Annotated in this window: 61 protein-coding genes and 1 tRNA gene (2 of these 62 cut by a window edge); 31 read left to right on the forward strand and 31 right to left on the reverse strand. The window is 51.9% G+C overall.

All coding sequences use genetic code 11. The features are described from left to right. The 3 genes from ybbP to yddG form a co-directional block, all read left to right on the forward strand. On the forward strand, positions 1 to 443 hold the 3' portion of the coding sequence (gene ybbP / locus G544_RS0100300) for a putative ABC transporter permease subunit YbbP (RefSeq protein WP_027272740.1). It extends 1,993 nt beyond the left edge of the window; 443 of the gene's 2,436 nt are visible here — the last part of the coding sequence; its start codon lies beyond the left edge, outside the window; the stop codon is at positions 441 to 443. 680 nt (positions 444 to 1,123) lie between these two features. Then, positions 1,124 to 4,276, forward strand: a complete 3,153-nt coding sequence (locus G544_RS0100305; protein WP_081650699.1) for an autotransporter outer membrane beta-barrel domain-containing protein — start codon at positions 1,124 to 1,126, stop codon at positions 4,274 to 4,276. Positions 4,277 to 4,391: 115 nt separating this feature from the next. Next, a complete protein-coding gene (gene yddG / locus G544_RS0100310; protein WP_027272742.1) occupies positions 4,392 to 5,276 on the forward strand; it encodes an aromatic amino acid DMT transporter YddG in 885 nt (294 codons plus the stop codon). A 276-nt stretch (positions 5,277 to 5,552) separates the two neighbouring features. Here the strand turns inward: yddG and G544_RS0100315 are convergent, their stop codons facing one another. The 5 genes from G544_RS0100315 to G544_RS22560 all read right to left on the reverse strand — a co-directional run bounded on the left by G544_RS0100315 (position 5,553) and on the right by G544_RS22560 (position 6,965). Next, entirely contained in the window at positions 5,553 to 5,888 is a 336-nt protein-coding gene (locus G544_RS0100315) for a hypothetical protein (RefSeq protein WP_027272743.1), read from the reverse strand. Next, positions 5,888 to 6,157 carry a hypothetical protein gene (locus G544_RS0100320; protein WP_027272744.1) on the reverse strand — a complete coding sequence of 90 codons (270 nt, stop codon included), beginning with the start codon at positions 6,155 to 6,157 and terminating at the stop codon, positions 5,888 to 5,890. Before G544_RS0100320 ends, G544_RS0100315 begins: the two co-directional genes overlap by 1 nt. Before the next feature lie 78 nt (positions 6,158 to 6,235). Continuing rightward, positions 6,236 to 6,478, reverse strand: a complete 243-nt coding sequence (locus G544_RS0100325) for a type II toxin-antitoxin system ParD family antitoxin (RefSeq protein WP_027272745.1) — start codon at positions 6,476 to 6,478, stop codon at positions 6,236 to 6,238. An 84-nt stretch (positions 6,479 to 6,562) separates the two neighbouring features. Further along, positions 6,563 to 6,709, reverse strand: a complete 147-nt coding sequence (locus G544_RS22440; protein ID WP_309297233.1) for a type II toxin-antitoxin system RelE/ParE family toxin — start codon at positions 6,707 to 6,709, stop codon at positions 6,563 to 6,565. 127 nt (positions 6,710 to 6,836) lie between these two features. Next, positions 6,837 to 6,965, reverse strand: a complete 129-nt coding sequence (locus tag G544_RS22560; RefSeq protein ID WP_261798557.1) for a hypothetical protein — start codon at positions 6,963 to 6,965, stop codon at positions 6,837 to 6,839. A gap of 352 nt (positions 6,966 to 7,317) precedes the next feature. On the opposite strand from G544_RS22560, the gene G544_RS0100340 reads away from it, so the two are divergent. The 3 genes from G544_RS0100340 to G544_RS0100350 are packed head-to-tail and all read left to right on the forward strand — an operon-like array spanning position 7,318 to position 9,640. Next, positions 7,318 to 8,214, forward strand: coding sequence for a DUF4261 domain-containing protein (locus G544_RS0100340; protein ID WP_027272746.1), 897 nt, complete (start codon positions 7,318 to 7,320; stop codon positions 8,212 to 8,214). A gap of 51 nt (positions 8,215 to 8,265) precedes the next feature. Next, positions 8,266 to 8,856, forward strand: a complete 591-nt coding sequence (locus tag G544_RS0100345; protein WP_027272747.1) for a DUF6000 family protein — start codon at positions 8,266 to 8,268, stop codon at positions 8,854 to 8,856. A gap of 49 nt (positions 8,857 to 8,905) precedes the next feature. Then, positions 8,906 to 9,640, forward strand: coding sequence for a phosphodiester glycosidase family protein (locus G544_RS0100350; RefSeq protein WP_036023018.1), 735 nt, complete (start codon positions 8,906 to 8,908; stop codon positions 9,638 to 9,640). Between the two features lie 29 nt (positions 9,641 to 9,669). Here G544_RS0100350 and purK read toward each other — a convergent pair whose 3' ends face one another. The 5 genes from purK to G544_RS0100375 all read right to left on the reverse strand — a co-directional run bounded on the left by purK (position 9,670) and on the right by G544_RS0100375 (position 13,482). After that, positions 9,670 to 10,746: a 5-(carboxyamino)imidazole ribonucleotide synthase gene (purK, locus tag G544_RS0100355; protein ID WP_027272749.1), complete on the reverse strand. Its 1,077-nt coding sequence runs from the start codon at positions 10,744 to 10,746 to the stop codon at positions 9,670 to 9,672. Beyond that, positions 10,743 to 11,252: a 5-(carboxyamino)imidazole ribonucleotide mutase gene (gene purE / locus G544_RS0100360; RefSeq protein WP_027272750.1), complete on the reverse strand. Its 510-nt coding sequence runs from the start codon at positions 11,250 to 11,252 to the stop codon at positions 10,743 to 10,745. Before purE ends, purK begins: the two co-directional genes overlap by 4 nt. A 173-nt stretch (positions 11,253 to 11,425) precedes the next feature. Beyond that, entirely contained in the window at positions 11,426 to 12,151 is a 726-nt protein-coding gene (gene lpxH, locus G544_RS0100365) for a UDP-2,3-diacylglucosamine diphosphatase (protein ID WP_027272751.1), read from the reverse strand. A gap of 17 nt (positions 12,152 to 12,168) precedes the next feature. Then, complete coding sequence (gene ppiB / locus G544_RS0100370) at positions 12,169 to 12,663, reverse strand: peptidylprolyl isomerase B (RefSeq protein WP_027272752.1); 495 nt, start codon at positions 12,661 to 12,663, stop codon at positions 12,169 to 12,171. A 111-nt stretch (positions 12,664 to 12,774) separates the two neighbouring features. Then, positions 12,775 to 13,482, reverse strand: coding sequence for an IclR family transcriptional regulator (locus G544_RS0100375; protein ID WP_027272753.1), 708 nt, complete (start codon positions 13,480 to 13,482; stop codon positions 12,775 to 12,777). A gap of 279 nt (positions 13,483 to 13,761) precedes the next feature. Between G544_RS0100375 and G544_RS0100380 the strand changes: the two genes are divergently transcribed. The 6 genes from G544_RS0100380 (at position 13,762) to G544_RS19635 (ending at position 22,074) form a co-directional block, all read left to right on the forward strand. After that, positions 13,762 to 16,095 carry a molybdopterin-containing oxidoreductase family protein gene (locus G544_RS0100380; protein ID WP_027272754.1) on the forward strand — a complete coding sequence of 778 codons (2,334 nt, stop codon included), beginning with the start codon at positions 13,762 to 13,764 and terminating at the stop codon, positions 16,093 to 16,095. Between the two features lie 2 nt (positions 16,096 to 16,097). Further along, positions 16,098 to 16,652: a 4Fe-4S dicluster domain-containing protein gene (locus G544_RS0100385; protein WP_027272755.1), complete on the forward strand. Its 555-nt coding sequence runs from the start codon at positions 16,098 to 16,100 to the stop codon at positions 16,650 to 16,652. Positions 16,653 to 16,663: 11 nt separating this feature from the next. Continuing rightward, entirely contained in the window at positions 16,664 to 17,530 is an 867-nt protein-coding gene (locus G544_RS0100390; RefSeq protein WP_027272756.1) for a dimethyl sulfoxide reductase anchor subunit family protein, read from the forward strand. Positions 17,531 to 17,603: 73 nt separating this feature from the next. Further along, positions 17,604 to 18,053 carry a RidA family protein gene (locus G544_RS0100395; protein ID WP_211218889.1) on the forward strand — a complete coding sequence of 150 codons (450 nt, stop codon included), beginning with the start codon at positions 17,604 to 17,606 and terminating at the stop codon, positions 18,051 to 18,053. A gap of 257 nt (positions 18,054 to 18,310) precedes the next feature. Continuing rightward, positions 18,311 to 19,699 carry a cysteine--tRNA ligase gene (cysS, locus tag G544_RS0100400; protein WP_027272758.1) on the forward strand — a complete coding sequence of 463 codons (1,389 nt, stop codon included), beginning with the start codon at positions 18,311 to 18,313 and terminating at the stop codon, positions 19,697 to 19,699. A 77-nt stretch (positions 19,700 to 19,776) separates the two neighbouring features. Continuing rightward, positions 19,777 to 22,074 carry a hypothetical protein gene (locus G544_RS19635; protein WP_071783214.1) on the forward strand — a complete coding sequence of 766 codons (2,298 nt, stop codon included), beginning with the start codon at positions 19,777 to 19,779 and terminating at the stop codon, positions 22,072 to 22,074. 118 nt (positions 22,075 to 22,192) lie between these two features. Here G544_RS19635 and G544_RS0100410 read toward each other — a convergent pair whose 3' ends face one another. Both G544_RS0100410 and G544_RS0100420 read right to left on the reverse strand, forming a co-directional pair. Next, positions 22,193 to 22,561, reverse strand: a complete 369-nt coding sequence (locus G544_RS0100410; protein ID WP_027272759.1) for an MmcQ/YjbR family DNA-binding protein — start codon at positions 22,559 to 22,561, stop codon at positions 22,193 to 22,195. A 981-nt stretch (positions 22,562 to 23,542) separates the two neighbouring features. Continuing rightward, positions 23,543 to 23,619: transfer RNA gene (locus tag G544_RS0100420), tRNA-Arg, on the reverse strand. A 229-nt stretch (positions 23,620 to 23,848) separates the two neighbouring features. Here G544_RS0100420 and folD point away from each other — a divergent pair. The 3 genes from folD to G544_RS0100435 all read left to right on the forward strand — a co-directional run bounded on the left by folD (position 23,849) and on the right by G544_RS0100435 (position 26,883). After that, complete coding sequence (folD, locus tag G544_RS0100425) at positions 23,849 to 24,709, forward strand: bifunctional methylenetetrahydrofolate dehydrogenase/methenyltetrahydrofolate cyclohydrolase FolD (protein ID WP_027272761.1); 861 nt, start codon at positions 23,849 to 23,851, stop codon at positions 24,707 to 24,709. Positions 24,710 to 24,919: 210 nt separating this feature from the next. After that, positions 24,920 to 26,104: an MFS transporter gene (locus G544_RS0100430; protein WP_027272762.1), complete on the forward strand. Its 1,185-nt coding sequence runs from the start codon at positions 24,920 to 24,922 to the stop codon at positions 26,102 to 26,104. 251 nt (positions 26,105 to 26,355) lie between these two features. Continuing rightward, entirely contained in the window at positions 26,356 to 26,883 is a 528-nt protein-coding gene (locus G544_RS0100435) for a low molecular weight protein arginine phosphatase (protein WP_027272763.1), read from the forward strand. A 74-nt stretch (positions 26,884 to 26,957) separates the two neighbouring features. Here the strand turns inward: G544_RS0100435 and G544_RS0100440 are convergent, their stop codons facing one another. Then, positions 26,958 to 28,049 (reverse strand): porin, encoded by a 1,092-nt coding sequence (locus tag G544_RS0100440; RefSeq protein WP_027272764.1) that lies wholly within the window; start codon positions 28,047 to 28,049, stop codon positions 26,958 to 26,960. A 348-nt stretch (positions 28,050 to 28,397) separates the two neighbouring features. Beyond that, positions 28,398 to 28,625 (reverse strand): DUF465 domain-containing protein, encoded by a 228-nt coding sequence (locus G544_RS0100445; RefSeq protein ID WP_027272765.1) that lies wholly within the window; start codon positions 28,623 to 28,625, stop codon positions 28,398 to 28,400. 247 nt (positions 28,626 to 28,872) lie between these two features. Between G544_RS0100445 and G544_RS0100450 the strand changes: the two genes are divergently transcribed. The 7 genes from G544_RS0100450 (at position 28,873) to G544_RS21490 (ending at position 32,178) form a co-directional block, all read left to right on the forward strand. Further along, a complete protein-coding gene (locus tag G544_RS0100450) occupies positions 28,873 to 29,094 on the forward strand; it encodes a YgdI/YgdR family lipoprotein (protein ID WP_027272766.1) in 222 nt (73 codons plus the stop codon). A 208-nt stretch (positions 29,095 to 29,302) separates the two neighbouring features. Then, a complete protein-coding gene (locus G544_RS0100455; RefSeq protein ID WP_051155510.1) occupies positions 29,303 to 29,563 on the forward strand; it encodes a putative hemolysin in 261 nt (86 codons plus the stop codon). Positions 29,564 to 29,876: 313 nt separating this feature from the next. Then, complete coding sequence (locus G544_RS0100460; protein WP_027272768.1) at positions 29,877 to 30,299, forward strand: hypothetical protein; 423 nt, start codon at positions 29,877 to 29,879, stop codon at positions 30,297 to 30,299. Positions 30,300 to 30,418: 119 nt separating this feature from the next. Then, positions 30,419 to 30,547, forward strand: a complete 129-nt coding sequence (locus tag G544_RS22565) for a hypothetical protein (protein WP_255309148.1) — start codon at positions 30,419 to 30,421, stop codon at positions 30,545 to 30,547. Between the two features lie 309 nt (positions 30,548 to 30,856). Then, positions 30,857 to 31,504 (forward strand): leucine efflux protein LeuE, encoded by a 648-nt coding sequence (gene leuE / locus G544_RS0100470; protein ID WP_027272770.1) that lies wholly within the window; start codon positions 30,857 to 30,859, stop codon positions 31,502 to 31,504. Between the two features lie 60 nt (positions 31,505 to 31,564). After that, a complete protein-coding gene (locus G544_RS0100475; protein ID WP_027272771.1) occupies positions 31,565 to 31,924 on the forward strand; it encodes a hypothetical protein in 360 nt (119 codons plus the stop codon). A gap of 23 nt (positions 31,925 to 31,947) precedes the next feature. Further along, on the forward strand, positions 31,948 to 32,178 hold the full coding sequence (locus tag G544_RS21490) for a YceK/YidQ family lipoprotein (RefSeq protein WP_081650700.1): 231 nt from the start codon (positions 31,948 to 31,950) through the stop codon (positions 32,176 to 32,178). A 219-nt stretch (positions 32,179 to 32,397) separates the two neighbouring features. On the opposite strand, the gene G544_RS22650 is transcribed toward G544_RS21490, so the two are convergent. Then, on the reverse strand, positions 32,398 to 32,607 hold the full coding sequence (locus G544_RS22650) for an ECs_2282 family putative zinc-binding protein (protein WP_420864726.1): 210 nt from the start codon (positions 32,605 to 32,607) through the stop codon (positions 32,398 to 32,400). A gap of 284 nt (positions 32,608 to 32,891) precedes the next feature. On the opposite strand from G544_RS22650, the gene endA reads away from it, so the two are divergent. Both endA and G544_RS19640 read left to right on the forward strand, forming a co-directional pair. Further along, on the forward strand, positions 32,892 to 33,593 hold the full coding sequence (gene endA, locus G544_RS0100480) for a deoxyribonuclease I (protein WP_036023019.1): 702 nt from the start codon (positions 32,892 to 32,894) through the stop codon (positions 33,591 to 33,593). 238 nt (positions 33,594 to 33,831) lie between these two features. Next, the gene (locus G544_RS19640) at positions 33,832 to 34,149 is read left to right on the forward strand and encodes a hypothetical protein (RefSeq protein ID WP_051155511.1); all 318 of its coding nucleotides are present in this window, start codon (positions 33,832 to 33,834) and stop codon (positions 34,147 to 34,149) included. A 295-nt stretch (positions 34,150 to 34,444) separates the two neighbouring features. Here G544_RS19640 and prfH read toward each other — a convergent pair whose 3' ends face one another. From prfH to G544_RS0100500, 3 genes are all read right to left on the reverse strand, one after another. Further along, the gene (prfH, locus tag G544_RS0100490) at positions 34,445 to 35,059 is read right to left on the reverse strand and encodes a peptide chain release factor H (protein WP_027272773.1); all 615 of its coding nucleotides are present in this window, start codon (positions 35,057 to 35,059) and stop codon (positions 34,445 to 34,447) included. Next, on the reverse strand, positions 35,056 to 36,195 hold the full coding sequence (locus G544_RS0100495) for an RNA ligase RtcB family protein (protein WP_027272774.1): 1,140 nt from the start codon (positions 36,193 to 36,195) through the stop codon (positions 35,056 to 35,058). Before G544_RS0100495 ends, prfH begins: the two co-directional genes overlap by 4 nt. Before the next feature lie 214 nt (positions 36,196 to 36,409). After that, entirely contained in the window at positions 36,410 to 37,027 is a 618-nt protein-coding gene (locus G544_RS0100500; RefSeq protein WP_071783216.1) for a YiiX family permuted papain-like enzyme, read from the reverse strand. A gap of 212 nt (positions 37,028 to 37,239) precedes the next feature. On the opposite strand from G544_RS0100500, the gene G544_RS0100505 reads away from it, so the two are divergent. The 6 genes from G544_RS0100505 to G544_RS21205 are packed head-to-tail and all read left to right on the forward strand — an operon-like array spanning position 37,240 to position 42,976. After that, entirely contained in the window at positions 37,240 to 37,839 is a 600-nt protein-coding gene (locus tag G544_RS0100505; RefSeq protein WP_027272776.1) for a CDP-alcohol phosphatidyltransferase family protein, read from the forward strand. Positions 37,840 to 37,857: 18 nt separating this feature from the next. Next, a complete protein-coding gene (locus tag G544_RS0100510; RefSeq protein WP_027272777.1) occupies positions 37,858 to 38,778 on the forward strand; it encodes a phosphatidate cytidylyltransferase in 921 nt (306 codons plus the stop codon). 11 nt (positions 38,779 to 38,789) lie between these two features. After that, positions 38,790 to 39,428 (forward strand): lysophospholipid acyltransferase family protein, encoded by a 639-nt coding sequence (locus G544_RS0100515; RefSeq protein ID WP_027272778.1) that lies wholly within the window; start codon positions 38,790 to 38,792, stop codon positions 39,426 to 39,428. Further along, a complete protein-coding gene (locus tag G544_RS0100520; RefSeq protein ID WP_027272779.1) occupies positions 39,425 to 41,182 on the forward strand; it encodes a bifunctional alpha/beta hydrolase/class I SAM-dependent methyltransferase in 1,758 nt (585 codons plus the stop codon). Before G544_RS0100515 ends, G544_RS0100520 begins: the two co-directional genes overlap by 4 nt. A gap of 55 nt (positions 41,183 to 41,237) precedes the next feature. Further along, the gene (locus G544_RS0100525) at positions 41,238 to 42,569 is read left to right on the forward strand and encodes a phosphatase PAP2/dual specificity phosphatase family protein (RefSeq protein WP_027272780.1); all 1,332 of its coding nucleotides are present in this window, start codon (positions 41,238 to 41,240) and stop codon (positions 42,567 to 42,569) included. Then, positions 42,566 to 42,976: a hypothetical protein gene (locus G544_RS21205; protein ID WP_051155512.1), complete on the forward strand. Its 411-nt coding sequence runs from the start codon at positions 42,566 to 42,568 to the stop codon at positions 42,974 to 42,976. The genes G544_RS0100525 and G544_RS21205 overlap by 4 nt, the downstream gene beginning before the upstream one ends. On the opposite strand, the gene G544_RS0100535 is transcribed toward G544_RS21205, so the two are convergent. Beyond that, a complete protein-coding gene (locus G544_RS0100535; RefSeq protein ID WP_027272781.1) occupies positions 42,973 to 43,341 on the reverse strand; it encodes a hypothetical protein in 369 nt (122 codons plus the stop codon). The two genes, G544_RS21205 and G544_RS0100535, sit on opposite strands and share 4 nt — an antisense overlap. Positions 43,342 to 44,176: 835 nt before the next feature. On the opposite strand from G544_RS0100535, the gene tatA reads away from it, so the two are divergent. Further along, complete coding sequence (gene tatA / locus G544_RS0100540; protein ID WP_027272782.1) at positions 44,177 to 44,380, forward strand: Sec-independent protein translocase subunit TatA; 204 nt, start codon at positions 44,177 to 44,179, stop codon at positions 44,378 to 44,380. Between the two features lie 66 nt (positions 44,381 to 44,446). Here the strand turns inward: tatA and lipA are convergent, their stop codons facing one another. From lipA to holA, 12 genes are all read right to left on the reverse strand, one after another. Beyond that, positions 44,447 to 45,412, reverse strand: coding sequence for a lipoyl synthase (gene lipA / locus G544_RS0100545; protein WP_027272783.1), 966 nt, complete (start codon positions 45,410 to 45,412; stop codon positions 44,447 to 44,449). Beyond that, positions 45,405 to 46,076 carry a lipoyl(octanoyl) transferase LipB gene (gene lipB, locus G544_RS0100550; RefSeq protein WP_027272784.1) on the reverse strand — a complete coding sequence of 224 codons (672 nt, stop codon included), beginning with the start codon at positions 46,074 to 46,076 and terminating at the stop codon, positions 45,405 to 45,407. The genes lipA and lipB overlap by 8 nt, the downstream gene beginning before the upstream one ends. A 127-nt stretch (positions 46,077 to 46,203) precedes the next feature. Then, complete coding sequence (locus G544_RS0100555; RefSeq protein ID WP_027272785.1) at positions 46,204 to 46,623, reverse strand: VOC family protein; 420 nt, start codon at positions 46,621 to 46,623, stop codon at positions 46,204 to 46,206. 152 nt (positions 46,624 to 46,775) lie between these two features. Beyond that, entirely contained in the window at positions 46,776 to 47,039 is a 264-nt protein-coding gene (gene ybeD, locus G544_RS0100560; RefSeq protein ID WP_027272786.1) for a DUF493 family protein YbeD, read from the reverse strand. A 118-nt stretch (positions 47,040 to 47,157) separates the two neighbouring features. Then, the gene (gene dacA / locus G544_RS0100565) at positions 47,158 to 48,369 is read right to left on the reverse strand and encodes a D-alanyl-D-alanine carboxypeptidase DacA (protein ID WP_027272787.1); all 1,212 of its coding nucleotides are present in this window, start codon (positions 48,367 to 48,369) and stop codon (positions 47,158 to 47,160) included. Positions 48,370 to 48,535: 166 nt separating this feature from the next. Further along, positions 48,536 to 49,618 carry an endolytic peptidoglycan transglycosylase RlpA gene (gene rlpA / locus G544_RS0100570; RefSeq protein ID WP_027272788.1) on the reverse strand — a complete coding sequence of 361 codons (1,083 nt, stop codon included), beginning with the start codon at positions 49,616 to 49,618 and terminating at the stop codon, positions 48,536 to 48,538. Between the two features lie 10 nt (positions 49,619 to 49,628). Further along, positions 49,629 to 50,738 carry a peptidoglycan glycosyltransferase MrdB gene (gene mrdB, locus G544_RS0100575; protein WP_027272789.1) on the reverse strand — a complete coding sequence of 370 codons (1,110 nt, stop codon included), beginning with the start codon at positions 50,736 to 50,738 and terminating at the stop codon, positions 49,629 to 49,631. 21 nt (positions 50,739 to 50,759) lie between these two features. Further along, on the reverse strand, positions 50,760 to 52,661 hold the full coding sequence (gene mrdA, locus G544_RS0100580) for a peptidoglycan DD-transpeptidase MrdA (RefSeq protein ID WP_027272790.1): 1,902 nt from the start codon (positions 52,659 to 52,661) through the stop codon (positions 50,760 to 50,762). Between the two features lie 24 nt (positions 52,662 to 52,685). Next, positions 52,686 to 53,156, reverse strand: coding sequence for a 23S rRNA (pseudouridine(1915)-N(3))-methyltransferase RlmH (gene rlmH / locus G544_RS0100585; RefSeq protein ID WP_027272791.1), 471 nt, complete (start codon positions 53,154 to 53,156; stop codon positions 52,686 to 52,688). 3 nt (positions 53,157 to 53,159) lie between these two features. Next, positions 53,160 to 53,477, reverse strand: coding sequence for a ribosome silencing factor (gene rsfS / locus G544_RS0100590; RefSeq protein WP_027272792.1), 318 nt, complete (start codon positions 53,475 to 53,477; stop codon positions 53,160 to 53,162). A 127-nt stretch (positions 53,478 to 53,604) separates the two neighbouring features. Further along, positions 53,605 to 54,267, reverse strand: a complete 663-nt coding sequence (nadD, locus tag G544_RS0100595; protein WP_027272793.1) for a nicotinate-nucleotide adenylyltransferase — start codon at positions 54,265 to 54,267, stop codon at positions 53,605 to 53,607. Between the two features lies 1 nt (position 54,268). Next, positions 54,269 to 55,082 carry the 3' portion of a DNA polymerase III subunit delta gene (holA, locus tag G544_RS0100600; protein WP_027272794.1) on the reverse strand. The gene runs 209 nt beyond the window's last position, so the window shows 814 of its 1,023 coding nt (coding positions 210–1,023); the start codon falls outside the window, past its right edge — the gene reads right to left on this strand; it ends in the stop codon at positions 54,269 to 54,271.

Raw genomic sequence — 55,082 nt, forward strand, 5'->3', positions numbered from 1 at the left:
TGAGTCTGTTAGATATAGGCAGCATGCTCAAGCAGGTGACGACGGTGTTTCAGCAGGTAGGGCGCGCGCTGGAGGCAATGGTGGCGCTGGTGATCGTTTGCGGCGGTCTGCTGCTGCTGGCGCAGGTTCAGGTCGGCATGCGGCAACGGCGGCAGGAGCTGGTAGTTTACCGTACGCTGGGGGCCGGCAAGCGCCTGCTTCGTCGTACGCTGTGGAGCGAGTTTGCGCTGTTAGGTTTGGCTGCGGGGATTACTGCGGCGATTGGTGCAGAGGTATCGCTGTGGTGGCTTCAGCGCACGCTGTTTGAGTTTCCCTGGCAGCCTAACTTCGCCATGTGGGTACTGCTTCCCGCTTTCTGTGCAGGGTTGCTGTCTCTGTGCGGCGGTTGGCTAGGCGTTCGCCTGCTGGGCGGCAAGGCGCTGTATCGGCGGTATCAGGAGTAGAGGGTAAAACAATATAAAACATATAGATAAGTGAACGATACGAGCGTTTTTACTCTCGTATCGTTTTATTAGCTTATTTTGATAGCGTTGTCGTCGTATATTATTAAAAATAACTTAGCTTAATAATATATAGGTTGCTAACATTAATTTACTTATCTTTTTGATAATAAAATTGTTTTTTATTCCGAGTGGTAACATCTGTAATTATTCATTAATACATAATAAAACGCATTTCCAATGTGGTTTTTTTTGTGTATTATTCTAATGCCCACTTTTTCATTGGACGAATATATGTACCTAATGGGGGTTATGTCCTCTATTGACAGAATTGGTCGATCTTGATTAAGAGATATTAACTGAGAATCATTAATATATATAATGCCTTTCATTGCTCTGAATGAGTTAATGTTTCTTTGTCTATGGTTTATCTACTCGATCCTGTCGCTATCCTATTATAGCAGAAAAAGTAAATAATTTTATTTATTAAATAATTACATAAACTCAATTGGTTAAAGTGATTGGGGCGTTATGTAATGGCGATATTCTGAAATGCTTATATTTTCTCGTAAGGGAACGTTTTTATTTTCATAGGCTTATTAATTGTGTGATTCCACGGATCTTTTTATTTAGTTGTATTTATCTTTGTTCTTTTTGGTGCATTTTTAAATAAGGGAATATATATGTCCAGCTCATTAGCTTATTCTTCATTATTGATTCAACGTAAGATTGGATTAACTAAACTCTCTTTGTTAGTTTCCTTGGTCTTAAGCACGATGCCGCAGGCAATAGCCCAACTCGGTCCGGTTTCCGTGACGACAAATCAGTCCGTTACGCTTCCCGATGGGGAAAGCGTTATGGCGCCGAGCGGCAGCGCGATTTTGGTGTCCGGCGGCGGCTCGGTCATCGGGAAAGACATGTCCATAGGATCTTCGGCGCGCAATGAGAAGACAATTACCGTCTCAGGCCAGGATTCACTGGTCGATCTTTACGGCGCAACGGTTGTTAATAGTAATGGCATAGGCGTTTATTCCAGCAACGGCGGGCAGGTTTCCCTTGGGCAGGGGACGATGATTAACGTCAATGCTGACGTGGGCAACAGGGCTGCGGGCATATATATCGACAATACCGCAATGAACGATAGCGCATTTGGCAGCGACATGGTTATTCGCGTCGACAGGCAGCAGGCAGGCGTTGACAGCTACGCCAGAATGGGATTGGTCTTGCAGGGCGCTGGCGCCTATGCGTCTTTCGATCGTCTGTCTATAGAAGGCAACGCGGTAAACGTCGGCGGATTTCTCGCCAACGGCGCAGAGTTGACGATGACGAACAGCCGGGTTTACGTAGCGGGCGCGTCTCTTGATGACGGTCTTATCTATTGGCCGGTAAACGTCTATTACGTGGACGTACGGAATACGGGGTTTACCCTGTGGAATCAGGACGTGCTGAACCTGACTAATACCGACATCATTATGGATAATCAGGCCAACAGCGGCATTATCGTAAAAGACGGTTCTCAACTGAATATGGTAGGCGGAAAGATCGTGCTGACCGAAGCGACCAACGGCAGCTACGGCATTTATGGCTACGTTGGGGGAGAAATAAATCTGCAAGACGTGCAGGTGATTATGCAGGGCAACGCGGACAAGGGGATTGTCGCCCATAATAGTCAAACGCTTAATGCCGACGGCGTCAACATTTCCAGCTATGGCACAGACAGCATCGGCGTTCGCGTAGCTAAGAGCTCCAACGGGGGGCTCAACAACTCGACGATAAGCGGCTATGGCAATGCTTTCACCGGGGTGATCGTTGGTATAGACAGCAAGTTGGTGAGCGATGCCTTGACCGTCAACACGACGGGCGATGCCTCAATGGGGATGTCCATTGTAGACGGCGGTCAAGCGACGCTCAACGATGGTGCAATCAGCGTGGAGGGAAGCCAGACGACCGGTATTAGCGTGACCAGCGGAACGTTGACGGCAAGCGGATTGAACGTTGTGGCTAATGGAGAAGGCGCATCGGCATTGAAAAACGGCGATAGCGTTTCTATAACCAACGGACGGCTTGCCGCTGCAGGCAATAAGAGTAACGCGGTGATTCTGTCAAACTCAGGCAGCCTGACATTGACGGACTCGACCGTTGAAGGTGGCGGCGCTTCGGTTTTCACCGTTCAGGGAATAAGCAATATTATAACGTTGGATCGCAGCAGCGCCGTAGCGAAGAACGACGCGCAGCTGCTGGCGTTGGCTGACGGCGGCGCCGTTGCGCTAACGGCGGACAATGTCAGCCGGCTCTACGGCGACGCTTATGCCGGAACGGGAAGCGACGCTTCGTTAACGCTTAACGGCGCCTCCGCCTGGCAGGGCGGCGCGCAAAACGTTGGTGCGGTTGCACTTAACGACGGTAGCCTGTGGCAAATAACGCGCCATTCCGACGTTGGCTCCCTGGCCTTGAACAACGGTGCGCTGGCCTTTACTGCGCCATCATCATCGGACTTTAAAACGCTGACCGTGCGCGGAAACTATAGCGCTCAGAGCGGCGCCGTCAGCCTGAATACTCGCTTAGGCGGTGATGATTCTCTTACCGACCGGCTGATTGTGCAGGGTAATACGCAGGGGGAAACGCTTTTACAGGTTGCTAACGCCGGCGGTCAGGGGGCGAAAACGGCTGAAGGCATCCCGGTCGTTCAGGTGCTGGGCGATTCTAATGGTAGCTTTAAGCTGAATGGCCGCGTCGTGGCCGGGTTGTATGACTATCATCTCTATCAGGGTAGCGCTTCTAATCCAGATGACGGTAATTGGTATTTGCGTACGGACTACCTGGCGCCCACGCCTTCGGACGGTAGCGGCGAAACGCCGTCCGTCATCGACGGCGGACCGAGCGTTACGCCTCTGCGCCCCGAAGTCGGTTCGTATTTGAGCAACCTGTCGACGGCGTCCACGATGTTTGTTCATACGATGCACGAACGCTTGGGCGAACCGCAGTTTACCGACGCCTATAAAGGAAACGACGCGGCACCCTCTTTATGGCTGCGCATCGCAGCGAATAAAGCACAGGATACGGTCCACGATCTGGATCAGACCTCGAATACGTCCGTCGTTCAACTGGGCGGCGATATCGCGCAGTGGAGCAGCAACGGTAGCGATCGCTATCACGTTGGCCTAATGGGCGGATACGGGCGCAGCAATAACCACAGCCGCTCCACGATTACCCATGACTACTCTTCCAGCAAGGTAACGGGATACAGCGTGGGAGCGTATGGCACCTGGTTTAAAAACGGCGACGAGCCGACCGGGCCCTACGTGGACGTCTGGTCTCAGTATGGATGGTACAAGAACAAGGTCAACGGCTCGGGCCTGCCCGAGGAAAGTTACGACAGCCGTGGATGGACGACTTCGGTTGAAAGCGGCTATGCCTTCGTCGCGAAGGAAAGCGAACGCTATCAACTGATGCTGGAGCCTCAGGCTCAGGTAGCGTGGAACAACTTTAGTCAGGATAATCACACGGAGAGCAATGGCACACGCGTGACCGACGGCGACGCCAGCGGCCTTATCACGCGGATGGGCGTACGCCTGTATCGCCATGACAAGCAAAACCGCAACGGCATTCAGCCTTTTGTCGAGACCAACTGGTGGTACAGCGGCGCAGACAACACCTTGAAGTTTAACGGTGAAAAAGTGGAAGACGGCACGCCTTCCTCACGCCTGGAGGTGAAGGTCGGCCTTCAGGGCGAAGTGGCCAAAGGCTGGCAGGTATGGGGCCACGTGGGCCAACAGTGGGGGGCGAACGACTATACCCGCTATGAGGGGATGGTGGGAGTGAAAATGACGTTCTAAGCTCGCTGATAGCTCAAAAGTAGTGAAAAGGGATAGGAAACTATCCCTTTTGCGTTCTGCAATTGTGTTAAGGTGACGGACCCGCACCGAGATAAAGATGGAATTTTTACCCCCGATGTCAGCCAGAAACGCCACCCTGATAGGCCTAGCCGCCATTATTTTATGGAGCACCGTAGTTGGATTTCTTCGAAGCGTCTCCGAGGGGCTAGGCGCGATAGGCGGGGCGGCAATGGTTTACAGCCTCAGCGCTCTGTTGCTGCTGTTTATCGTCGGTTTACCCAAACTCTCTTCGTTTCCTCGAAAGTACCTCTATTGGGGATGCGTTCTTTTCGTTTCCTATGAAATCTGCCTTTCGCTTTCCGTCGGGTTTGCCAACTCGGGTTCGCAGGCCATTGAAGTCAGCATGGTCAACTACCTGTGGCCCAGCCTGACGCTGCTTTTCGTGACGCTGGCAGACCGTAAAAGGCCTAAATTTTTGATGCTGCCGGGCATGCTGATTTGTTTCGCGGGATTGGGAAAAGTCTTGGGAGGCGAAAACGGCCTCTCGCTCAACGATATGGCTGGCAACGTCGCTTCTAACCCCCTGAGCTATGGTTTGGCTTTTGTCGGTGCGGTGATATGGAGCGCCTATTGCGTCATGACCAAAAAGCTCGCCAACGGCAGCAACGGCATTACGTTATTCTTTATGCTGACCGCAGCGGCTCTGTGGCTTAAGTTTTTCCTCACGGATACGCCAGCGATGCACTTTAGCCTGCACATATTGGTTAATTTGGTTTTGGTCTCTATCGCGATGGGATTAGGCTATGCAGCCTGGAATATTGGGATGCTTCATGGCAATGCGACCCTTCTGGCAACCGCTTCGTATTTTACCCCCGTTATATCGGCGCTTTTTGCTGCGATGCTGCTGGGGGAATCTTTAAGTTTATACTTTTGGACCGGCGCTTTGATGGTCTGCACTGGGTCGTTAATTTGCTGGTATTCAACCAAAGGCGCGACCTAGTGGTGTGAAGGGTATGGCCAATAGTGCTATTCCCCCGGAAGGGAGAACCCGATATCTACAGGGGGCTCTTAAACAGAGCGCTCGGGAATTCATTGTCATTCTTTTTCAGCGTTAGACCTCATCGCCTTTCAGTTCAACCGGAACTGGCCTGGACTGACAGTTTCACATTCGTCTATTGAACTCTCTGGAGACGGTTCGAAAAAAATTGGATAAAGCGTTTAGAGTTCGAGATGGTTAAGCGAGAAAACGATGAATGTTTGCTGGGCGTTTTTTCCATTACGCCGTGATTAACATTTGGTAAAGCAGCTGTTCCAAATTTTGTTTCGTACTGCAATAGAGGTGAATATAAATAGTATTGTTCTCGGCGAGCTCAAACAGAACGCGATGTTTCTGCTTTTCATCAAACCATTGACGTAGGCGAAGGCCGTTTTCCGCAGCCGTTTGATTAAAACCATAGCGGGATGGATCCGTGGCAATGGCATTTGTAGACTCCGTTAACAGGCTATCCGTCATTATCGCTGCGGTTTCGACATCGTGATGAAGCGCCTGATAGTATTCAATAACGTCTAAAGAACGATATGCGACTTCAGTGATGATGATGCGTTTTTTCATCAATATCCCCGAGCTTGACGACGTCGTTTCAATGCTTCTTCCGGGGTCATGGTTTTTTGTTCAGCGATATCTTGTCGAGAAAGCATGACCAATTTGAGCAGTGCGTTAGATTGCCGTTCAGACGCTTGAGCGGCCAGTTCTGCCTCTCTTTCCGCAGCGGTTTGAATGAACAATTCAGATACGCCGTTCTTAGTGACATAAACGCCCCCGCTGAAGTTTTCTGGCATACCTAACATTTCTCTGGCTGCTTTTTGTGAAATAGTGGTCATAGAATACCCATTGTGTTGTATGAATAATGTACTTATCGAAGTATAAAAGGCGAGGCTAAATTTGTCATTAATTTTACCTCACACGCCGTATTTCTGCTTTATTCTTGCCGCAATTTCGCGCAGCGTCAGTTCGCTCTCTCCGCTCTGTTCCCCTGCGAGAACGGCTTTTCTTAACGCATCCATCTGAGACTCTTTTTGTTCCAGTAGGCGAAGCGCCGAGCGTACGACTTCACTGGTTGAGCCGTAGCGGCCGGATGCGATCATGCGACTGACAAATTCGTCGAGCTGTTCACCGATAGTGATGCTGGTCGTTCTTGGCATAGATCCTCCTGTGTTAATAAATAACACAACTATGGCATGAGGTTTTAGCCCCAGACATTTTGAAAAGGCGGGATTTTGACAAGACTACATCTTAAATAACTTCGCATGGTTGCCGATTCGATACAAAAGAACCTCGTTTTCCGTTCGTTGATAAATCAGCAGAAGGTCAGGCTTGCCGTGGCATTCCAAATACCCCGCGTAGCATTCTTTTAGCCTGTGTTCTTTATACAATACGGTAGCGGCATTCCTGTTGCCAGCAGTCTTAATACGGCGTCAATCGCTGCGATAGCCGCATGGTCATGCTGATAGCACTTCATATCCCGTTTGAACGCTGAGGAATACCGAATTTTCAGCATGGTTACTTAAAAATGCCTTTCCAAAAGTCGTCAATGTTGTCAGCGCGTTCGCCATTGTTGTCGCTCAGTTCGCGAATCGCCGCCTTGAGTTCTTCAGATACCCGAACTTTTAACATTGCGTTGTTCATCATAATTCCTCCAATAGACTGCGTGTCTATTGTGGCCCCTGTGGGGGGGGCGCAATGCAAACTTGCTAACTGAGCGCTATGGGGCGATGTTGCAACAATCATTTTGAAGTAATCCTAATATTGTTAATGATATAGTGACGCTCTGGCGTTCGGTATCTCGTCAATGAAACGGACGGTACTTCATGTATTATTGTTGAGCAACGAGAGCATTGGTTTATCTGGATACGTCTCGCAAAAAATCGGAAGATGCCTCCAAGGCGCTTGTTGGTATAGAATGGATACCCTGCCAAAATGGTTTTTGGTGTTATTAGTTCAGAAGCAGCCGCCTTGGGCGGCAAATAAACAAGGAGCGTTTATGAGCATTTTGTCCCGTTTTTTCGGCCGTCGCGATGAAAAAGAAAGCCAGTCACTGGCGGAGCTGGTCGCCAATCCCAATCAAGAAAATAGCCTAAGCCTACAGGTCGTGTTCAGCGGTTCGCTTTCTATTGATGAAAGCAAGCTTGAGCAGACGCTGCGCGGCTTTGACTCGTCAATGAAGCAGGCGCGCTGCCAGCGCGATCCCGAGCTTGGCGATTTCTTTGCGCTGGTCGGCTGGGGGAAGCACGTGGTTCGCATGGTAGGTTTTAATGCGCCTTTCCCTGCGGAGCATCTGGAAAAGTGCGTTGGACCTTCTCACTATGGCGCCGAGATGAAAGAGCAGGTTCGCGCCAATGAAAGCCATGTTCTTTTATGGTACGCCGGTTACGACGATAACGTGCTGGAACAATATATCGCGCTTGCGCTGGTGGCAGGCGCGTTAGAGCGCTTTGGCGCGCTGGCGGTGCTCAATGAAAGTGCCTACACCTCGCTGCCGGCGGGCGTGCTTGGCGAAATGGCCGCCGCAAAGGACGGTGCTGATATTCTGCGCTATGGCCTGCCTTTGACGATGCTGTTCTGCGGCTTTGTGAAGTACGAGGTCGAGGGCGTCGACGGCGTTTGGATGCGCACCTATGGCGCAAACGGCTTCGGACTGCCGGACTTTGCGGTGCTGGCTTCAGGGCATGAAGAGGGGCAAAAATACAGCGACATCTTCAGTAATATTCTGCGCTATCTGCTGGACAGCGGCGCGGAAATGGTCGCCGGCCATACGATGGAAGTGGCGCAGGGGCAGGTCATGAAGCTCCGCGAGCCGGCGGAGAGCGAGTACTTTCTGGATGGGCCCGGTACGGTGCTGGTTGCAGAGATTATCGATGCTCTTAAGATTGCGCAGTGAACCTGTTCTATCGCGTTCAATAGAAGCCGCGTGAGGTTAAGATAGAGAACTATGCCCGACTGGAGCTTTCACCCAACGCTCATTGAGCCGTTTTACTCCGTATTTATGAATGGCAATATCCTTCGCAGTTCACATGAAGAGCAAAGGAGAATACTGGCCGATTTTCATCGGCGCTTGCCTGAATATTCAGACGCGATGCTGCGAGAAATGCTGTATCAAAGTTGGCGCTCGCAGAAGGTCGCTGCGTGGGTGATTGCACAGCGTAGGCAACATACTTTCTTATCTGTTGTTATTCAACTTTTGCTCCGGTTTACGCCTCATCCAGAACACCTGTGCATTTGCCTTGCCCGTCTGGCAGGTAATGAAGCCAGCGAGGCTCTGGAGCAGTATCTTGAGCGCTGCTTCGAAACGTCTCCTATGCAACTTGAATGGGAAGCGCTGCGGGTGGATGTTGCGTTTGCCACGTTGTGTTGGCTTAAACCGGAAGACGAGGAGGCGTATAGAGATGCTTTGGATCGTTACTGCGAAAACATAGACTCTCTACATCCTCACTGGCAAATAGGAAGCCGTCTAAGACACTCATTACCTGATGTACGGAAACGGTTTTTGACCGTGATGGCGCTGCTTGATAGTCATTTATGACTAGAGACTACCTAGTCGGGTTTGTTATAAAACGTTAAGGTTTTTTATCGTGAAAAAACGGATTTTTCTTGCTCTATCGTTATTACCTTTCCACATCTTTGCTGCCGACAACTGCACCCTCTCCGATCCCTCCCTTAAGCTACAAACTTATACTCTCAATCCTCAAACCGAACGGGTAAGAACGTACTGGCAAAAGGGGAATGGAGAAGCCTACGGTTCGCTGCGCACCCTGCTATCTGGTATCAATGGCGACGGGCGAGTGCAGATGGCGATGAACGGCGGCATATATGATAAAGAATATGCGCCGCTCGGCCTGTATATAGAGAACGGCGAACAGAAGGTGGCGTTGAACCTTGCCTCCGGCGGCGGCAACTTTTTTATTCGACCCGGCGGAGTGTTTTACGTCAAGGATGAGCGCTACGGTATCGTCAGCCTGGACGAGTTTAAATCGGTAACGGGCGCGGATTTCGCCGTTCAGTCCGGGCCAATGATGATTGAAAACGGCGCGATCAACTCCCGCCTGAAGCCCGGCGTGGAGTCGCGTAAGGTTCGCAACGGCGTAGGCATTACGCAAAAGGGCGAGGTAGTGTTTATGATGAGCCAGCGCGAAGCTAACTTTTACGACTTCGCCTGCTATGCGAAGTCCCAGTTAAACGTTCGTCAAATGCTTTATCTGGACGGCACCATCTCAAAAATGTACCAAAAGGGGAAGGGCGTACCCTGGCAGTATTATCCGTTTGTGACCATGATAACCGTGGAGAAGAAAGAGGCGCCAAAGCAATAGCCCCGCGGTCAAGCGAGGCTATTGGAGAGCTATTCGTTTTCTTTCAGCGTCTCTATCGCCCAGTCAATGCTGGCGTGATAGTCGCCGTCGAGCATCGGCTTCAGGTGGGCAAGGGTATCGCAAAGCGTTTCAACGCTGGCGTGGTTCAAGTTTAAATGCCCCACCTTGCGGCCGGGGCGAACCTCTTTATCGTACCAGTGCAGATGGACCAGCGGCAGAGACAGCCAGCGCGGATTAACGTCGGTGCCGATCAGGTTTACCATGACCGACGGGCTAAAAACGCTTGGCTTCGGCATCGGCAGGTCAAGCACCGCCCGCAGGTGAAGCTCGAACTGGCTGATAGATGCGCCGTTTTGCGTCCAGTGTCCGCTGTTGTGTACGCGGGGCGCAAGCTCGTTGATTAGCAGACTGTCGCCGACGATAAAGCACTCCATCGCCATCACGCCGACGTAGTCCAGCGCGTTAAGTATGGCCGACAGCATAGTTTCCGCCTGACGCTGAAGGCGAGCGTCAGGCTTGGGCAGCGCAACGCTGGCGCGCAGGATGCCCTCTTGATGCAGGTTGTGGGTCAGCGGATAGAACACGCAGCGGCCGTGGCGGTCGCGCGCGCCAATCAGCGAGGCTTCGCCGCAAAACGCAATCGCCTGTTCGACAATGGCGGCGCCGTAGGCATCCTGGGGCAGCGTGTTGACATCACTCTCTCTAAGCCGCCACTGCCCGCGGCCGTCGTAGCCGCCGACGCGGCGTTTGATGATGGCAAGCTCCCCCAAAGAACGAAAGACTTCCGGCCACTGTTCGGCGCTTTCCAGCGATTGCCAGGGGGCGGTCGCCAGCTTCAGGGTGTCCAGCAGGCGCTTTTGCGTCAAGCGATCGGCCAGGCGTGGAAAAACGTCGCGGTTAACGAATCCGGGGTGGCGGGCCAGGATTTCCGTCAGGGGCGTATCGGGCCAGCGCTCAATTTCTGCGGTGATGACCGCCTGCTGATAAGGAACCGCTTCAGGCTCTGCATCCAACCCGACGGGATAGACGGCAATGCCCAGAGGTTCACCCGCCTGGCGCAGCATGCGGCCAAGCTGGCCGTTTCCTAAAACGCAAACCGGCTTCATGGGTTCTCCCTGGGATCGGGGTTGTTGAGGACGTCATCCGTCTGCGCCTGACGCCAGGCGGTGAGGCGAGAACCTATTTTCTCGTCGTGTAACGCAAGGATCTGCGCCGCCAGCAGGGCGGCATTGGCCGCGCCAGCTTTGCCGATAGCCAGCGTTCCGACGGGAATACCGCGCGGCATCTGGACAATAGAGTATAGGCTATCGACGCCGCTGAGCGCAGCGCTTTGAACCGGCACGCCGAGCACCGGGACGAGCGTCTTGGCAGCCAGCATACCCGGCAGGTGGGCCGCGCCTCCGGCGCCAGCGATGATCACGTCAAGGCCGTTCTCTTTTGCGCTTTCGGCGAAGCTAAACAGTTTATCCGGGGTGCGGTGGGCAGAAACGACTTCGGTGTGGAACGGAATGTCTAATGCGGTAAGGATTTCTGCGGCGAACTGCATGGTCGCCCAATCGCTTTTGGAACCCATCACAATGGCGATTTTGGCCTTGTCGGCGCTGGCTGGCATAGGGGGCATGCTCCTGTAAGGTCGTGCGGGGTAAATATAATAACCTCTTTCAGGGCCGCAAGCATAACACGCCGCCGTGGGAAGGAAAACGTTTGCGTTCGCTTAACTAAAAGAAAATGAGGAAAATTGAAGAGGGGAATCAGGCTGTGCCCCATAGCTGTATGCGGCGCAGTCTAGAGTGGAAAGCTGGCCAGATCGATGCTGCCGTCAGGGAATGCGCGCAGGACTGAGCCCTGAGTATGCCAGGCGCCGAGTACGACGCGTTGAGACTGCTCGCCCTTAATCGTCATATCGTGTACGGCCGGCCGGTGAGTGTGTCCGTGAACCATGTGCAGTACGCCATGCTTTTTCATGTCGCTTATCACCGCGAGCTGGTTGACGTCCATCATGAGTTGGGATTTAACCCGGTTGCTAAGCGTACTTTGGCGGCGTAGCCGACTGGCTATCTTAAGGCGCAGGCAGAGCGGCAGACATAAAAAGGCGCGCTGAATAAGCCGATTGTGCATATAACGGCGAAAGCGCAGATAGCCCGGGTCATCGGTGCAGAGCGTGTCGCCGTGCAGGATAAGAACCGGCGTGCCGTAAACGTCAACGATCTGTTTTTCCGGCAGCAGTGTCATTTTACAGCGCTTGGCGTAGCGCTGGCCGATGAGAAAATCTCGGTTGCCGTGGATAAAGTAGCAGGGGACGCCCCTGTCGTGCAGCGCCGCTAGCGCTTTTGCGACGGTATCGTGCAGTTCGCTTGACTCGTCATCGCCGATCCAGAATTCAAACAGGTCGCCCAGAATGTAGAGCGCAGAAGCGTTGACGGCTTCTCTCTGTAAGAAAGCGAGAAAACCGGCAGTAATTGCCGGTTCGGATTCGCTTAAATGGAGGTCGGCGATAAACAGAATGGTCATCGATCTCGGGCAGAACCTTATTCGCTAACGGTAACGCTGTTGATGACGACGTCTTCGACCGGGACGTCCTGATGCATACCGCTGCGGCCGGTTTTAACCTGCTTGATGCTGTCTACAACGTCCATGCCTTCGACGACTTCTGCAAATACGCAGTAGCCCCAACCGTCTGGGCTTTCAGAACGGAAGTTCAGGAAGTCGTTGTCGACGACGTTGATAAAGAACTGCGCCGTAGCTGAGTGAGGGGACGGCGTGCGGGCCATCGCCAGCGTTCCACGGGTGTTTTTCAGGCCGTTGTTGGCTTCGTTTTTAATCTCTGCCTTGGTCTCTTTTTGGCTCATGCCGGGTTCAAAACCGCCGCCCTGAATCATAAAGCCGTTAATGACGCGGTGGAAAATCGTGTTGTTATAAAACCCGCTGCGGCAGTAGTCCAGGAAGTTGGCCGCGGTGATAGGCGCCTCATTGCTAAACAGTTTGATAACGATATCGCCGTGGTTGGTATGAAGAGTAATCATTGAATTTCCTAAGCCTGGTTAGAGTACGTCAAATAGGTATTGTATATGATGGCGTTAGAGGCTGCACTATCGTATTTCCTTTTAGCCTCGGCGGCGCCGGGATGAGTGCGCCTATCCTATGTGAATTTCTTTTATAACGTTAAGCAGTACGTCGGCAAGCTGGCGCAGTTCGCCGTCGTCGTCGGGCAGAAGTCCCATAATGACGGCAGCGCCAATGAGGCTACGGTTGGTGTTAAAAACAGGGCAGGCGATGGCTCTGGCGCCGGGAATGCCCTCCGTTTCCGTCAGGCGAATGGCGTAGCCGTCGTGCAGGATCTGTTTCTCTTCTTCTTTAGTCAGCAGGTTTTGATCGCGAAAACGCGCTGAGAAGGTCAAAAAGATTTTCCCTGCCGCGCTGGTGAGCAAGGGAATTTGCGTATTGTCTTTATAGTCCAGCTCAATGTTCTTATTGCTGCGGTTGTAGTTGATAAGCGTCGGCGTATCGCCCGTGATTACCGCGAGCCCGGTAGAGATATTGAGCCTGTCCCTCAGCTGGCAAAGGGCGTTGTTGATAACGACCAGGGCGGCGTTTTGCATTTTGGCGGCGTCGCCCAGCGTTGAAAGCTTACTGCCCAGCGAATAAAGGCTGGTTTCCGGATCTTGATAGATAAGCTGGCTGCGGCACAGTGAAACCAGATATTTATGCAAACGGCTCTTGGACAGGCCTGACAGCCGGGCGATGTCGATGGCCCTGGCGGAGGCGCCAAGTTCAGCAATGGCTTCCAGCACCGTAACGGCGATTTCGACTGAGTTTACGCCCTGCGTCTGCGTTTCTGACATGCATTCCGGCCTTTCTGAGGTAGTGATTAACGGGGCATAGCCTATCATTTCTTGTTATTTATGACTACGGTGCATTCAATTATTTGATTGTTATTGTTTTTATTTTCTCTCACTCTTTTTTAAAACCACGCGTTGAATACTTATTTAGGGGTAATTTGATTTCGATCAGTACACCATAAGTTAACCATGGTTTACTTATGGTGTCTCATTTTCTCAGAATGACGAAATAAGCATCAATGTGAGCAAGATGAAAAAAATAAGAACGTGGTGAGGAACTGTATGAAAAATCTATCGGAGATCAGAATGAAGCGCCGAACCCTGCTTAAGGGGCTTGGCGTGATTGGTCTGGCGTCCTTATCGCCCTGTGCATTTTCGCAGGCAAGCGCGGATAAAAAGCCGTTGCCGACCGTGCGTCTAAAGCTTGGCGACTATCAGACCTTTCGTTCAACCTGTGCAATGGAGTGCTTGCACTGCAATTTGACGGCCTACGTCTATCAGGGGGAGCTGAAAAAGATTGAAGCAAGTCCGGACTTCAACGTGAAGTGCTGCCTGCGTGGCATGAGCCGTACGAAGTGGGTTTATCACCCGCTTAGAGTGAAAACGCCGCTGCTCAGAATTGGTGAGAAAGGCGAAGGAAAATTTAAGCCGATTAGTTGGGATGAAGCGCTGGATTTGATTGAGAAAAATATCCGCGACACCATCGCCAGATTCGGCAATAAGGGCATGCTGTTTTCGGCCGCGTCGGGCAACATGGACTCCATCAAAAACGACATGGGCAAAGCTTTCTTCGACTATCTGGGCGGTTCGACCAAGCAGGCGGGATCGCTATGTTGCGCCGCAGTTACGGCGGCGATGATGCCAATGCTGGGCCTACGCTATGCCGATACGCGCGACACGATTGCCGACAGCCGCTATATCCTGTGCTGGGGCAACAACCCCGCCGTCACCATGCAGGCCTACTTTAAAGAATACCTGAAGGCACAGGCCAACGGCGCGCGTCTGATAGTGATAGACCCCCGCTACAGCGAAACCGCCGCCAAGGCCGACGAGTGGATCCCCATCGTGCCCGGTACCGACACGGCGCTGGCGCTGGGGATGATTAAAATCATCATGGACGAGCAGCTTTACGACGCCGACTATTTGCGTCAGCACACCGGTGCGCCCTACCTGGTGGACGCCGATAAAAAGCAAAAGCGAGAAAGCGCTGAAGATAAAGAAAGCTATCTGGTCTATGACACGATAAGCCAGCGCGCGGTTCGTCACGACACACCGGGCATCGTGCCTGCGTTAACTCGGGCCGAGCTGCCTGCAAACGCCGATTACACCACCGTATTTGAGCTGATCCGCGCCGAAGCCCAGCCTTGGGATTTGGCTAAAGTCGAAGCTGAGACGGACGTGCCCGCTGCGACGGTGCAGCGTTTGGCAAGCGAATACGCCCGCAGCAAGCCGGCGATGATTATACAGAACATGTCCGGCGCTCAGCGCACCGAGTTTGGCACCTACGTGGCCGCCAGCCAGTTTTATTTGGCGCTGTTGACCGGTAACGTGGGTAAGGCCGGCGGCGGCGTGTGCGACGCAGGCGGCGTTCGTCAGATGGCGAAAATCAATGCGCCGGTGCCGCCCGCGCCGAACGTAGAGAAGATCCCGCCTATCCCGGTCGCCAAGCTTGGAGACTGGATTGTTAACGATCGCCCGCATCCCATCAACTTCTGGTGGCTCATGACCCTAAGCGCAGTGACTCAACTGCCGAACACCAATATGGTGAAAAAGGCGTTGAAGAAGGTGCCCTTTGTGGTGGTGGCGGACAACCTGATGACATCTACCGCGATGTACGCCGATCTGGTGCTGCCGGTAACGACCATCTTTGAAGACGTCAGCCTGATGGCCGGCGTGCGCAGCCACTACGTTCAACTGATGCAAAAGGCCGTTGAGCCGGTGGGTGAAGCCAAGCCGGATTATTGGATCTTCGCCCGTCTGGCGGAGCGCTTTGGCTTTGGTGAAGTGTTTAATCAGCCGATCGAGCACTATATCGAAAACTGCCTGAAGGATACCGGCATCACCATCGAGCAGTTGAAAAAGGGGCCGGTGAAGCCAGCCGCAGTGCCGTGGATCCCTTTCAAAGATGGGGTATTCCGTACGCCAACCAAGAAGGCGCACTTCTTTATTGAAGAGTGGCAGAAGAAGGACTTCTCGCCGGTCGTGACCTACATGCAGGTAAAAGAGTCGCCCAAGGGCTCGCCGGATCTGGCGAAAAAGTATCCGCTGATGGCGGTTCAGCGCAAGCTGGCGCGCAGCATTCACTCCAGCCACGGCATGAACGAGTGGATCCTGGAGGTTCAGCGCAATCAGCCTAACCTGCTTATTCACCCGGACGATGCGGCAAAGCGCAACATTCGCAACGGCGAGTGGGCGATTGCGTTTAACGATCGTGGGGAACACCGCGCTATCGCCATTGTCACGCGCCAGATTAAGCGCGGGGTAGTGAGCCTGGACAACGGCTGGTGGGAACAGCAGGGAGGAAGCAGCAGTCACGTCACCAATGACTACTCCGAAATTCTGAGCACGGGGCACTGCTGCAACAGCACCCTGGTTGACGTTAAGGCGGAGGCATAATCATGGTCAGACAGTATGGATTTTTAGTTGATATGCGCGGCTGCTACGGCTGCAAAACCTGTTCCATGGCCTGTAAATCGGAAAACGCGACGCCGCCCGGCGTGCTGTGGCGCAAAGTCAGAGAGTTCAGCTTTGACGATCCGAACGGCATGGCGTTTATCTCGATGTCCTGTAACCACTGCGACGATCCTCAATGCATGAAGGTATGCCCAGCGGGGACTTACACCAAGCGCCCGGACGGTATCGTAGTACAGGATCACGACAAGTGCATCGGCTGCCGGATGTGCATCATGGCCTGCCCGTACAATGCGCCGGTGTTTGACCCGGCGGAAGGGAAGACCAGCAAGTGCAACCTGTGTGCGGAACGTCTGGATGAAGGGCTGAAGCCGCGCTGCGTGGAGTCGTGCCCGGCGGGCGTCTTACAGTTTGGCGATATCGACGAGCTTCGTCGTCGCTACAGCGCCGACCTGTCGCGCATTGAAACCCGATATAAGCTGCCTGACCATCGCATCAGCGGCCCGAATATCGTCATCATCCCCGCAGGCGATAAGGAATAAGGAGAAGCGCTATGTCTGAATATGAGTTTCCTCTGGTTTTTTTCACCGTGCTTTGCCAGTGGGCTATTGGGGCGATTGTCGCCGTCACGGCGCTTATCTATGCCCGGCCCGCTTGGCTGACGGATGAAAAGCGCTTTGCCTGCCTGCGTAAGGTTGCCGTCGGCGTTTTTATCGTTAACGTCATCGGCTCGCTGCTGTCCCTTCTGCACCTGGGAACGCCGACGGGCGCCTATCGAGCGATTCTCGGCATTGGGCATTCGTGGCTAAGCCGTGAAGTCGTGGCCTTTTTCCTGCTGAACGTCGTGGCGTTTTTCTGGACCGTCGCCTTCGTCTTTGGCGGCCGTCGCCATGCGCTGGTGAAGGGGATTAGCCTGCTGACTTCGATTGTGGGAGTTGCAGCCATTTTGGTATCGGCTCAGGTCTACTATCAGATGGGCAGCCACCCGATGTGGCATTCGGCCATGACCCACCTAAGCTTCATCGCTACCGCGCTGCTGCTAGGCTTTGCCAGCCTAAGCATCGTGGTCGGCGCTTATAACGTCGAAGGTGAAGATAAGGGCGCAATGCCGAGCCTACTGCCTATGGGCATCTTGCTGGGGGCAATAGCCCTGCTGGTGGTTATCCTGTGGTACGGCCAAGGGCTGGTGCGTCAGGATCAGCTGATGCAAAGCGCCATCGTACTGTTCAGCTCCGGCCTGATGGGATGGCTTATTTTCGGCGGCGTAGTGACGGGAACGGGGACGGCGGTATATCTGCTGCGTAAGCCCTCTATATCGGTAGCCACCGGCGGCGTGCTGATGCTGGTGGTGCTGTCCGCGGCGGTATGCGGCCGCATGCTGTTTTACTACGGCGTAATGAGCCAGTCTCCCTGGTTCTAAACGGTATACGTCAGGCCAAGTGCGGAGCGCTTGGCCTGACGCTTTCTTTTTAATGACCTTAAGGATGATAAGCATGTCTAAATTTCATAAGCCTCTTTTAATCATGACGCTAGGTGCGATTTTGTTTTCCGCCAGCGCGGCGCAGGCCGGCGACAGGAAAGCGATCGTACCGGAAGGCGCTAAGCCGTCGGCGCTTTATTCACCCGCTATCGAGGCTAACGGATTTATTTTCACGTCGGGGCAAATAGGCATCGATCCGGTAAGCCGCAAGCTGCCGGACGGTATCGAAGCGCAAACCCGTCAGGCTATCGCCAACCTGCGTAACGTGTTGGAAGCCAGCGGTTCATCGATGGATAAGCTGGTGAAAGTGAACGTTTACCTTAGCAACATGGATGACTACGGCACGATGAATAAGATTTATGCCGAAGCCTTTAACGGCGCGCCTCCTGCCAGAACGGCCTTACAGGTAGGGAAAATTCCTATGGGAGCGATGATTGAAATTGAAGGTATTGCCGTAAAGTGAGTCGGGTAGACGACAACTTTCTGTAACCGCCTTATTTTTCACTTTTCTCGTCTCCACAATCTCTATTTACCCCCGAAGGTTTCGGGGGGTTTCTCTTGCAAAGCCTGTTTAATCAGGTTTCAATATGACGCTTATGCATTATCGCCTTATATCAGCGTGCGGCGGCTTTTTTGTTCGTTCTGAGCGGCCGTTTTCACGCTTTATCTACGTTTGATTAATAGGGCTTGTTTTAACAACACATAATAACGGTCATCCCCATGCTAAAGATTTTTAATACCCTGAGCAGACAGAAAGAGGAATTCAAGCCTATTCATCCCGGTAAAGTGGGTATGTACGTGTGTGGGGTAACGATTTATGACCTGTGCCATATCGGGCATGGAAGAACCTTTGTCGCCTTTGACGTTGTTGCCCGCTATCTGCGCTTTGCCGGTTACGACCTGACCTATGTGCGCAACGTCACCGACGTTGACGACAAGATTATTCGCCGCGCGGCGGAAAATAACGAGAGCTGCGATCAATTGACGACGCGCATGCTGGCGGAAATGCATGCGGACTTTGACGCGCTGAACATCCTGCGCCCGGATCTGGAGCCGCGGGCAACGCATCATATTAAAGAGATTATCGAGCTGGTAGAGCTTCTGCTGGCGCGCGGCCACGCCTACGTGGCGAGCAACGGCGACGTGATGTTTGCCGTAGATACCGATTCAGACTACGGCCTGCTGTCACGTCAGGATCTGGAGCAGCTTCAGGCCGGCGCTAGGGTTGAAGTGGCTGACGTTAAGCGCAATCCGATGGACTTCGTGCTGTGGAAGATGTCCAAGCCGGGCGAGCCGAGCTGGGAATCTCCGTGGGGGCCGGGGCGTCCGGGGTGGCACATTGAATGCTCGGCGATGAACAGCAAGCAGCTGGGCGAGCATTTTGATATTCACGGCGGGGGCTCTGACCTGATGTTCCCCCATCATGAAAACGAAATCGCGCAGTCTACCTGCGCTCACGACGGGCCTTACGTCAACTACTGGATGCACTCCGGCATGGTGATGATCGATAAAGAGAAGATGTCCAAATCGCTGGGCAACTTCTTCACCATCCGCGACGTGCTTAAGCATTACGACGCCGAAACCGTGCGCTATTTTCTGATGTCCGGCCATTATCGCAGCCAGCTTAACTACAGCGAAGAAAACTTAAAGCAGGCGAGAGCGGCGCTGGAGCGTTTTTATACCGCGCTGCGCGGCACCGACGCCAGCGTTAAGGCGCTCGGCGGCACCGAATACGAAGCGCGTTTCTGCGAAGCGATGGACGACGATTTCAATACGCCTGAAGCCTATTCCGTACTGTTTGACATGGCGCGCGAAGTTAACCGCCTGAAGGCCGAAGACGTAGTGGCGGCTAACCAATTGGCGGCGGAGCTGCGTCGAGTGGCCCACGTTTTGGGGCTGTTGGAACAGGAGCCGGAAGCGTTTTTACAGGGCGCAACCAATAGCGACGATGACGATGAAGTTGCCGAAATCGAAGCGTTAATCAAGCAGCGCAACGACGCCCGTCAGTCTAAAGACTGGGCCGCGGCTGACGCAGCGCGCAATCGCCTGACGGAGATGGGGATCGTGCTGGAAGACGGCGCGGGCGGGACGACCTGGCGACGCAAGTAGGTTAAGCGCAGCGAATTATTGATAGCCTCTGACGCCCGTGCGTTCAGAGGCTTTTTTTAGGCATTAGGGACGACGCGATGAAGAAATACGTTAGCGCAGCGGCAATAGCGCTGCTGCTGTCGGGATGCGATGGAGAAAGCAAGCCCAAAGACGGCTACTACCTGGTTGACGATATCCGGGTGGAGTTTGACAACGGTAAAGAGCAGGACGGCGCCGAAGGGCGAGCGTCTCTTCAGGAAGGCATTGCCGAGAGCATAGGGAAGGTCAAAAACGACATCTATTTCAACATCACTCCGGCGGAGGTTTCTTACTACACCGTTGACGGGAAGCGTAGCGAGCGCGTTAAGGACGGGCGATTTCAAGTAAACAATACTTGGAATACGATAAAGGCGGATAAAAAAGGCGTTATCAGGCTTATATCGGATAAGGACATGACCTGCGGTTTCTATGACTGCGTTATCACCATGACGTTGAAAAGCGCTGACGAAACGGCCCCTGAGCTGGTGGCGATGAAACAGCGCTTTGAGCAGCAGGAAAAGGCGTATCAGGCGACGCTTCTACAGGAGAAAGAGGCGTTTAGCCGTACACCTATGGAGGACTTTCCCGGCGTCCCGTTTTCTCCCCTTGGCCATTTTACCGTCAAGCTACCCGTTGACGCATACGATACGCTAGAGCGCAGAAACTCAGGGATCTACCTGCGCAGGATGGAAGGGCTGCTGGTCGACATGGAAAATGAAGACACGGCAATCTACACCTTCAACGATAAGCAAAGCGGCATCAGCGCCGAGCTTTTTGTCGTCAGCGCTAAAAAAAGCGACTTTGGCCTCGCCTCGTGGCTGGTAAGCCAAGGCGACGTTCTGTTTCAGTCGGAAAACGGCGCGGTTTATTACAACCAGTATGGTGTAATGGAAGTGCTGTACTTTCAGTATGACGATTCAATCGGCCGCTACTTCGTCGGGCTGGCGGACGTACAAACGGCAGAGGCGGCGGCGAAAGCCTTTTCCATACTGCGTACGATGGATGAACGCTACCGCGGTAAGAACGTCATTACGATTGGCGATCTGGCGCTTTCGCAACCCGCATTGGAAGAAAAATATCAGGCCAAGGTGAGCGACTATTTTAACGCTGCGGAGGTTCATCAGGCGATTTGGCGTAGGATTGACAACATTCTGGAAAAGCCTGGTCGTTTTGTAGAGCGCGGAAAGTCGATGAACCCTGTTCGGGTGAAGTTTCCGTCAGAAACGTTTGAGCGCGAAGTTTATATCGAGCTCTACTCCCGGCCTGTTTCTGAGCTGCTAGCGCAGGCTCAAAAAGAGGCTCCGAAGGGGAAGCGGGTTGGAGATGTCTTCACCTACGGCGATGAGAGCGAAACGAACTATGACTATTACGTGAGCGTGGGCGATGGGTTAACGCTAAAGCTTACGGTGCCTTACGAGTCGGGAAACTTGCTGGAAAGAATGATGTTTTTGCACGTTTTCAAGCAGCTTGACTTGACGCAGTTCCCCCAGATTCCTCCCGGAGAGCGGAAAAACTTGTTTAAGTACAACCAAAAGCGCTATGCCGGCAGTGAACCCGACGACCGTTATTTTTCGCTTTATGAAGGGCTGATTGACCGTCAGGGCAACCTGATCGTCCCAACCCCTGAAGACGGCTATTATGAATTTAGCGAAAGCCAGCCTTTCATTGTGGGCACCAAGTGGAAAAGGGAAGGAGGGACCGAGAGGGAGATTTATCGCAGAACGCCGGAAGGATTTATTTTTGATGAAAAAGGAAAGCTGCTTCTCCATACGAATGAGTTTAAAGAGATAGTAGAACAGCATTTAGCTATCGCCGGTGATAACGACAGGCTGGGCCTCTACGACCTGAAAAGTCAGAAATGGCTGGTGGAGCCTGCGCATAGCCGATTGTTCTGGAAAAACGGGATGTTTATCGCTTCTGACGATAGCGGAGGAGAGCATCTGCGTGATTACCTGTTTGACAGAACGGGGCAGCTGTTGGTAAAGGGAAAAAGCATTGAGGAGGTTGACGGTAAGGATCGCATTATTGCTACGGATGAAGGCGGAAGCGTTAGCCTGATGGACAAGCAGGGCCACGTGCTGTTTAGCCACAAAGGCCGTGAGCTTCAATATATCCCTGAGATTGACGCCTATGCGCTGACCACGGGCGTTGACGGCAGTAAAGATTGGCGCCTTGGAATTGTCAGCGAACGGGGCGAAACGATTATTCCGACGGAATATAAATATTATCGCGTAGTGCAAGAAGGGTATTTACAGATGTGGCTGACGAACTTTAAACAGTCGACGCTGTTTGAGGTGGACAAAGTACGCCATTGGCGTGAAAACCAACCGTTAAAAGGCGAACCGATGATGCAATAAGCGCCTGTTCGAGGCGCTTATTTGGTGAATGGACGGCCTTAGTCCTCCACGCCGTCGGCGGAGAGTATTAAGGCTGCCGCTTGCCCGCTTGGCGGTTAGCGTTGACCTTGATCGTGGCCTATTCGGCCTGCTGCGGCGCCTTTAACAGCGCCTGCGTTTTCTTGGGTAAGCCTTGGACGATCAGGTTATACGAATGATCGATGCTTTCCTGTATGAAGTCTATGGTTAAGGCGCCGTCAAAAAACATCGAATTCCAGTGGTTCTTGTTTAAATAGTATCCCGGAATGACGTCCGGATAGGTTTGCCGCAGAATGTCGGAACGGTCAGGATTGCTTTTGAGGGAAATAATAGGCCGCCCGTTAAGCTCGCCCAGCAGGGCAAACATTTTTCCGAAAACGCAGACGCGATCGGCTTCCCACTCGGCCTTATAGTCGTGCACCGCTCCTGGCTTGGTTAAGCAGTAGGCGATGAGTTCTTCATTGTTCATTGTCGACTTCCTATTCAGTAGAGGGATGGCTACATACTACACGATGCGGTGGAGTAAGGAAGGGACGAGCTGAAAGGGCCGGCCGCGGGGCGACGACGGAACCCCGCGCACGGAAAGAACGGACCGAACTCTTTAAATAAAAACAAATTCCCTGTAAAGATTCTTCTCTTTTATCTGCAGATCGAGCGCCATTAACATCCAGTCTGAAATAAGCTCTATGCCTTTATCAACAATAATATCTGCGCTATCAAGAATTTCTAACGCCTTATGTTTATTAATGTTTAACGCGTCGTATACGTCGTCGGCATAAACATAACCGGTTTTATTAATAACAACTGAACGTAATTTGAAATACTGTACCATAACAACCTCTTACTATATTAAACATAATTGTATTAGCTATAAACTCTTGTCTTTTTCTCGTATCTGAATTTTTAAATTTTTGTTATATGACGGCGAATGCCCGCTTTAACCGTCAATGCCATTACTATCGGCGAGCATGAAGCTGTGCGAGGAATGGGTTTATATACAACAGATTTAAATATAACCAATTGTTATTTATTGATTTTATTTTTTGAGAGACGTCGCCTACGGTTCTTTCAATATATTAATAATTAAATATATGGCCGAATTATGTGACAAAAATCTCTCTTTTATGTGAAATAATGAAATCATCACGCCAAGTTTACGGACGCGAATATATCCTTTTTTGATAAAAGTAAAAAGAGATGTTTAATATACTTTTGATGAAATTTTTATTTATTTAATTAATTTAATGAACGGTAATATTGAGCGTTGAATGTACTTATCTGAGATAAGCTACAGTTTTATTTCTAATATTATTAATTATCCAAAACGGAACAATTATTTATGTGGAAACAAAACGGAGTAGGGAAATTCTTACCAAACTATAGACTAGTTATCTGGTTAGTTGCTTGCTCTAAAGCGGAAGAGCGTCTTTTGATGCTATCGTTGATTTAATGGCGCCCCCAGAAGGATTCGAACCTTCGACCTACGGCTTAGAAGGCCGTTGCTCTATCCAGCTGAGCTATGGGAGCGTTGGGATGAGCGACGCGAGAAAGGCGTCAGTGGGCTCGAATTATACGGCTCTTCCTCGGAAGGTCAATGATTTTAGGCGCTAACTGGCCGATAATGCGCCGCTTCTTTCGTAACTGAACATAACGTGACCGTTTCGCCTGAGGCAATTAATCTTAACTTACCCCTGACAGAACGTTCTTCATCTGACAGAATAGGTCCCCCGTGATTAAACAGTGGATCGATTCTCAGATGTCAGCAAAGATTATTGATGGTAAGGCAATTGCTCAGCAGCTAAGAGCGGAGATTGCCGCTAGCGTACAAAAGCGAATTCAGGCGGGCAGAAGGGCGCCCGGTTTGGCCGTTGTTCTGGTTGGGGAAAATCCCGCATCGCAGATTTATGTCAACAGTAAACGACGCGCCTGTGAAGAGGTTGGCTTCCTTTCCCGCTCGTTTAATCTGGACCACACCTGTTCTGAGAATGAACTGCTCACTTTGATCGATTCCCTAAACAATGACCCGCTGATTGACGGCATTTTGGTTCAGCTTCCGCTGCCGGAGGGGTTTGATAACACTAAGATCCTTGAGCGCATCTCTCCGGAGAAGGACGTCGACGGCTTCCATCCTTATAACATCGGCCGCCTGTGTCAACGTACTCCGAAGCTCCGTCCCTGCACGCCGCGCGGCATAATTACCATGCTGCAGCGTTGTGAAATTAACACGTACGGTCTGGATGCGTTAGTTATCGGCGCTTCCAATATCGTCGGTCGCCCCATGGGGCTGGAGCTGCTGCTGGCCGGCTGTACGACAACAGTGACTCATCGCTTCACGCAGAATATGGAGAAAAAGGTGAGAGAGGCCGATCTGATCGTCGCGGCCGTTGGTCGCCCCGGGTTCGTGCGCGGCGAGTGGATTAAACCGGGCGCTATCGTTATCGACGTCGGCATTAACCGGCTGGAAAGCGGTAAAGTGGTCGGTGACGTAGAGTATGAAACGGCGGCAGAGCGCGCGGCTTGGATTACGCCGGTTCCCGGAGGTGTGGGGCCGATGACGGTGGCGACGCTGATGCAAAATACGCTACAGGCCTGCGAGATGTATCACGACCCGATGTAATCATCATTGAAAGCCGCTCTTTCTGGGCGGCTTTGTTGCATTGATGGCCTCTATTTTCCCTCGATTTAAATGCCCCTGCGGCGCTTCAGTTCCCCCTTTTGTCGAATGAGCGTTTCGATACTATTCTGATTTCATATGCGTTCTTAATAATGTGTAATAGGTGCTATTACCTACTACTGCATCTCTCATAAGCACTTAAAGGGACTCATGATGTCTTCGCGTTTTGCGACGCTAAAACAGATACCCGGCGGCGTCTGGACTATCGGCTTTGTCAGCCTGCTGATGGACATTTCTTCTGAGATGATCCACAGCCTGCTGCCGCTTTTTATGGTCACGACGCTTGGCGCTCCTGTGGTATTGATAGGGCTCATCGAGGGGCTGGCGGAAGCGACCGCGCTTGCCGTGAAGGTATTTTCCGGTGCGATAAGCGATTACATTGGTAAACGAAAAGGGCTGGCGGTGCTGGGATATGGCCTCGGGGCGTTGAGCAAGCCGCTTTTCGCTTTGGCCTCAACGTCTGGAATGATTCTCAGCGCCCGTTTGATAGACCGTTTGGGCAAGGGGATCCGCGGCGCCCCGCGCGATGCACTGGTTGCCGACATTACGCCAGCGGAAATCAGAGGGGCCGCATACGGCTTAAGGCAGTCGCTGGATACGACAGGCGCATTTCTGGGGCCTTTACTGGCCGTAGGGTTAATGCTGTTATGGAGCAACGACTTCCGCACTATTTTCTGGGTCGCCGCCATTCCCGCATTTTTGGCCGTGGCGTTGCTGTTTTGGGGGCTTCATGAGCCTCGTACTCCTGTTGAACACCGCCGCACAAACCCTATCAAGAAAGAGAGCCTGAAACGCCTTGGCGGCAGCTGCTGGTGGATTATTTTCTTGGGCGGCATATTTACGCTTGCTCGCTTTAGCGAAGCATTTTTAGTTTTACGCGCACAGGAAGTGGGGATCTCCCTGGCATTGATCCCGATGGTGATGGTAGCGATGAACGTAGTGTTTTCAGTCACCGCCTATCCTTTTGGCCGCTTGTCCGACACGATGAGCCATCGTCGCATATTGCAGCTTGGGCTGTTCGTTCTCGTGGCTGCTGACGTCGTGCTCGCGATGAGCCATAGCTGGCAGGGCATTATCTTGGGCGTTGCGCTGTGGGGCATTCACCTGGGGATGACTCAGGGCCTGTTTAACGCCATGATAGCCCACGCAGCGCCGGCCGATTTACGGGGCACGGCGTTTGGCATTTTTAGCCTGATAAGCGGCGGCGCGATGCTGCTGGCGAGCCTTGGCGCAGGCCTTCTGTGGGACGTTTGGGGCTCTGCGTCAACGTTTTTTGCGGGAGCCGCTATTTGTTTAGTCACGTTAATCGTTACTCAATATACGCCCCGAAACGCCTGACGTTTATTCTTACCGAGCCTGAGTTATTGAGGCCCTGTATTGATTATTCATTTGAAAGATAAAGTGAAAGCTAATATAGGATCTGTTGCCCAGCGTGCCCTTCAATCGTATATTTGTTGTTCTCTCTTTTCGCATCGTATTACTACCAGGGAACAGAGGGAGCTTTAGTTGTAGTAAAAGCATCAGGGGCGATTTTCCTACGTTCGGGGTTTCGCCGTCGATAAAACGCAGCATATACAATAAGGAATAGCATGAAACTGAATCACTTGATGATTGCTGGCGCACTGTCGCTTTTCAGCATGATAGCTTCGGCCGCAGAGCCGCTGGTGACCTTCGTTTGTACCGGAAATACCGGTCGAAGCCCGATGGCGGAGGCGCTGGCCTCAGACCTGATTAAAAAGGACGGTTTGAACGTTCTTGTTCAGTCGCGGGGCGTAAACGTCGACCCAAAAGAAACTACGCCGGAAAAGGGAACGGTAACCGTGCTTAAAGAGCGCGGCATCGATATTTCCCATCATCAGGCGACTCAGCTTACGCAGGCCGACGTCGACACGTCGACGCTTTTGCTGACGATGACGCAAGGGCATAAGGACAAGATTTTAGCCAACTTCCCGGCGGCGAAGGGCAAAGTCTATACGCTCGCCGAGTTTGCCGCTAACCGGCAAGAGGATCTTTCTGACCCATACGGTAAGCCGCTGGAAGCCTATAGAACGGTAGAAAAGCAGCTGGACGAACTGCTGCCTTTGGCGCTTAAGAAGATTGCTCAGGATAAAAAATAGCGTGATGAGCGCGGGTGACCAACAGAAAAGGCGCATATGCGCCTTTTCTCGTTTATACCGTCGTTAATCGAGTATTAGAACTGATAAACGAACGCGACGGAGACAATGTTGTCAGTGGAAATGCCAGCGTCTTTGGTAAAGGCGTTGTCGTCTAACATGTTAATCTTGTAGTCAACCTTGGCCGCCATGTTTTTGTTGAAGTAGTAGTTTGCGCCTACATCAATATAGTTAGTCAGCTCTTCGCTGTTATACGTTTTGCCGCCTACGTCGTGCTGAAGATCTTTACCCTTAGAGTAAACCCAGGCCAGTGAAGGTTGCAGGCCGGAATCGAACTGGTACTGTGCGACGATTTCGATATTTTGCGTCTTGTTGGCGACGGTATCATCTTCACCGTAAATATTCATGTTATACGTTTGGGCATAGAGGGCGGCCAGATAAACGTTGTTTTCGTCGTACTTGAAGCCGGCGCTTACTGCGTCAGCGCGATCGCCTTTCCCGTCTTCCGTTTGCGCATCCGTTCTGTCGGATGACGCATAGGCTACGCCGAAAGAAAGACCCATACCCAGATCGTACGTCGTCGACATGCCCCATCCATCGCCGTTGCGGTCGGTGCCGTTGCGATCGTTTTTGTCATTGCGCCCCTGATATTGGACGGCAAAATCCAGGCCTTCAACCAGGCCGAAGAGGCTCTTATTACGATAGGTGGCCAAATTACCGGCTCGCTGAGTCATGAAGACGTCGGTTTGCTGGTAGGAGTCGCCGCCGAATTCAGGTAGAACGTCCGTCCAGCCGCCAATGTCGTAGAGAATACCGTTGTTACGGCCGTAGTCGAAGGAACCCGCGTCGCCCACTTTAATGCCCGCATAGGCGTAGCGAGTGGTCGAACCGTTGTCGCCGCTTTCTTCCGACGAGCTGGCGGTCAGTTCCGCCTGATAGTATCCATAGCCAGTGATTTGGTCGTTTACCTGCGTTTCGCCCATGATGCCGAAGCGAACGTAGCTGTTGTCGCCGTCTTCACCGTCGCCGTTAGAGAAATAGTGGTTTCCTTCAATTTGACCAGAGATGTCCAATTTGTTGCCGTCTTTATTGTACATTTCGGCGGCGTTTGCCGCTCCCGCCACCATCATTACGGGCAGCAGCCCTGCCAATAGTCTGTAGTTTTTCATTATTTTTTCCTTGAGTTGTAAGCTGATTGAATCAACCGCAATGCGTTAGAGGAAAGGTTTAACGAGGCGATTTTTCCACTTTGCATCGTTTTTTATTGAACCAGACAATAGGTCGATAGACAATATTAATGATAATTATTTTCATTATCATTTGCTCTGAGTCAAAAGTGTAAAAGGTTGACGGGGATCGGGCGGCGAGTGTGGGCGAAATGGTGAATATAAAGATCGTGATTACAGGAAATGAGCGAAGGTGTGGAACATAACAGCCCCGCGATCAGGGCTGTGTTCAAGGTAAATATCAATTACTCTCGTCAGAAGAGCAAAATAGCGCTCTGAATGGAAGAGAGTTTACGCCTCAGCGCTTCTATCCTGCTCGCGCAGAATGCGATAGAGCTCATCTTTAATGCGTAGTTTTTCTTTTTTTAGTTGGGATATTTTTTCGTTTAGAGCATTGCCTCCCTGGGCTTCTAGTCTAAGTATTTCATGGTCTAACACATTGTGCTTTTCAAACAGAGAATGAAAGCGAGGATGGACAGTTTTGAGACGGGAGATCAGCGCTCTATATTCTGGAAACATAGTACCTCCTTGATGGTTGTTTAACCGCTTTACCACTATAACAAGCCTCTAGCCCTTTAGATTAGAGCCCAGTCACAAAGTCAATCACCTATAGAATCAGCCATAGAAGGCCGATTGGCGCGAGAGAGGGAAGATATTTAGCATTAGTTGTTTATCAGAGTGAAGAGATTCGGACTATGTTAATAGTAACCGGTATCGTTTTTGCATCACCTACCGGGCGTTAACCGAACAGTATGAGGACTGAATGATGGTGAAGAAATTTATGATTATGGCGGCCGGTGTTGCGCTGCTCTTTGGCCTTTCGGGCTGTGCAAGCCAGTACGTTATGACCACGAAAACCGGCCAGACTATCGTAACGCACGGCAAACCCGAGTTGGATAAAGAAACCGGCATGACGCGTTATACGGATCAGGACGGTAACGAACACCAAATCAATTCAGCGGACGTCGCTGAGCTGGTGGAAAAGTAATTTAAGATCGTTTTTGCATACCGTGTCTCTGCACATGCGTCGGGGGCATCGGTATGTTTTAAGATAATTTGATTTTTACTTAGTCACCTGTGTTATCGTCTATGATTGAAAGTAACGTAACGGTTGTTCCGGCGAGCCAGCACTGAAAGCGCGGCCTGCGTGACGTTCATATATGTATCGATGTCTTTCAATAGATGGAGATTAAAGCATGGGGAATAAGGTAAAAGCGTTTTACGTTGCCGCCAGCCTGCTGGCCATATCGGCTATTCAGGGCTGCTCATCTGAAGCGGAACGGTCAAACTCGCCGCGCATTGGCGGGCAGGGAAATCCAGCCGATGTTTATTGTGTAGAGTCTGGAGGGAAGGTTATTCCCAAGCAGAATGCGCAAGGCGCCTACTCCCTTTGTTCTTTCCCTGACGGCGTCCAGGTTGATACCTGGGAACTCTATCGGGCGAATCACAAGGGATAATCCTACTTTTTGACTGTACTTAGAAAAGTGAATTCGCCGGAGTGCGATTCACGTATTGACTTACCTATCGTTGTATAATATTTTATATATCGATTAAGCACATCCTCACCGAATGGCTTGATTAGATATACTGTTAAATTGCTCGCTTTGCCCCGATCGCCATCGGGGCTTTTCTTTTTTTATTGTTCTCAACGTTCAAAAAGAAAAGACGTTGATCTAAAAATCATCTTTTTAGCTACGCCGCAGCCGTTCTATTTTCTGGTGCTTTGTCATATGATGTCGCATTGAAATTCAGTCATATAGGGATAGAGCAATGGCAGGAGAGCACCGCTGGCTTCGTTCTGGAAAAACGTTAGGAAAGGTTGTTATATTAGCCTCGGTAGCGTTGGCGGGTGAGGTATTAGCAAAACCGGAGATGAACGAGAAGCAAAAGTGTAAGGCTGCCATCGCCAGCTACTTTGAACTCGACGGTCGTGAAATTAATAGCCGTATTTCCATTGTCGAGCAGCGCAAAAGCGGCGGTTACATCCTCGCGTTCAAAAAATCCCAGCAGAGGACGTTTAAATACCTTTGTCGTACTGATGGTAATCGAATCGTCTGGGGAGATGCGCAAGAGATGTTTGGAACGATGGAAATGACCTACCGAATGACAGCAAACAGCAACGTTGAGGTTAGCTATGTGGATGACACTACGCTGAAAAAGAACACGCTGAAGTATCGTCTCAGCGATCTGTGAAATCATTGCTCTGAACTATACTAAAAGCAGCGTCAGGCTGCTTTTAGCCTATGACAGGAGCACAATAGATGGCCGGTTTACCTCTTTTCATGTTTGTTATTTTTCCTGCGGCGCTGGCTATGTCTATCAGATATGTGGCCAGACTGTGGGGAAAGACGCTCTCCTTTCTTCCCCTTTTCCTTTCTCTGGCGGCAATCAGCTTTGTGCTGTCAGTAGGTTACGTTGTCTATCATTATGGGCTGTCTTAGTCAAAAAATAGGTATACATCAGCGTGAATTTAGCTTTACGCTTCGGCAAACGATACCTGCTAAATTTCTTTTGCAGCCTCTAAATATCATACCTTTATCTGATTAAAAATTATTATTGGAATTTAATTTCAATCTAATGCCTTATTTTTAGTTCATGTAGCCATGATTATCGAATTTATTGGTTTTAAATTGTTTTTAGTTGCGTTGATTTTGGTTTATTAGTCTGTATATTTCTGTCGTGTGAACCTATGAGCGGAGCGAGGCGCGAACGACCTCGTTCTCAACGGCGAACGGTGGAGAAGAGAGACTATGTTTGAAAGCATGGGAGTTATTAACCTGTGGACTTATATTATTGGCGTGATCTTCATTACGCTGGTGCCGGGGCCAAATTCGCTGTTTGTGCTAACCAGTAGCGCCAAGCACGGCGTTAAAGAAGGCTATAAGTCTGCCTTTGGCGTTTTCTTGGGGGACGCGACGCTAATATTTTTGGCATTTCTCGGCGTGGCGTCACTGGTTCGCACATCACCTCTCTTCTTCAGCGTCGTTAAGTATGCGGGAGCCGCTTATTTACTCTATCTGGGGGGCTCGATTCTTTATTCTACGCTTATCGGACGTAACAATAGAGAAGAGCGGGCTGCATCTGTAGGCCTGTCGAAAGCTAACTGCTTTAGAAAGGCGCTGCTGCTGAGCGTCACAAATCCCAAAATGATCATATTTTACGTTTCTTTTTTCGTTCAGTTCGTCGATCCAGCCTATCCAGGAACGGCAATGCCGTTTTTTATTCTGGGCGCTATTTTAGAAACGTTCAGTATGATATACCTGTCGGTGCTCATTTTTAGCGGCGCAACGCTGGCCGCTATGCTAAAACAGCGCTATAGTCTTGCTCGTTTATCGCATGGTTGTATAGGAACGCTTTTTCTGGCCTTTGGCCTGAAGCTTGCGTTGACGACATCGTAAGCTCGCTGAGTTTATATCGGCGTCAGTTTTCAATTAGGGAAGTCACAAAGAAGGGATGCAATGATGAAAAAACGCCTGTTTTTTATGCTTATCGGCGCCGCAGGGTTAGCGGCTTCAATGAGCGCGCCGGCCGTTCAGGCCGAAAGCTATCAGGTCTGTGTTGAAAAGTATACTGATGCGGCTGGCCAACGCGCCGTATCTTTTAACGACTGCCGTGGCAATGACTACTATTTTAATTCGCGGCCCGCTCGTTCTGGCGCTGTTACTTCAGGTTCCGATCGTCGCTCGCGGGTTCGAGTCGTTGATGAATCAACGTATGCGGTAGACCGCTGGTGTGATGATTCCGGCTGCTACCGGATCCGGAACAGGCAGGATATGTGCGTCCTTGAGGTTACCGGAGAAGTCATTCCCTGTCAGTAAATGCGAAAAGAGAAGGAAGGCGCATGCGAATCAGAGCAGGGCTTTTAGCGCTCGCGTTGGTCTGTTTGGCCGGATGTGGCAGCTTTGCCAGCCGATTTAACGGACACGGAGACGAATACTATTCTGGGGTACAGTACTCGCTTGATAGAGCCAGAGAAGGTTATCCCGCATATTATGTTGACGTACCGTTCTCTTTTTTATTTGATACGGTAATGCTTCCGGCAGATGCCATTCGTATAGAATCTTCTCGGTAGCTGGATTTATAGAAAAACACCCTGTTAATTATTACAGGGTGTTTATCTGTTGGGATCTAGATAACTCTTTAAATACGCTAATTATTAGCCGGTACACATTGCTTAATTTTTTTATAAAACTAGTATTTGTTATTTTTAATTTACAACTCTTCTGCATTTGTTAATTAATGTATTAGTTTGTCTTGTAGGCCAGTTTGCTATGTAATGGCCTGAAGCTATTTAAATAGCAGGAGCGCCTTCCGTAATTTTCCTTTGTATTATCAGCTGCATTCTCCTGATTTTATGCTCAGTAATATCGCGAAGCGCAACAGTTTTGTAACATCTTGAACATATTGCCCCATGTATATCATCCAGGGTTTTTACCGGATGATTTGAGCGGAATGAGTCGCAACCACACTTTGAGCATTGAAACGTAAAGTCAGGACACATAGAAACCTCTCTATATGAAGGGTTACTTTGTTAGCGCTAGTTATACCATATACCCCCACTAAATACAGGTGTTCTTTAGTACACTTAAGGAGTTTTTTCATTTCCAATAAAATAGTATTTATTTCTATATTATATATAAACTGGGAAACTCTTTAGGCGTTTCTATTTAAATTAATTTTGTCCATATAACGTGTTTTTCTTTTTTTAATCTTTCCTGACGGTTGTTCGATACGGCTAAATCCGCTACTCTTCCGGCTTTGCCGCTGTTTCTGAGCTTTCATGTTATGCGTTGTCCTGCCGTATTATTGCTTTTTATCATCCTGTCACCGGCGTCTGGTTATGGAAAGGACGCATCGCCAAACATCAGCTTTAGCCAGGCGAAACGTCTGGCCGTTGAGATTCATAAAGAGAAGGCGCTGACGTTTTACTGTGGATGTAAAATTCGATGGCAGGGAAAGAAGGGCATTCCGGATTTAAAATCTTGCGGATATAAAATCCGCCATAACGCGGAGCGTGCTCGACGCATTGAGTGGGAGCACGTAGTGCCTGCTTGGCAGTTTGGCCACCAGCGACAGTGCTGGCAAAACGGCGGAAGGAAAAACTGTACTAAAGACCCGGTTTATAACGTCATGGAGACGGATTTACACAACCTGCAGCCCTCTATCGGCGAAGTAAACGACGATCGCTCCAACTTTCGATTTGAGCAGTGGAACGGCCTTGGCGAGCAGTATGGGCAATGCCAAATGAAAATCGATTTCAAAGATCGCGCAGTTGAGCCACCGGAACGAGCTCGGGGGGCGATTGCGAGAACCTATTTTTATATGAGAGATAGATACCGGCTAACCCTGTCCAAGCAACAGGCGGAACTGTTTCGCGTATGGGATATGTTATACCCGGCAACGTCTTGGGAGTGTGAACGCAACAGGCGCATTTTACAGGTGCAGGGCAACGACAATCCCTATGTGACCAAACGCTGTAAAAGATAGCGTTTATCAAAGCATTTCATCGGGCCTAGTGAGGGTAAAGGCGTTCACTGATAGCATAAAATTTTTTATACCCGGTAATAGGATAAACAACTTACCTATTAATTAAATAAAGGGGTATTGGAAACGCTTTCACTGATACTACTCATATTAGTTATTTGATGATATAATTTTTAAAGAACAAGCATGATGTTGTTCTAACTGGTTATTTTAAATAAACATATTTCAAGGAAATGAATACATGAAACCTTCTCGCATTCTTCTTTCTTCTGTTGTTGCTTTTTCTCTGTTGGCTTTAAGCGGCTGTGGTGAAAAGGACAAGCCGGCTGCACAAGCTGATAATGGTTTACCTGCCGAGTGCAATGAGTATGTAAATACCATCACCGCCTGTGTAAACAAGCTGGGCAAAGACAACAAAGCAATGGCCGATCAGTTCAAGACTCAAATGGATCAAGCTACCGAGTCCTGGAAGCAAATGGCTGATAAAGAAGCGCTGAAGAATAGCTGCAAAGCCGCGATGGATGCGTTCAAGCCGACCCTGTCTCAGCTGGGCTGCTAATTTTGCTCATTATCACACCGCGAGAAATTGCGGTGTGATGTGTTTCCTCCCCTCATTCTATCTTTATCAAAGTTCGCTACTTATTCTCAAAATGAATAAGCCTTTTCCCCGCGTTTTCTTATTTCTGATAACTTATTAAGTGCACGCTTTCCGTTTTTATTTATTTTTCATAAGTAAATATAGCCATAATGTTGCCAATTAGTATATATAACGTAACGTGATATTATCTATTTATATCTAATTTAAAATAAAACCGCTTTCCTTGAGGAAAGCGGCCTTATTTCTTTACAGTCGGTTATGCCGGTTTAAATGCTTCACCTTTAAACACTAAAGACGGATTTCCTCGTTCAATATGATGATGGAAAAGACGGCGCTCCGCCTTTTGCGTCGAGATGGCCTGCTGTTCCAACTGGCTCAACCGGTGGGATATCAACAAAACGGCGAGCTTTTTGTTGGCGTGCTGGCTCCGCTCGGACTGCACCTTCACGCTGATACCGCTGGTTGAATGCGTTGCTCTGATCGCTGAGTCCGTCTTATTAACGTGCTGCCCGCCTGGGCCAGACGCCCTAAGCGTTTCAAAGCGGATTTCGCCTTCCAGAGCGGAGCTAGGCCGTTCGAAGCGAGCGATGCCGATATACCAGTTTTTACGCCCGTAGTGGGGGCGATAGGGGCTTTGACATGTCCACAGCAGGGCGCCGCACCAGCGTTTTGCCAGCTTTTCGGCACTTTCGCCATAAAGGGCTACCAGCGCCGAGCGCAGAGTGCCCCGATGTCGTCCCGGTTCTAGTTCCAGACGTTCCAGCTTCACATTTGACGCATCGGCTTCTTTATGCAGTCTGTCCAGCGCCTTACTAACGGCCAGGCAGCACTCTTCCGGTCCTTGGGCAGAGGAGAGTTGTAGCAATATCATTCGCTTTTTCCTCCGCTCGTCTTGTAGGTCAACATCGGCTTAAGGCGGGCGATTGGAACGACTAAACCTGCGCCAGTCAGGGTATCTACTACGCTGTCTATTGACTTATAGGCCTGTGGCGCTTCTTCATAAATAAGCTGCCTGTCCTGACAGATGACTCTGCTTCCCATTGCCGTTCGGCTCAGCTGTTCTGGCGTAAAGCGTGCCGACAGCCGGTTTTTACAGTCAGAACGCATCCATTTACGGCCTGCGCCGTGGGCGAGTGAATGGAGGCTGCTTTCTGATAACCGTGGCTTAACCAGATAGCTATAGTCGCCTCGTGAACCGGGTATAATAACGGCACCCCGGTCGGACGGCGTCGCACCCTTACGGTGTAGCCAGCCATCGCTGCCGCCTATTTTGCTCGGCTCAACCAAATTATGATGAACGTCGACTATCCGTTGACCTTCAGTTCTGATTTGTTCCAGCATGCGCAACGCGATCAGGCGCCGATTTTCTTCAGCAAAGCCTAACGCCTGCCGGTGAGCGTCAAGATACTGCTTTGCATCTTCGCCGTTTTCGAGCAGGCCGCGGTGGCCAAAACGTTCAACGTGATCGCGCAAGATAGCCTGTCCTAATCCGCGTGAGCCGCTGTGTACTAACAGCAGTAGGGCGCTTGCATCAATTGAAAGCGCCTCTGCTTCATCGCTGTTGTAAACGGTATCAACCGCTTGCAGTTCGGCAAAGTGGTTGCCGCCGCCGATAGAGCCCAGCGAGTTATAAAAGGGATGTTGCTGCATCGACGACAGGGCGTACGTTTCCAGCCATTCCGTCGCAGCAAAATCACCAAGGCCGGACAGCCTCTTTTCAAGCTTATCCAGGCGGGCCTGCTTTAACGTCATAGACGTTTGCCAAAGCCCCATGCCGCAACCAATGTCATTGCCTACAAGTGCAGGGTAGAAGCAGCCCGTGGAGAAAAATGCGGCGCCGACGGGGTATCCTCTGCCGGGATGCAAATCCGGCATGCCGACGACGCTGACCATTCCCGGCATTGCGGCGGTAGTTTGTAATTGTTGGATCGCTAAACCTTCGATCCAGAGGTCATCCGACGCGATATAGGATGCGCGCTCGGATAGGGGACGAATAAAATTGCCCATATACCAATCCATAGAAAGGTGAATAAAAATAAATGGAGTTGGCAGGCCGAAGCCAGGGGGAGTAACTGAAAGGTAATTAGCCCTGAATACGCCTGCAAAGGGTAATGTGTTGAACTTGCTGCATGACATACCTCCTTTGCGGGTAAATGAATATTAAGATACAAAATGATGAAAAATCGCGCGCATCGTAGTGCGCGCCGACGTAAATAGCAAGCTATTTTTCTGCAACCGTATACAGCTGCCCGGCGTCGAACATCGCCTGAGGGGATATTACCGTTTCGTTTAGCGGTATGCGGTCGCCGTAGCGTTCTTTCAGCTTGGCCTTGACGGCTGGGGAATTGAGATTAAAGTCGCCCAGTTTTTGCAGTTGGCCGATGTTCATGCCTAGCGCGTTAGAGTAGATTTTCCACACGACTTCCGAGCAGTACTGACGTTCGTCAGACCAGGAAAAGGTTAAGTCATAGGGCTTACCCACATAGCGTTCTGCCGTCTGCTGTAACCGTTTTTGCTGGTCGGAGGAAAGCCCCGCTTTAACCCTCTTGGCGACGAATTTTCCATCCACGCCTCGGGCAATCCAAACGTCCAGCGGCGTATAGGTGACGCGTCTGGACGCTTCAAAAACGTAGGGCTTCTTATCGCGAATGACGACCATACCCATGTGGCTATAGGGGGAACCGGTTGCCTGTTGGATCGCCAGGCTTTGTGAAGAACGGGAGGTGTGAAAAATGATATCTCCCGTCTGGGGCTCGTAGCCATGGCCCGTCGGAATGACGAAAGCGAGTAGCGCAACAAAAAGAAAAGCGTAAAGATAAATGTGGCGATGAGAGGCCATATCGTCAACGTCCTGTGTTGATGGTTTGGGCGGCAGAGTAGCGGGCGATAGTGAAGCCACTGTGAAGTTTTGTCAGGCATTTAAAGCGAATGGCAGTGAAATGTTACAATTTATGCCGTTAGTTCCCTAAAAAATGTATGCATTCTTATTGATTGAGGAGAGTGGCTATTGTAGCGTGGTGGCATTAAGGTTCGGCATAGATAAAGGGAATTATGACGGTATACGATCTTAAGCCTAAGTTTCAGGCTCTGCTGCGGCCTCTGCTCCACAGGCTGTATCGCGCCGGTGCGACGGCAAATCAGGTTACGCTAGCGGCGCTGGCGGCATCAGTCATCGTTGGCGCGCTGTTGGCGTCTTTCCCCTATTCTTCGCTGTATTTCATCCTGCCCGTTTTTCTTTTTATTCGCATGGCGCTTAACGCAATAGACGGCCTGCTGGCGCGAGAGTTTAATCAAAAGTCAAAGTTGGGCGCGCTGTTAAACGAAACGGGCGACGTTTTGTCTGATGCGGCGCTTTACCTTCCCTTTGCGCTGCTGCCCGGCGCCTCGCTCTGGCTGGTGGTGCTGGCGGTATTTTTAGCTGCGATGACCGAGTTTTGCGGCGTGTTGGCGCAGACGATAGGCGCTTCCCGACGCTACGACGGTCCCATGGGGAAAAGCGATCGGGCTTTGGTCTTTGGCGCTTACGGGCTGGCGATTGCCCTGTGGCCGCAGCTAATGGCATGGAGCTGGCTGGTGTTCGCCGCAGTCAGCGTTTTGTTGGTATGGACCTGCTTAAACCGCTGTCGCAGGGCTCTGGCGGAAGTTCGCTAATTTTCAGGGAGTAGTAAGATGAGTCCAATACTCATTCGTGCGCTGCTGATCCTGTTTGCGCTGCTGGTTGTGGCCAGCATAACGATTAGGATTTTGGCCCGCCGTTCGCCGGAAAAGGACTGGAGCGAACTCAAAAAGCGTATTGCCACCTGGTGGTGGATTGTTATCGTTTTTTCTCTGGCCGTGGCGACGCCGCGCGGGGTGTCTCTTACCGTTTTTGCGATAATCAGCTTCCTGGCGCTAAAAGAATTTTTGACGCTTATTCCTACTCGCCGATCTGACAGCATGCCGCTCCTTTGGGCCTATATCGCGATCCCGATCCAGTACTATTGGATTGGTATCGAGTGGTACAGCATGTTTCTAGTGTTTATTCCGGTTTACGTATTTCTGTTTTTACCGATGCGCATGGTGCTTATCGGCAACAATAAGGACTTTCTCCGCTCCGCGTCGATGCTGCATTGGGGCGTAATGACAACGGTATTCGCCATTAGCCACGTTGCCTATTTGACCGTGTTGCCGAGCAAGACGCCGGAAACCGGTCCGCTTTTGGTTATTTACCTGGTGGCGCTGACCGAGTGTAACGACATCGCTCAGTACCTGTGGGGAAAAAGCCTGGGGCGCATAAAGGTCATTCCTAAAGTCAGTCCGAATAAGACGCTGGAAGGGCTGCTTGGCGGGATAGCCACCACGATGGTTATTGCCTGGCTGCTAGGGGGCGTATTGACGCCGCTGTCGGGCTGGGAGTCCGTCGGTATGGGCTTCCTTATCGGCATTACCGGCTTTATCGGCGACGTTGTCATGTCGGCCGTGAAACGGGATATCGGCGTTAAGGACTCCGGCAGCATACTGCCGGGGCACGGCGGCATTCTCGACCGGCTGGACTCTCTAATTTATACCGCGCCGCTGTTTTTCCACGTGCTGTACTACCTGCATTTCTGAGAGGAGGTCGCGTGAACCCATGGCTGCGTCGCCTGTTTGTGATTCTGGTGGCTTATCCCGTCGTGTTGGCCTGGCTTGGCGTTTCGGTGATTAATCGTCGACGCCTTCCTTTGCAGGGGCCGGCGATTGTTATCGCCAACCACAACAGCCATCTGGATTTACTCACGCTGCTTACTTTGTTTCCGCTGTCTAAGGTGCATTTGGTACAGCCCGCGGCGGCGGCGGACTACTTCTTAAAAAATCGCCTGATGGCTTGGTTCGCTACCCGCGTGGTGGGCATTATTCCCGTTGTCAGAGGGGGAAACCCGCGTGAGAACGATCCGCTGGCCGGCTGCGCGCAGGCGTTGCGGAATGGAAGTATTCTGGTCCTTTTCCCCGAAGGGACGCGCGGCGAACCAGAAACGCTGTCGGCGTTTAAATCGGGGCTGTGGTATCTGTGCCGCCAGTTTCCCGAGGTGCCGATAACGCCGATATTTATGTATGGCCTTGGAAGAGCGATGGGAAAGGGGCAGAGGATCCCGGTTCCCTTTTTTATCGACGTATTTATTGATGAGCCCGTCTATTGTCATGAAGAAAAGGACGCGTTTATTCAGGCATTACAGGAACGTTTTTTGACATTACAGAACAGAGCACAAGGGAGTAAGCAATGAGTCTATCTCAACCAAGAACGGCGCAAGAGCGCTGGTTTAAGACCTCTGATGGAACAGAGCTGTTTTTTCGCCACTGGCAGGCCGAAAGCGCGCCGTCAGATCGCGTAGTCGTACTTTTTCACCGGGGCCATGAGCATTCGGGCCGCCTACAGCACATTGTTGACGAACTGGAGATGGGCGACGTCCCTATGTACGCATGGGATGCCCGCGGGCACGGCAAGTCGCCCGGCCCTCGTGGGCATAGCCCAAGCCTGGGGCGCTCGGTGCAGGACGTTGACGAATTTATTCGCTACGTGGTGCAGGATAGCGGAGTGCCGATGGAAAACGTGGTCGTCATTGCGCAGAGCGTTGGCGCCGTGCTGGCCGCCACATGGGCTCACGACTTTGCGCCTAAAATTCGCGCGCTGATCCTGGCGTCGCCAGCGTTTAAAGTGAAGCTTTACGTGCCGTTCGCCCGCCCGGGTCTGGGATTGATGCAAAACTTCCGCGGGCTGTTTTATGTTAATTCCTACGTGAAGGGAAAATATTTGACCCACGACGAAGCGCGTATCGAATCGTTTAATCAGGATCCTCTGATAACTCGCGCCATCGCCGTAAACATTCTGCTAGAGCTATATAAAACTTCTGAACGTATCGTAGCCGACGCCTCGGCTATTACCGTTCCAACTCAGCTTTTGATATCGGGTGACGACTATGTGGTTCACCATAAGCCCCAGCACCAGTTTTATGAGCGCATCAACGCGCGAATTAAGGAGAAGCACGTTTTGGGCGGCTTCTACCACGATACGCTGGGAGAGAAGGAGAGGCGACTGGCGTTCGATAAAATCCGCGCGTTTATTGACCGCGTTTTTGCTCAGAAGCCGGAATATCACGACTATTCAGACGAAGACCGTTGGAGCCATACGGCGGACGAATATCGCGAGCTGCAGGCGCCTCTGCCGCACTGCTCGCTCAGGCGCTATGCCTATGTGGGCATGCGCAAGGCGATGGCGTCTCTCGGCACCTCGTCTAAGGGCGTTCGCCTGGGCTTTGAGACCGGTTTTGATTCCGGCAGTACGTTGGACTACGTTTACCGCAATCAGCCCGAGGGCGACAACGCCTTTGGCCGCTTTATCGATAAGATTTACCTCAACAGCATCGGCTGGCGCGGCATTCGCCAAAGAAAAGTCAATATCGAGTCGTTAATAGGCCAAGCGATTGCCGAACTGCAGGCCAAAGGAATGCCGGTGCGCATCGTTGACGTCGCCGCCGGCCACGGCCGCTATATTCTTGATGCGATCGGCGATGCGCAGGGCGTGGAGTCTATTTTGCTTAGAGATTACAGCGAGCTGAACGTCGCCAAAGGCAATGAGATGATTGTCGAACGCGGTTTGGAAGATAAGGTCCGATTCGTCGTTGGCGACGCTTTTAACCGCCAAAGCCTGGCGGAGCTTACGCCCGAGCCGACGCTGGGAATTGTCTCCGGCCTTTATGAGCTCTTTCCCGACAACGGGCCGGTTCAGGCTTCCCTGATGGGGCTGGGGGATGCGATCCCATCAGGCGGCCTACTGGTTTATACCGGTCAGCCGTGGCATCCGCAGTTGGAAACGATAGCGCGCCTGTTGACCAGCCACCAAAGCGGCAAGCCGTGGGTGATGCGACGCCGCACGCAGGGCGAAATGGACTTTCTGGTTGAAAAAGCCGGCTTTACGAAACGCCTGGAGCTGATTGACGACTGGGGTATTTTTAGCGTCTCAATTGCGGAAAAACGCTGAGAGAGAGGCAATGGCGGCGGGCGCCGCCATTGCCTCCCGGAGCAAATAACGTTTTATGAAAGAGTGCGCATTAACCCCAAACTTTAGGCGAGAGCTGTGGCCAAAGGCGCTGCTTTGGCTTCTGTTTCTGGGACCCTACTTCTTTTTAACCTACGGCCAGGTGAATCAGTTTACGGCCACTCGAAGCGACGTGGCTACGCTGGTCTTCGGCTGGGAATCCGCTATTCCGTTTTGGCCCTGGACTATCGTACCGTACTGGAGCATCGATCTTCTGTACGGCATTTCCCTGTTCGTTTGTACTTCACGTCGCGAGCTGTGGATTCACGGCTGCCGCCTGGCGCTGGCGTCAACGGTCGCCTGCCTTGGCTTTTTACTGTTTCCTCTGCGCTTTAGCTTTGTTCGACCAGCGAGCGACGGAGCATTCGGCTGGCTGTTTGCGCAGCTGGAGCTGTTCGATTTACCGTACAATCAGGCGCCGTCCCTGCACATTATTTTGCTTTGGCTGCTGTGGCTGCGTTTTTACCCGCACGTTGCGCCGCGCTGGCGTTGGCTGCTGCACGGCTGGTTCGGCCTGATTGGCGTTTCCGTATTGACTACCTGGCAGCATCACGCGATCGACGTTGTGACCGGGCTTTTTGTCGGTATGATAATCAGCTATGCGTTGCCGATGGCAAAAACCTGGCGCTGGCGGCCGAGTCGAGATCCGTTTGCTCGCCGCCTGGCAGGCTATTACGCTATCGGCTCCGCCGCGTGCGCGCTGTTTGCCGTTTTCCTGAGCGGCGCAGGCTGGCTACTCCTTTGGCCCGCTTTCGCACTGCTGATGGTGGCGTTGGGATACTGCGGTTTGGGGGACGCCGTGTTCCAGAAAAACAGGCAAGGTCGGGCTTCGCCCTCTGCCCGCATTTTGCTGGCACCCTATTGGGCAGGCGCGTGGATTTCGTTTCGCTACTTTAGCGCAAAGTATTCCGTAAGCAGCGACGTGACGCAGGTCGTCGCGTTGGGGAGCTATCCCAGAGGGCGCGTAGGGGCCAGCGCCGTATTGGATATGACTTCTGAATGGCCCCGTAGTCGTCACGTTGCCCACTTACCCTATATCGCCTGTCCACAGATGGACCTGCTGGCGCCAAGCGTCGAAGAGCTTCAGCGAGCGGTGCTGGCGCTTAATCAGCTTCAGGATAGAGGAAAAGTATTGGTTCACTGCGCGTTGGGCCTTTCGCGCAGTGCGACGGTGGTTGCGGCATGGCTTGTTCAACAGGGGAATGCTGAGTCCATTACGCAGGCCGTCGCGCAGGTTCAAAGGGCGCGCCCTGGCGTGATACTCAGGGAGTCTCACGTTGAGGCGTTAACCCAGTGGTCGCTTAAGTATATTAATAAGGAGCCGACGTGATAAAACATCCTATGGCAGGCGAAGTGCTGCTTGCGGCGCTGGGCGGTTGGCGCTATTTGGCCGCCCTCTCCGGAGGCGGAGGCGTCTTTATTTTGGGCCTGCTTCACGGCGGCGACTACGCTCCGATGTTGCTCGCACTGGCTTTAGCCTGCGGGCTGTGCGCGCAGTATTACTGCTGGCGAGTATGGATGGACTGCCGCCTGTTTAGGCTATTGTATAGCTACCCTGAACAAGAAGAAGAGTTTGACGCCGCGCTGGGGCAGTTTTGGGGAAGGGGCGTTAAGCCCCGTTCGGATATGGCCGCACGCTGGCAGGGCGCGCGGCGCCTGTTTATTCTGGCTGCCGCAGGCGTTGTAGGGCAGTGGATATTCATTCTTATCGCGATCCTTTGGCCTGCCGTCGGCTAAGTCGACGTTTTTCTTTTTGCTAAGACGTGTTTTCCGGATTTGCCGCCGACTAACGCTATATTCTTAATATGCTTTTGGTCTATTAGCGCAGAAAAAACGCGTCTCACTGTGCCTTCACTTAGTCGACTCTCTAACGCAATTTCCTTATAGGAAGGCATAACTTTATATTGGGAAATAATGTGATAAATATAGGCCTGTATGGCCGAAGGAAATACGTCAAGATAGTTGAGATCAAAATCAAGAGTACTCTGTTTGTTAATCTTATAGATTCGCGTCCTTTGGCTATCAAATCCTTCTTTTCCTATGGTTCCTTCCTGTTCCAGCGATTTTAGCGCTCTTAAAATTACGCCCTTATCCGTTCTCATTTCTTCCGCCATTCGGCTCAAAGATACGGCAACTTGCGCATTGGGAGACGACTGAGACCGTGATGAGAGGTAGTCATGTAAGAGAATAGAATATATTTTCAACTTATATTATCCATGCTTTTGAGGTGAGTTTATTAAATAGGAATAGTGGGCTATTTCTTTCCCGATATATTAACGAAATAAGTAACTTGCCTTTTATATTTCCGCTAAGAGGGATTGTAATGGCTAAATATAGAGAGTCAATTTATCCATGTTTAATTTTTATTTGTGCATGAAGATTGAAGCGGGCGTTATTGTATTACGTTTTTTTGTACAATACTTTTATTTTAAGGATAGGTGAGTGATAGCATAAAGGCAGCATTTATTTATGCTGAGAAGTAAAAACATACGGGATTCTTACGCTATATAATTTCGAAATAATAGAGTCAACTTATAGATTAATGTAAATGTTAATCATTTTCATTTTTGTTTATTCGAGTAATTTGTTCTATTAAGAAATTATCACATATTATTATAAAATATGGATTGGATATTACCTTTGGCCAGTTTTTTAGGTGCTTAACGTATGAAATAATAGATTCGCCTTTTTATAAAACCGATATGAAGTCGACATTTTTTGTTGGAAATGCGTTTTATGGCGCTCTTTTGTCAAACGGGATATTTCTTGTCTTTTGATAATAAGCGTTTTTTTTAATCTGTTACATTTCAATATTGTGATTAATCGCTATTTGGCGTAAAACAGAGGTAGGCTTAGGCTGTGTCTTGTTGCTGCGTAATGGCGAGGCATAGTCTGATGACGTTGAACTCATCCAAGAAATAAAGTAAGAAGGTTAATATGGCCGGTATAAGCATTACTAAGCTGTTAATCATTGGGGCGCTGATTGTCCTGCTGTTTGGTACTAACAAACTGCGTACGCTCGGTAGCGACCTTGGTGCGGCAATCAAGGGCTTTAAAAAAGCTATGGATAACGATACGCCATCCAGCGACGCTGCCAGTGAAACTCACGCTCCTCAGGTAGAAAACAAGAAAGTTTCTTAAGAAGCGAGTTTCATCTTCGCAGAGAAAAGCGTGCCGTGAAGGCGCGCTTTTCTTGTTTATGCGACGCTACTTAACCTCTACGCCCTGCGCCTGCAGGTCTGCGTGGTAGGATGAACGGACGAACGGGCCGCAGGCCGCGTGGGTGAAGCCCATCTCCAGCGCTTCAGCCTTTATTTCATCAAACTCTGCGGGGCTAACGTAGCGCTGAACGGGAAGGTGATGTCGGCTGGGCTGTAAGTACTGCCCTAACGTCAGCATTGTCACGCCGTGAGCGCGTAAATCGCGCATGACGTCCAGAATTTCTTCATTGGTTTCCCCCAAACCGACCATCAGGCCCGATTTAGTCGGAATGTCCGGATGCGCTTCTTTAAAGCGCTCAAGCAGCTTTAACGACCAATGGTAGTCTGCGCCGGGGCGAACCTGCCTGTACAGACGAGGCACATTTTCCAGGTTATGGTTAAATACGTCGGGCGGAGATGTATTCAAAATCTCCAGCGCGCGTTCCATTCTGCCGCGAAAGTCGGGGACCAGCGTCTCTATTCTGATATTAGGGCTGTGAGCGCGAATGGCGCTGATGCAGTCGACAAAGTGCTGAGCGCCGCCGTCGCGCAGATCGTCACGGTCAACGGAGGTGATAACCACATAGCGCAATGCCATGTCTTTAATCGTTTGCCCCAGCTTTTGCGGCTCTCCCGAATCCGGCGGCATCGGCCTGCCGTGGGCGACGTCACAGAACGGGCAGCGTCGGGTGCAGATTGCGCCAAGGATCATGAACGTTGCCGTGCCGTGGTTAAAACATTCCGCCAGGTTAGGGCATGAGGCTTCCTCGCAGACGGAGTGGAGGCCGTTTTTTCTCATTGCGGACTTGATGCCCTGAATGCGGGTTGAATCCGCAGGCAGTCTGATTTTCATCCATTCAGGCTTACGTAGAATCTCCTGCGATTCGCTCTCGACGGCTTTTACCGGGATTAGGGCCATTTTGTCGGCGTCGCGATACTTTACGCCGCGCTCTATCTGAATGGGTTTACTCATAGTCTTTAAGATTCCAATTGCCGGACTCGGTTTGTGCATAACCAAGTCGTTGAGTGAATGCCTGTACTAAAATTGGGGATACTTCATTGAAGCTTACCGAAGGGTTCAGCTGTTTTATCTGGGTCATCCGCATGCCGGCATAGCCGCAGGGATTAATGCGCGTGAAGGGCTCAAGATCCATATCTACGTTGAGCGCCAGCCCGTGAAAAGAGCAGCCGCGACGAATGCGAAGCCCCAACGAGCAAATTTTGCTGCCGTCAACGTAAACGCCGGGGGCATCTGGGCTCGCCGCGGAAGCGATATTGAAGCAGTTGAGCGTTTTGATGACCGTCTCTTCCAGCGCCGTAACCAGCTCGCGAACGCCGACCTTTTTTCTTTTCAGGTCAACAAGCACGTACATCACCTGTTGGCCGGGGCCGTGATAGGTTATCTGGCCGCCGCGATCGCTTTGAACGACGGGAATGTCTCCGGCGGCCAGCACGTGCTCCGGTTTACCCGCCTGCCCTTGGGTGAAAACGCGCGGATGCTGAACGAGCCAGAGTTCGTCAGGCGTCTGGGCGTCGCGCCGGTCGGTAAAGCGGTGCATGGCGTCGGAAACGGCCTGATAGGGTTGGATCCCTAGTTGCCGCAATATAAGCACGTTTTGTTGCAAGGAAGTCATCATAACGTTAAAAAATGATGACGTTATTATACCCGCCGTTTATTCATAGCTCCAGACGAAATCGGGACATCGGGCTTTTATTGTGCGATTGAGGGAAAATTTCGGTAAATTTTCTCAACGGCCATAAAATTCAGCCGTCTATATCGCTCATAATCATCCAGCTGACGCCAAAGCGGTCGAGCACCATACCGAATCCGCTGGACCAAAAGGTCGCCTGAAACGGCTGTGTTACTCTACCGCCGGACGCAAGCGATTTGAATAGCCTTTCAGCGTCTTTACGGCTGTCGGCGTGCAGGGTGAGGCTAAATCCGTTGAAGTCGGGATAGTTGTCGTCGCACTTGCCGTCAGAGGCCATAAACTGGCTTTCGCCGATCCGTACGTTGGCGTGCATCACTTTATTTTGCCACTCTTCGGGAATGGGGTCCGAATGCGGCTCGGGGGAGTCTTTATAACGCAGCAGGTAGGTCACTTCGGCGCCGATGCTTCTCTGGTAGAACTGTAGCGCTTCTTCACAGTTACCGGCAAAGAACAGATAGGGTTGCAGCTCCATAATAGTTCCTCTCGAATACGTACTGCGGGGGCTATGCTTCAAGCATAGTGCGGGTAAGGTGGTGTCGCCAGTTGGGGGGAGGGCATGCTAAAAAAGAAAGAGCCAGGCCTTGGCCTGACTCCTCTTATCGCATTGACGGCTTTGCTAAACGCCTACAGCACCATGCGGACGATCTCAATTTTACCCAGCTCTTCGTACAGCGTTTCCACCTGCTCAATGTGGGTAGCGGTGATCGTAATGGAAACAGAGTGGTAGTTTCCTTTGCTGCTGGGCTTTATCTGCGGATTGTAGTCGCCGGGCGCGTGACGCTGCACGACCTCTACCACCTGGTCGACCAGCTCCGGCTTGGCCAGCCCCATGACTTTATAGGTAAAAGAGCAGGGGAACTCGAGCAGTTCATTCAGTTTTGTTTTCATGGCGACTCCACGGTGTTAATAAGAGAAAGCCGTAAAATAACGACTCCCGCAAAGCGGGAGTCAACGTCATTCGGCCATGTAAGCTATATGGTGGCGATGGCGGTTTTTTCAAGTGCCATTAGCCAAACCAGCGGTGGAACATCAGCTTCACGTGATCGACCATGCGGCTAAAGAATCCGCCTTCCTGAACGTCGTTCAGAACGACAAGCGGGCGCTGTTCAATCGTTTTGCCGTCCAGCTGGAAGTTGATGGTGCCTACGACCTGGCCTTTGGTTAACGGCGCGTTGATTTCGGGGTCGGTCAGCGTATAGCTGGCCTTAAGATCGTTCAAGCGACCGCGAGGAATAGTCAGCGCCGCGTTCTTATCGATACCCAGTTGAACGCGATCGGCGTCGCCAAACCAGACCGGCTCGGAGGCGAACTCTTTACCCGCCTGCAGAGGGGTAACGGTTTCAAAGAAGCGGAAGCCCCAGGTCAGCAGCTTTTTGCTTTCCGCTTCGCGCCCTTTAAACGTACGTCCGCCCATGACGACGGAAATCAGGCGCGTGTTGCCTTCCGTAGCGGAGGCAACCAGGTTGTACCCTGCCGCTGAAGTGTGGCCGGTTTTGATACCGTCGACGTTGAGGCCGGTGTCCCACAGCAGGCCGTTACGGTTCTGCTGCTTGATATTATTGAAATAGAACTCTTTCTCTTTATATACGGAATATTCGTCCGGTACGTCGCGAATAAGCGCTTGGCCCAGCAGGGCCATGTCGCGGGCCGAGCTGTATTGGCCCGGCGCATCAAGTCCGTGAACGGTTTCAAAATGGGTGTTCTTTAACCCCAGCGCCTGAACGTAGTTGTTCATGATGTTGACGAAGGCGTCCTGACTGCCGGCTACGTGCTCAGCCATTGCAACGCAGGCGTCATTGCCTGATTGAATGATAATGCCGCGGTTGAGGTCGGAGACTTTAACCTGCGTTCCCGCCTGTAGGAACATCAAAGAAGAGCCTTTAAAGACCGGATTGCCCGTTGCCCACGCCTCTTTACTGATCGTCACGTTGTCATCCAGGCTGATTTTCCCGGCCTTAATGCTTTGACCAATAACGTAGCTGGTCATCATTTTGGTCAGGCTGGCGGGGTCTCTGCGGGTGTCAGCGTTCATTTCGGCCAACACTTTGCCCGAGTTGTAGTCCATCAGAATGTAGGACTCCGCGTCTATCTGCGGCACTGCAGGGATAACGGTGGTGAGATTAACGTCGTTAGGATCCGCTGCGACTGCGCCGCTGAGGGTAATCAGCGCGCCTAACGTCAGGCTTTTAATTAACGGATGGCTAAATTTTTTGTACATAAAGGTCTGTTTCATAAGCGGGACAACACTATCCGTAAAGGGTTAAAAACGGCCACAGTATAACAAGTGGCAATCGAGAGAGCATCCTGATAGGGCCAAAAAGACCGTCCTGATGCGGTTAAGCGGTTGCGATAAGCAACGAACGTTGGCCTGAATGCGCTATAACTCAGAGCGCGCCGGCCGTAGTAATAAAGCTGTTTGCATGTCCGCTATCGGACAGGCGTTGCAGCAGTGACTGGGCCTGTGCTTTGCTGGCGAAAGGGCCCATCTGAACGCGATAAAACGCGCCGCTCTCCGTCACTCGCCCAGGAACGCTAAGCTGGCTGCTGAGGTTTTGCTGTAGCGTTTGGGCTCTGGTGCGGTCATTGGTCGCCATCACCTGTACTACATAGCCTGAAGTTGAGCTCGAGGCGCTCACCGGGCGCGCATTGTCGGCATTTACCGGCGCTGGCACCACAGCGACCGTATCGGGTGCAGCGGGTATCGACAGCTGGCTGCCCGACGCGGCCGGCAGCGTAACGTTCTCTCCCTGAACGGGGGCGCTCAACTGGGTTGTGGGCGTATCGGCCGGTGGCGGCGTTGGGATCGACAGCTTATTGTCGGGCCGTGTCGGTAAGTTAACGGGTTCGCTCTGCTGTGCGCTAAGTCCGTTCGTGCCGCCAAAGTCCGGTCGGGCAGGCAGTGCGTAGCTTTGTTTCACGACGGTGGAACCGACAGTGCCGGGGCCGGACAGGCTGCCGTCCGGTGAAACGATAATGACGTCAAGGCGAACCTTGGTTTGGCTGGTGACGTTGAGGCGGTCCGCGGCGGCTTTAGATAAATCGATGATGCGGCCTTTGGTGAAAGGGCCTCTGTCGTTGACGCGCACCACTATCTGGCGCCCGTTGCTTAAATTGGTTACGCGAACGTAGCTAGGAAGCGGCAGGGTAGGATGCGCGGCGGTGAGCTCCGTTGCGTCAAAGACTTCGCCAAGGGCCGTTTTGTTGCCGTGCAGCTCGTTGCCGTACCAGCTTGCAAGCCCAACCTGGCTGAAGTTTTCAGGATTCGTGATGATACGGTAGGTGGTGCCGTTTATCTTATAGTCTTTAAGCGTGCCCGGGTTGTAAGGCTCGTAGCGCGGTTCGGCGCCGCCTATCTCTTTTGCCGGTCCGGTTTGGGGCAGCGGCGGCAGGGTGTTGGTGGGCGTCGTCGTCTGACAGGCCGCCAGAAAAAGGCTCATTGTTCCAATCCATAGCCATGATTTGCGCATCAAACAACCCTCATACGTTTTTAGAAAGCAGCTTTCTGTGAGTGTGTATCGACATCACCAAGCCTAATCCCGCCATAAGCACAATCAGCGCGGAGCCGCCGTAGCTGATGAAGGGTAACGGTACGCCAACGACGGGCAAAATTCCACTAACCATACCTATATTGACAAAAACATACACACACAAAATCATTACGATGCCGCCTATCAGCACCCTGCCGAAGCTGGTTTGTGCGTTGGCCGCCAGCATGAAGCCCCTGACGATGACGCAAAGATAAAGCGCCAGCAGTACCAGTACGCCTACCAATCCCAGCTCTTCCGCCAGTACGGCGAAAATAAAGTCGGTATGTCGCTCGGGAAGAAACTCAAGCTGGGACTGGGTGCCGTGCAGCCAGCCTTTCCCCCACAGTCCGCCTGAGCCTATCGCAATTTTGGATTGTATGATGTGGTAGCCTGCGCCCAGCGGATCGCTTTCAGGATCGAGCAGCATCATGACCCGCCCCCGCTGATAGTCATGCATAAGGAAGAACCAAAGTATCGGTATAAAGGCGGCGAGCGCCAGAGCGGCGATAAGAATGAGCCGCCAGCTCATGCCGGCTAAAAACAGAATGAATAAGCCTGAAGCCGCGACCAGAATGGCTGTCCCCAAATCGGGCTGAGCGGCGACCAAAAGCGTAGGGAAAAAGATCAACACCAGAGCGATGCCGGTATTTTTTAGCGAAGGGGGACACGAGTCTCGGTTAATATAGCGCGCCACCATAAGCGGGACGGCTATCTTTGCGATTTCCGACGGTTGGAATCGTACAAAGCCCAGATCGAGCCAGCGCTGGGCGCCTTTACTGATTTGGCCGAAGACGTCAACCAGAATGAGTAAGATAACGCAAAAAATATAAAGATAGGGCGCCCAGTTTTCATAGATCCGGGGCGGGACCTGCGCCATTACCAGCATAACGCCAAGCCCAAGCACCGTTTGGCTTACCTTGCGCTGCATCATGTCCGGGTCCTGGCCGCTGGCGCTCCACAGAACGAAAAAACTGTAGGCCAAGAGGGTCAGCACGAAGAAGGTCAGAATCGGGTCGATGTGGATTTTAGTCCAAAACGACGGCTTTTTGTTATCACTCATGGATTACCTGCATTACTGTTCTCAGTCGCCTTCGTGCGGCAGGGTGGTTAACTCGGGCAACGCGGTATTCTGGTCGTCCAGCAGGATGTGGTCAAGAATGCGGCGCACGATGGGCCCCGCGTTGCCGCCACCGCCGCCGCCATTTTCCAGAATCATCGATACGGCCACCTTAGGGTTATCGTAAGGGGCAAAGCCAATGAAAAGGGCGTGGTCGCGCAGGTGTTCAGCAACTCTTTTTGCATTATAGACTTCGTTCTTCTTCAGGCCGAAAACCTGCGCCGTACCGGATTTTCCCGCCGCCTTGTAGGGCGTGCCGGCAAATACGCGCCGTGCGGTACCGTTCGGGCGGCTGACGACGCCGTACATCCCGTCTTTAGCAATTTCCCAGTAGCCGGAATGAATATCTCCGATGTGAGTATTCTCTTTTTGCCGGTAGGGCTCAAGCTTGCCGTTCACTTTGGTGCTAAGCAGCAGGTGCGGCGTTTTTACCAACCCGTCGTTAATCAGCGTAACCAGCGCCTTGGACATCTGAATCGGCGTCGCGGTCCAGTAGCCCTGGCCGATGCCGACCGGAATGGTATCACCCTGATACCACTGCTTCTTATGGCGCTTCATTTTCCATTCGCGGGTCGGCATGACGCCTGGATACTCTTCCGCAATATCGATGCCGCTGTATTCGCCATAGCCGAACTTTTTCATCCAGGCCGACAGGCGGTCGATGCCCATGTCGTAGGCGACCTGATAAAAGAAGGTGTCGGCTGATTCTTCCAGCGATCGGGTGACGTCTAGCTGACCGTGGCCTGAGCGCTTCCAGTCGCGGTAGCGCTTGTCGGTATTCGGTAACTGCCACCAGCCCGGATCGAAAAGGGTGGTTTTTTTGGTAATTACGCCGGAAGAGAGCGCGGCGACGGCAATGTAAGGCTTCACGGTAGACGCGGGCGGATAGGTGCCCTGCGTTGTTCGGTTAATCAGTGGGCGGTTGGGATCGTTAAGCAGGCTCTGATAGTCCGCGTAGCTTATTCCATCAACGAACATATTGGGGTCGTAGCTAGGGCTGGAAACCATAGCGAGGACGCCGCCGTCTCTCGGATCGCTGACCACGACCGCCGCGCGGCGGTTCCCCAGCAGCGTTTCTATGTACTGCTGGAGGCTAAGGTCGATAGTCAGATAAATGTCTTTCCCCGCCTGCGGCGGCTGCTCGCTAAGCTGGCGGATCACGCGCCCGCGGCTGTTGACCTCGACCTCTTCATAGCCCGGCTTGCCGTGCAGCACGTCTTCATAATATTTCTCAATGCCCTGTTTGCCGATGTCGTGCGTGGCAGAGTAGTCCTGCAGCTTATCACTGGCCGCCAGCCGTTCCAGATCCTGAGTGTTGATTTTGGATACGTAGCCGACGACGTGAGTCAGCGCTGAGCCATAGGGATAGTAACGCCGCTGATAGCCTTTGACCTCGATACCGGGAAAGCGGTATTGGTTAACGGCAAAGCGGGCGATCTGTAGGTCAGTCAGCTTGGTTTTTAGCGCGATGGGCGTAAAGCGGCGCGAGTTTTTGCGCTCTTTTTCAAAATTGGCGATGTCGTCGTCGTTAAGATCGACGATGGAGCGCAACTGCTCTATGACTTCTTTAAGATTACTTATTTTTTCCGGCACCAGTTCCAGTTGATAGATGGTGCGGTTTTCCGCTAACAGAGTGCCGTTACGGTCATAAATCAGCCCGCGCGAGGGCGCAATGGGCACCAGCTTAATGCGGTTGTCGTTGGAACGGGTGCGGTAGTCTTCAAAACGCTCGATTTGAAGGTTATACAGGTTGGCTATCAGAATAGTGATAAGGATGAAAACGATGACGACAGCGATCAGGGCTCGACGTAGAAACAGTGCTGATTCAGCCGTGTGGTCACGGAAAGCGTTAGGTTCTTTTTTCATCCCAAAACTACGTTAGTTAAATGGCTATTCACGGTGGTACGGGTGGTTCGTCGTGATGCTCAATGCGCGATAAAGGCTTTCTGCGACCAACACTCTGACCAGCGGGTGCGGCAGCGTAAGCGGCGACAGCGACCAGCTTTGCTCAGCAGCCTGTTTACAGGCCGGCGCCAGACCCTCCGGGCCGCCGATAAGCAGGCTGACGTCGCGGCCGTCCTGCTTCCACTGCGTCAACTGCTGGGCCAGCTGCGGCGTATCCCAAGGCTTTCCCGGGATGTCCAGCGTCACGATGCGGTTGCCTTTACCGACAGCGGCCAGCATCAGCTCGCCTTCTTTTTCCAGAATGCGCTTAATGTCTGCATTCTTGCCCCGCTTTCCGGCTGGAATCTCCGTCAGTTCAAACGGCATATCCTTAGGAAAGCGGCGCTGATAGTCGTTAAATCCGGTCTGCACCCAGTCCGGCATTTTCGTGCCAACGGCGATAAGCTGTAGCCTCACCCGTTAGCTCCAAAGCTTTTCCAGTTCATATCGCCTGCGGCTTTCATCTTGCAGCACGTGCACCATGATGTCGTCGAGATCGACAACGATCCATTCGCCGTCTGCGTCGCTTTCAACGCCCAGCGGATCCATCCCGGCCTGACGGGCGGCCTGAAAAACGTGCTCGGCAATGGACTGTACGTGTTTGCTGGACGTACCCGTACAGATAATCATGCAGTCGGTGATGCTGGACGTCTTACTGACGTCGATGCTGACGATGTCCTGACCTTTTACGTCTTCGATTTTATCGATAACAAATGATTGGAGCTCGCGGCCTTGCAAAGGTTCCCCCAGAATACAATAGGTATTTATTAAAAAGCGTTTACGTGACGCGTTAAGACGGTTCCCGCCCGGAGAGAGTATCTTCGCCCGGCGCGGCGCAATTTAAGATAGTAACATGATTCCCGTTTCAGATGTACAAACCCTGTTGGTCAATGTACGTTTGTACGGACGTTGGAAGCAGATCGTCGAGGCTTAAGCCTTTGCGCTTTCTCTGGCGGATGTCGGTCGCCGATATGTCAAGCAGGGGCGTGTGCGCCAGGTAAATAAGGCCGTGCGGCCGCTGTTTAAGGCTTTCGACGTTGGTCGTTTGGTGGCTTTCCAACCAGCGCTCAAGCTCCGGCGTATCGAGCCGGCTGGCGTAACCCGGGCGGGCGCAGACCAGTAGGTGACAGACGTCGAGCAGGGACTGCCATCGGTGCCAGTAATGTAGCGTAAGAAGCGAATCCTGACCGATAATAAACGCCAGCGGCTGGCCGTCGCCTTTTTCCCTGCGGATCTCTTCGAGCGTATCGATAGTGTAAGAGGGCGCGGTTCGATGTAGCTCCCTTTCGTCAACCGAGAATAGCGGATTGCCTTCAATCGCCAGCTCCACCATTTTCAATCTCTGCTGCGCGTTAGCCTCCGGCTGAGGGCGATGGGGCGGAACGTGGTTGGGCAACAGCGTAATATGCTGAAGGCCGACCTCCTTGGACAGCGCCTCAACCGGCTTAAGGTGGCCGTAGTGGATCGGGTCAAACGTTCCCCCGAACAGAGCATGGACCGGCTCGTGGCGGCTTAGCCTGTCAGACATGTTAATACGCCTCGGATAAGGGTTTGCCGCAAAGCAGCATCATCAGGCTTTCAAGGTCATCCCAGACTGATTGACCAAAATCCTGCTTTATAGTGAGTTCTATTTTCGTTAGCAGGGAAACGGACTGCGCCAGCCGGGCCGCATCCAAACGCTGTAACGCCTCAGTCACCAAAGGGCGACGATTTTGCCATATCTTTTGCTTATCGAACAGGGCTCTCAAGGGCGTATCCTGCATTTTTCTCTGCAGATGAAGCAGTTGAAGCAGCTCTCGCTGTAGCGTTCGAATCAGGATCAGCGCCTCGGATTCTTCCAGCCTTAGCTGATGCAAAATGTGGTAGGCCCGCTTGATTTTTCCCGCCAGTATCGCATCCACCCAGTGATAAGGGGTAAAGTGCGCCGCGTCGTTAACCGCTTGCTCTACGCGCGGCAGCGTCAGCTTTCCGTCAGGGAACAGCAGCGAGAGCCTTTCAAGGGCCTGAGACAGCGCCAGCAGGTTTCCTTCATAGCAGTAGCAAAGCAGCTGAATGGCCGCGTCATCGATGGATAGTTGACGCATTTTGGCTCGTTGCGCCACCCAGCGCGGCAGGTGAGCCTGCTCCGGCGTCTGGCAGCTTACGACAACGCCGTGTTCGCCAAGCGCTTTAAACCAGACGCCGTTTTCCTGCGATTTCGTCGGCCTTGGGCCGCGAAGGATAACCAGTATATCGGAGTGGAGCAGGGCGCTGAGCTCGGTCAGGCGTTCGCCTAAGGCCGCGTTAACGCCCGCGTCGGGAAACTGTAGAATAAAAATCTTTCGAGTGGAGAACAGGTTAAGC

It is taken from the genome of Leminorella grimontii ATCC 33999 = DSM 5078 (assembly GCF_000439085.1).
Classification (GTDB): domain Bacteria; phylum Pseudomonadota; class Gammaproteobacteria; order Enterobacterales; family Enterobacteriaceae; genus Leminorella; species Leminorella grimontii.

Excerpts from the sequence above, each read along its gene's own strand:
- G544_RS0100305 (WP_081650699.1), top strand. The coding sequence starts at position 1,124 with ATGTCCAGCTCATTAGCTTATTCTTCATTATTGATTCAACGTAAGATT.
- yddG (WP_027272742.1), top strand. The coding sequence starts at position 4,392 with ATGTCAGCCAGAAACGCCACCCTGATAGGCCTAGCCGCCATTATTTTA.
- G544_RS0100315 (WP_027272743.1), bottom strand. The coding sequence starts at position 5,888 with ATGAAAAAACGCATCATCATCACTGAAGTCGCATATCGTTCTTTAGAC.
- G544_RS0100320 (WP_027272744.1), bottom strand. The coding sequence starts at position 6,157 with ATGACCACTATTTCACAAAAAGCAGCCAGAGAAATGTTAGGTATGCCA.
- G544_RS0100325 (WP_027272745.1), bottom strand. The coding sequence starts at position 6,478 with ATGCCAAGAACGACCAGCATCACTATCGGTGAACAGCTCGACGAATTT.
- G544_RS22560 (WP_261798557.1), bottom strand. The coding sequence starts at position 6,965 with ATGATGAACAACGCAATGTTAAAAGTTCGGGTATCTGAAGAACTCAAG.
- G544_RS0100340 (WP_027272746.1), top strand. The coding sequence starts at position 7,318 with ATGAGCATTTTGTCCCGTTTTTTCGGCCGTCGCGATGAAAAAGAAAGC.
- G544_RS0100345 (WP_027272747.1), top strand. The coding sequence starts at position 8,266 with ATGCCCGACTGGAGCTTTCACCCAACGCTCATTGAGCCGTTTTACTCC.
- purK (WP_027272749.1), bottom strand. The coding sequence starts at position 10,746 with ATGAAGCCGGTTTGCGTTTTAGGAAACGGCCAGCTTGGCCGCATGCTG.
- purE (WP_027272750.1), bottom strand. The coding sequence starts at position 11,252 with ATGCCAGCCAGCGCCGACAAGGCCAAAATCGCCATTGTGATGGGTTCC.
- lpxH (WP_027272751.1), bottom strand. The coding sequence starts at position 12,151 with ATGACCATTCTGTTTATCGCCGACCTCCATTTAAGCGAATCCGAACCG.
- ppiB (WP_027272752.1), bottom strand. The coding sequence starts at position 12,663 with ATGATTACTCTTCATACCAACCACGGCGATATCGTTATCAAACTGTTT.
- G544_RS0100375 (WP_027272753.1), bottom strand. The coding sequence starts at position 13,482 with ATGTCAGAAACGCAGACGCAGGGCGTAAACTCAGTCGAAATCGCCGTT.
- G544_RS0100380 (WP_027272754.1), top strand. The coding sequence starts at position 13,762 with ATGAAAAATCTATCGGAGATCAGAATGAAGCGCCGAACCCTGCTTAAG.
- G544_RS0100385 (WP_027272755.1), top strand. The coding sequence starts at position 16,098 with ATGGTCAGACAGTATGGATTTTTAGTTGATATGCGCGGCTGCTACGGC.
- G544_RS0100390 (WP_027272756.1), top strand. The coding sequence starts at position 16,664 with ATGTCTGAATATGAGTTTCCTCTGGTTTTTTTCACCGTGCTTTGCCAG.
- G544_RS0100395 (WP_211218889.1), top strand. The coding sequence starts at position 17,604 with ATGTCTAAATTTCATAAGCCTCTTTTAATCATGACGCTAGGTGCGATT.
- cysS (WP_027272758.1), top strand. The coding sequence starts at position 18,311 with ATGCTAAAGATTTTTAATACCCTGAGCAGACAGAAAGAGGAATTCAAG.
- G544_RS19635 (WP_071783214.1), top strand. The coding sequence starts at position 19,777 with ATGAAGAAATACGTTAGCGCAGCGGCAATAGCGCTGCTGCTGTCGGGA.
- G544_RS0100410 (WP_027272759.1), bottom strand. The coding sequence starts at position 22,561 with ATGAACAATGAAGAACTCATCGCCTACTGCTTAACCAAGCCAGGAGCG.
- folD (WP_027272761.1), top strand. The coding sequence starts at position 23,849 with ATGTCAGCAAAGATTATTGATGGTAAGGCAATTGCTCAGCAGCTAAGA.
- G544_RS0100430 (WP_027272762.1), top strand. The coding sequence starts at position 24,920 with ATGTCTTCGCGTTTTGCGACGCTAAAACAGATACCCGGCGGCGTCTGG.
- G544_RS0100435 (WP_027272763.1), top strand. The coding sequence starts at position 26,356 with ATGAAACTGAATCACTTGATGATTGCTGGCGCACTGTCGCTTTTCAGC.
- G544_RS0100440 (WP_027272764.1), bottom strand. The coding sequence starts at position 28,049 with ATGAAAAACTACAGACTATTGGCAGGGCTGCTGCCCGTAATGATGGTG.
- G544_RS0100445 (WP_027272765.1), bottom strand. The coding sequence starts at position 28,625 with ATGTTTCCAGAATATAGAGCGCTGATCTCCCGTCTCAAAACTGTCCAT.
- G544_RS0100450 (WP_027272766.1), top strand. The coding sequence starts at position 28,873 with ATGGTGAAGAAATTTATGATTATGGCGGCCGGTGTTGCGCTGCTCTTT.
- G544_RS0100455 (WP_051155510.1), top strand. The coding sequence starts at position 29,303 with ATGGGGAATAAGGTAAAAGCGTTTTACGTTGCCGCCAGCCTGCTGGCC.
- G544_RS0100460 (WP_027272768.1), top strand. The coding sequence starts at position 29,877 with ATGGCAGGAGAGCACCGCTGGCTTCGTTCTGGAAAAACGTTAGGAAAG.
- G544_RS22565 (WP_255309148.1), top strand. The coding sequence starts at position 30,419 with ATGTCTATCAGATATGTGGCCAGACTGTGGGGAAAGACGCTCTCCTTT.
- leuE (WP_027272770.1), top strand. The coding sequence starts at position 30,857 with ATGTTTGAAAGCATGGGAGTTATTAACCTGTGGACTTATATTATTGGC.
- G544_RS0100475 (WP_027272771.1), top strand. The coding sequence starts at position 31,565 with ATGATGAAAAAACGCCTGTTTTTTATGCTTATCGGCGCCGCAGGGTTA.
- G544_RS21490 (WP_081650700.1), top strand. The coding sequence starts at position 31,948 with ATGCGAATCAGAGCAGGGCTTTTAGCGCTCGCGTTGGTCTGTTTGGCC.
- G544_RS22650 (WP_420864726.1), bottom strand. The coding sequence starts at position 32,607 with ATGTGTCCTGACTTTACGTTTCAATGCTCAAAGTGTGGTTGCGACTCA.
- endA (WP_036023019.1), top strand. The coding sequence starts at position 32,892 with ATGCGTTGTCCTGCCGTATTATTGCTTTTTATCATCCTGTCACCGGCG.
- G544_RS19640 (WP_051155511.1), top strand. The coding sequence starts at position 33,832 with ATGAAACCTTCTCGCATTCTTCTTTCTTCTGTTGTTGCTTTTTCTCTG.
- prfH (WP_027272773.1), bottom strand. The coding sequence starts at position 35,059 with ATGATATTGCTACAACTCTCCTCTGCCCAAGGACCGGAAGAGTGCTGC.
- G544_RS0100495 (WP_027272774.1), bottom strand. The coding sequence starts at position 36,195 with ATGGGCAATTTTATTCGTCCCCTATCCGAGCGCGCATCCTATATCGCG.
- G544_RS0100500 (WP_071783216.1), bottom strand. The coding sequence starts at position 37,027 with ATGGCCTCTCATCGCCACATTTATCTTTACGCTTTTCTTTTTGTTGCG.
- G544_RS0100505 (WP_027272776.1), top strand. The coding sequence starts at position 37,240 with ATGACGGTATACGATCTTAAGCCTAAGTTTCAGGCTCTGCTGCGGCCT.
- G544_RS0100510 (WP_027272777.1), top strand. The coding sequence starts at position 37,858 with ATGAGTCCAATACTCATTCGTGCGCTGCTGATCCTGTTTGCGCTGCTG.
- G544_RS0100520 (WP_027272779.1), top strand. The coding sequence starts at position 39,425 with ATGAGTCTATCTCAACCAAGAACGGCGCAAGAGCGCTGGTTTAAGACC.
- G544_RS0100525 (WP_027272780.1), top strand. The coding sequence starts at position 41,238 with ATGAAAGAGTGCGCATTAACCCCAAACTTTAGGCGAGAGCTGTGGCCA.
- G544_RS0100535 (WP_027272781.1), bottom strand. The coding sequence starts at position 43,341 with ATGAGAACGGATAAGGGCGTAATTTTAAGAGCGCTAAAATCGCTGGAA.
- tatA (WP_027272782.1), top strand. The coding sequence starts at position 44,177 with ATGGCCGGTATAAGCATTACTAAGCTGTTAATCATTGGGGCGCTGATT.
- lipA (WP_027272783.1), bottom strand. The coding sequence starts at position 45,412 with ATGAGTAAACCCATTCAGATAGAGCGCGGCGTAAAGTATCGCGACGCC.
- lipB (WP_027272784.1), bottom strand. The coding sequence starts at position 46,076 with ATGATGACTTCCTTGCAACAAAACGTGCTTATATTGCGGCAACTAGGG.
- G544_RS0100555 (WP_027272785.1), bottom strand. The coding sequence starts at position 46,623 with ATGGAGCTGCAACCCTATCTGTTCTTTGCCGGTAACTGTGAAGAAGCG.
- ybeD (WP_027272786.1), bottom strand. The coding sequence starts at position 47,039 with ATGAAAACAAAACTGAATGAACTGCTCGAGTTCCCCTGCTCTTTTACC.
- dacA (WP_027272787.1), bottom strand. The coding sequence starts at position 48,369 with ATGTACAAAAAATTTAGCCATCCGTTAATTAAAAGCCTGACGTTAGGC.
- rlpA (WP_027272788.1), bottom strand. The coding sequence starts at position 49,618 with ATGCGCAAATCATGGCTATGGATTGGAACAATGAGCCTTTTTCTGGCG.
- mrdB (WP_027272789.1), bottom strand. The coding sequence starts at position 50,738 with ATGAGTGATAACAAAAAGCCGTCGTTTTGGACTAAAATCCACATCGAC.
- mrdA (WP_027272790.1), bottom strand. The coding sequence starts at position 52,661 with ATGAAAAAAGAACCTAACGCTTTCCGTGACCACACGGCTGAATCAGCA.
- nadD (WP_027272793.1), bottom strand. The coding sequence starts at position 54,267 with ATGTCTGACAGGCTAAGCCGCCACGAGCCGGTCCATGCTCTGTTCGGG.